51 protein-coding genes (1 of these 51 running past the window's edge) are annotated in these 57671 nt (G+C 43.8%); 29 read left to right on the top strand and 22 right to left on the bottom strand.

All coding sequences use genetic code 11. From position 1 onward, the window contains the following. Positions 1-329: the 3' portion of a PH domain-containing protein gene (locus tag V7R42_RS18395; RefSeq protein WP_334021952.1), read on the top strand. It extends 46 nt beyond the left edge of the window; the window shows 329 of its 375 coding nt (coding positions 47-375); the start codon falls outside the window, past its left edge; it ends in the stop codon at positions 327-329. 186 nt (positions 330-515) lie between these two features. On the opposite strand, the gene V7R42_RS18390 is transcribed toward V7R42_RS18395, so the two are convergent. Next, the gene (locus V7R42_RS18390) at positions 516-2729 is read right to left on the bottom strand and encodes a S9 family peptidase (protein ID WP_334021950.1); all 2214 of its coding nucleotides are present in this window, start codon (positions 2727-2729) and stop codon (positions 516-518) included. A 70-nt stretch (positions 2730-2799) separates the two neighbouring features. Here V7R42_RS18390 and V7R42_RS18385 point away from each other — a divergent pair, with 70 nt between their 5' ends. The 8 genes from V7R42_RS18385 (at position 2800) to V7R42_RS18350 (ending at position 13782) form a co-directional block, all read left to right on the top strand. After that, positions 2800-3420, top strand: a complete 621-nt coding sequence (locus tag V7R42_RS18385; RefSeq protein ID WP_334021948.1) for an NAD(P)H-binding protein — start codon at positions 2800-2802, stop codon at positions 3418-3420. Between the two features lie 98 nt (positions 3421-3518). Continuing rightward, the gene (locus V7R42_RS18380) at positions 3519-4331 is read left to right on the top strand and encodes a tRNA1(Val) (adenine(37)-N6)-methyltransferase (RefSeq protein ID WP_334021947.1); all 813 of its coding nucleotides are present in this window, start codon (positions 3519-3521) and stop codon (positions 4329-4331) included. Between the two features lie 13 nt (positions 4332-4344). Then, positions 4345-4833 (top strand): YgjV family protein, encoded by a 489-nt coding sequence (locus V7R42_RS18375; protein WP_334021945.1) that lies wholly within the window; start codon positions 4345-4347, stop codon positions 4831-4833. 380 nt (positions 4834-5213) lie between these two features. Then, positions 5214-5786 carry a hypothetical protein gene (locus V7R42_RS18370; protein ID WP_334021943.1) on the top strand — a complete coding sequence of 191 codons (573 nt, stop codon included), beginning with the start codon at positions 5214-5216 and terminating at the stop codon, positions 5784-5786. Beyond that, complete coding sequence (gene bcsA, locus V7R42_RS18365) at positions 5764-7989, top strand: UDP-forming cellulose synthase catalytic subunit (RefSeq protein WP_334021941.1); 2226 nt, start codon at positions 5764-5766, stop codon at positions 7987-7989. Before V7R42_RS18370 ends, bcsA begins: the two co-directional genes overlap by 23 nt. Continuing rightward, on the top strand, positions 7986-10262 hold the full coding sequence (locus V7R42_RS18360) for a cellulose biosynthesis cyclic di-GMP-binding regulatory protein BcsB (protein WP_334021939.1): 2277 nt from the start codon (positions 7986-7988) through the stop codon (positions 10260-10262). The genes bcsA and V7R42_RS18360 overlap by 4 nt, the downstream gene beginning before the upstream one ends. After that, positions 10256-11362, top strand: a complete 1107-nt coding sequence (locus V7R42_RS18355; protein ID WP_334021937.1) for a glycosyl hydrolase family 8 — start codon at positions 10256-10258, stop codon at positions 11360-11362. The genes V7R42_RS18360 and V7R42_RS18355 overlap by 7 nt, the downstream gene beginning before the upstream one ends. Next, on the top strand, positions 11359-13782 hold the full coding sequence (locus tag V7R42_RS18350) for a cellulose synthase subunit BcsC-related outer membrane protein (RefSeq protein ID WP_334021936.1): 2424 nt from the start codon (positions 11359-11361) through the stop codon (positions 13780-13782). Before V7R42_RS18355 ends, V7R42_RS18350 begins: the two co-directional genes overlap by 4 nt. Before the next feature lie 39 nt (positions 13783-13821). On the opposite strand, the gene V7R42_RS18345 is transcribed toward V7R42_RS18350, so the two are convergent. The 5 genes from V7R42_RS18345 to V7R42_RS18325 all read right to left on the bottom strand — a co-directional run bounded on the left by V7R42_RS18345 (position 13822) and on the right by V7R42_RS18325 (position 19203). Next, positions 13822-15234 carry a collagen-binding domain-containing protein gene (locus V7R42_RS18345; RefSeq protein WP_334021935.1) on the bottom strand — a complete coding sequence of 471 codons (1413 nt, stop codon included), beginning with the start codon at positions 15232-15234 and terminating at the stop codon, positions 13822-13824. Positions 15235-15416: 182 nt separating this feature from the next. Next, positions 15417-15827, bottom strand: coding sequence for an ExbD/TolR family protein (locus V7R42_RS18340; protein WP_014950746.1), 411 nt, complete (start codon positions 15825-15827; stop codon positions 15417-15419). Positions 15828-15969: 142 nt separating this feature from the next. Beyond that, positions 15970-16758 (bottom strand): CLCA_X family protein, encoded by a 789-nt coding sequence (locus V7R42_RS18335; RefSeq protein WP_334021931.1) that lies wholly within the window; start codon positions 16756-16758, stop codon positions 15970-15972. 25 nt (positions 16759-16783) lie between these two features. Beyond that, complete coding sequence (fldB, locus tag V7R42_RS18330) at positions 16784-17320, bottom strand: flavodoxin FldB (protein WP_334021928.1); 537 nt, start codon at positions 17318-17320, stop codon at positions 16784-16786. Then, entirely contained in the window at positions 17320-19203 is a 1884-nt protein-coding gene (locus V7R42_RS18325) for an alkaline phosphatase family protein (protein WP_334021926.1), read from the bottom strand. The genes fldB and V7R42_RS18325 overlap by 1 nt, the downstream gene beginning before the upstream one ends. A gap of 283 nt (positions 19204-19486) precedes the next feature. Between V7R42_RS18325 and V7R42_RS18320 the strand changes: the two genes are divergently transcribed. After that, positions 19487-20608 (top strand): hypothetical protein, encoded by a 1122-nt coding sequence (locus tag V7R42_RS18320; RefSeq protein ID WP_334021923.1) that lies wholly within the window; start codon positions 19487-19489, stop codon positions 20606-20608. A 94-nt stretch (positions 20609-20702) separates the two neighbouring features. On the opposite strand, the gene msrA is transcribed toward V7R42_RS18320, so the two are convergent. Continuing rightward, positions 20703-21248 (bottom strand): peptide-methionine (S)-S-oxide reductase MsrA, encoded by a 546-nt coding sequence (gene msrA / locus V7R42_RS18315; protein WP_334021922.1) that lies wholly within the window; start codon positions 21246-21248, stop codon positions 20703-20705. Between the two features lie 223 nt (positions 21249-21471). Here msrA and V7R42_RS18310 point away from each other — a divergent pair, with 223 nt between their 5' ends. The 3 genes from V7R42_RS18310 (at position 21472) to V7R42_RS18300 (ending at position 24313) form a co-directional block, all read left to right on the top strand. Continuing rightward, positions 21472-21867 (top strand): thiol-disulfide oxidoreductase DCC family protein, encoded by a 396-nt coding sequence (locus V7R42_RS18310; protein ID WP_334021920.1) that lies wholly within the window; start codon positions 21472-21474, stop codon positions 21865-21867. Next, the gene (locus tag V7R42_RS18305; RefSeq protein WP_334021918.1) at positions 21857-22582 is read left to right on the top strand and encodes an SDR family NAD(P)-dependent oxidoreductase; all 726 of its coding nucleotides are present in this window, start codon (positions 21857-21859) and stop codon (positions 22580-22582) included. The genes V7R42_RS18310 and V7R42_RS18305 overlap by 11 nt, the downstream gene beginning before the upstream one ends. Before the next feature lie 309 nt (positions 22583-22891). Then, positions 22892-24313 (top strand): sodium-dependent transporter, encoded by a 1422-nt coding sequence (locus V7R42_RS18300; protein ID WP_334021916.1) that lies wholly within the window; start codon positions 22892-22894, stop codon positions 24311-24313. A gap of 223 nt (positions 24314-24536) precedes the next feature. Here the strand turns inward: V7R42_RS18300 and V7R42_RS18295 are convergent, their stop codons facing one another. Beyond that, complete coding sequence (locus tag V7R42_RS18295; RefSeq protein ID WP_334021914.1) at positions 24537-25349, bottom strand: NAD-dependent epimerase/dehydratase family protein; 813 nt, start codon at positions 25347-25349, stop codon at positions 24537-24539. Between the two features lie 232 nt (positions 25350-25581). After that, entirely contained in the window at positions 25582-26412 is an 831-nt protein-coding gene (locus V7R42_RS18290; RefSeq protein WP_334021911.1) for a DUF2884 family protein, read from the bottom strand. Between the two features lie 346 nt (positions 26413-26758). On the opposite strand from V7R42_RS18290, the gene V7R42_RS18285 reads away from it, so the two are divergent. Then, positions 26759-26950, top strand: coding sequence for a hypothetical protein (locus V7R42_RS18285; RefSeq protein ID WP_014950735.1), 192 nt, complete (start codon positions 26759-26761; stop codon positions 26948-26950). A gap of 104 nt (positions 26951-27054) precedes the next feature. Here V7R42_RS18285 and V7R42_RS18280 read toward each other — a convergent pair whose 3' ends face one another. The 3 genes from V7R42_RS18280 to V7R42_RS18270 are packed head-to-tail and all read right to left on the bottom strand — an operon-like array spanning position 27055 to position 30179. Further along, positions 27055-28371: a mechanosensitive ion channel family protein gene (locus V7R42_RS18280; RefSeq protein WP_334021906.1), complete on the bottom strand. Its 1317-nt coding sequence runs from the start codon at positions 28369-28371 to the stop codon at positions 27055-27057. A 3-nt stretch (positions 28372-28374) separates the two neighbouring features. Next, complete coding sequence (locus V7R42_RS18275; RefSeq protein ID WP_334021905.1) at positions 28375-29268, bottom strand: acyltransferase; 894 nt, start codon at positions 29266-29268, stop codon at positions 28375-28377. Further along, a complete protein-coding gene (locus V7R42_RS18270; protein ID WP_334021903.1) occupies positions 29265-30179 on the bottom strand; it encodes an acyltransferase in 915 nt (304 codons plus the stop codon). The genes V7R42_RS18275 and V7R42_RS18270 overlap by 4 nt, the downstream gene beginning before the upstream one ends. A gap of 113 nt (positions 30180-30292) precedes the next feature. Between V7R42_RS18270 and fghA the strand changes: the two genes are divergently transcribed. Further along, positions 30293-31135, top strand: a complete 843-nt coding sequence (fghA, locus tag V7R42_RS18265; RefSeq protein WP_334021902.1) for an S-formylglutathione hydrolase — start codon at positions 30293-30295, stop codon at positions 31133-31135. Positions 31136-31212: 77 nt separating this feature from the next. Here the strand turns inward: fghA and V7R42_RS18260 are convergent, their stop codons facing one another. From V7R42_RS18260 to V7R42_RS18245, 4 genes are read right to left on the bottom strand one after another with little or no spacing between them, the layout of a single operon-like run. Next, positions 31213-33330: a putative bifunctional diguanylate cyclase/phosphodiesterase gene (locus tag V7R42_RS18260; protein ID WP_334021900.1), complete on the bottom strand. Its 2118-nt coding sequence runs from the start codon at positions 33328-33330 to the stop codon at positions 31213-31215. 9 nt (positions 33331-33339) lie between these two features. Further along, positions 33340-33825 (bottom strand): Rab family GTPase, encoded by a 486-nt coding sequence (locus tag V7R42_RS18255; protein ID WP_334021898.1) that lies wholly within the window; start codon positions 33823-33825, stop codon positions 33340-33342. A 15-nt stretch (positions 33826-33840) separates the two neighbouring features. Continuing rightward, positions 33841-35604 (bottom strand): OmpA family protein, encoded by a 1764-nt coding sequence (locus V7R42_RS18250; RefSeq protein ID WP_334021896.1) that lies wholly within the window; start codon positions 35602-35604, stop codon positions 33841-33843. Between the two features lie 3 nt (positions 35605-35607). Next, on the bottom strand, positions 35608-36159 hold the full coding sequence (locus V7R42_RS18245) for a hypothetical protein (RefSeq protein WP_334021893.1): 552 nt from the start codon (positions 36157-36159) through the stop codon (positions 35608-35610). Positions 36160-36533: 374 nt separating this feature from the next. On the opposite strand from V7R42_RS18245, the gene dusA reads away from it, so the two are divergent. The 10 genes from dusA to V7R42_RS18195 all read left to right on the top strand — a co-directional run bounded on the left by dusA (position 36534) and on the right by V7R42_RS18195 (position 46042). Further along, complete coding sequence (dusA, locus tag V7R42_RS18240) at positions 36534-37550, top strand: tRNA dihydrouridine(20/20a) synthase DusA (RefSeq protein WP_334021890.1); 1017 nt, start codon at positions 36534-36536, stop codon at positions 37548-37550. Between the two features lie 192 nt (positions 37551-37742). Beyond that, positions 37743-38030 carry a hypothetical protein gene (locus V7R42_RS18235; RefSeq protein WP_334021888.1) on the top strand — a complete coding sequence of 96 codons (288 nt, stop codon included), beginning with the start codon at positions 37743-37745 and terminating at the stop codon, positions 38028-38030. A gap of 337 nt (positions 38031-38367) precedes the next feature. After that, positions 38368-39036, top strand: a complete 669-nt coding sequence (gene pspA / locus V7R42_RS18230; protein WP_334021886.1) for a phage shock protein PspA — start codon at positions 38368-38370, stop codon at positions 39034-39036. 62 nt (positions 39037-39098) lie between these two features. After that, positions 39099-39299: a PspC domain-containing protein gene (locus V7R42_RS18225; RefSeq protein WP_334021884.1), complete on the top strand. Its 201-nt coding sequence runs from the start codon at positions 39099-39101 to the stop codon at positions 39297-39299. Then, complete coding sequence (locus tag V7R42_RS18220) at positions 39299-39661, top strand: hypothetical protein (protein WP_334021882.1); 363 nt, start codon at positions 39299-39301, stop codon at positions 39659-39661. The genes V7R42_RS18225 and V7R42_RS18220 overlap by 1 nt, the downstream gene beginning before the upstream one ends. A 153-nt stretch (positions 39662-39814) precedes the next feature. Further along, a complete protein-coding gene (locus V7R42_RS18215; RefSeq protein WP_334021880.1) occupies positions 39815-40807 on the top strand; it encodes a DUF2333 family protein in 993 nt (330 codons plus the stop codon). Between the two features lie 3 nt (positions 40808-40810). Continuing rightward, positions 40811-41566: a TIGR04219 family outer membrane beta-barrel protein gene (locus V7R42_RS18210; protein WP_334021878.1), complete on the top strand. Its 756-nt coding sequence runs from the start codon at positions 40811-40813 to the stop codon at positions 41564-41566. 198 nt (positions 41567-41764) lie between these two features. Further along, positions 41765-43588 (top strand): assimilatory sulfite reductase (NADPH) flavoprotein subunit, encoded by a 1824-nt coding sequence (locus V7R42_RS18205; protein WP_334021877.1) that lies wholly within the window; start codon positions 41765-41767, stop codon positions 43586-43588. After that, the gene (gene cysI / locus V7R42_RS18200; RefSeq protein WP_334021874.1) at positions 43588-45309 is read left to right on the top strand and encodes an assimilatory sulfite reductase (NADPH) hemoprotein subunit; all 1722 of its coding nucleotides are present in this window, start codon (positions 43588-43590) and stop codon (positions 45307-45309) included. The genes V7R42_RS18205 and cysI overlap by 1 nt, the downstream gene beginning before the upstream one ends. Continuing rightward, complete coding sequence (locus V7R42_RS18195) at positions 45299-46042, top strand: phosphoadenylyl-sulfate reductase (RefSeq protein WP_334021871.1); 744 nt, start codon at positions 45299-45301, stop codon at positions 46040-46042. The genes cysI and V7R42_RS18195 overlap by 11 nt, the downstream gene beginning before the upstream one ends. Here V7R42_RS18195 and V7R42_RS18190 read toward each other — a convergent pair. After that, complete coding sequence (locus V7R42_RS18190; protein WP_334022089.1) at positions 46039-46875, bottom strand: TIGR03899 family protein; 837 nt, start codon at positions 46873-46875, stop codon at positions 46039-46041. The two genes, V7R42_RS18195 and V7R42_RS18190, sit on opposite strands and share 4 nt — an antisense overlap. Before the next feature lie 214 nt (positions 46876-47089). On the opposite strand from V7R42_RS18190, the gene V7R42_RS18185 reads away from it, so the two are divergent. Continuing rightward, positions 47090-49315: a bifunctional diguanylate cyclase/phosphodiesterase gene (locus tag V7R42_RS18185; protein WP_334021869.1), complete on the top strand. Its 2226-nt coding sequence runs from the start codon at positions 47090-47092 to the stop codon at positions 49313-49315. Here V7R42_RS18185 and V7R42_RS18180 read toward each other — a convergent pair. Continuing rightward, positions 49312-49890 carry a uracil-DNA glycosylase family protein gene (locus V7R42_RS18180; protein ID WP_334021866.1) on the bottom strand — a complete coding sequence of 193 codons (579 nt, stop codon included), beginning with the start codon at positions 49888-49890 and terminating at the stop codon, positions 49312-49314. The two genes, V7R42_RS18185 and V7R42_RS18180, sit on opposite strands and share 4 nt — an antisense overlap. A gap of 114 nt (positions 49891-50004) precedes the next feature. On the opposite strand from V7R42_RS18180, the gene V7R42_RS18175 reads away from it, so the two are divergent. Continuing rightward, a complete protein-coding gene (locus tag V7R42_RS18175) occupies positions 50005-50310 on the top strand; it encodes a hypothetical protein (protein WP_025254039.1) in 306 nt (101 codons plus the stop codon). A 54-nt stretch (positions 50311-50364) separates the two neighbouring features. On the opposite strand, the gene sthA is transcribed toward V7R42_RS18175, so the two are convergent. Together sthA and V7R42_RS18165 are read right to left on the bottom strand one after the other, a co-directional pair. Next, positions 50365-51786 carry a Si-specific NAD(P)(+) transhydrogenase gene (sthA, locus tag V7R42_RS18170; RefSeq protein WP_334021862.1) on the bottom strand — a complete coding sequence of 474 codons (1422 nt, stop codon included), beginning with the start codon at positions 51784-51786 and terminating at the stop codon, positions 50365-50367. A 240-nt stretch (positions 51787-52026) separates the two neighbouring features. Continuing rightward, the gene (locus V7R42_RS18165; RefSeq protein ID WP_334021859.1) at positions 52027-53154 is read right to left on the bottom strand and encodes an acyl-CoA desaturase; all 1128 of its coding nucleotides are present in this window, start codon (positions 53152-53154) and stop codon (positions 52027-52029) included. A gap of 341 nt (positions 53155-53495) precedes the next feature. On the opposite strand from V7R42_RS18165, the gene fabR reads away from it, so the two are divergent. Continuing rightward, positions 53496-54089: an HTH-type transcriptional repressor FabR gene (gene fabR, locus V7R42_RS18160; RefSeq protein ID WP_334021857.1), complete on the top strand. Its 594-nt coding sequence runs from the start codon at positions 53496-53498 to the stop codon at positions 54087-54089. A 125-nt stretch (positions 54090-54214) separates the two neighbouring features. On the opposite strand, the gene trmA is transcribed toward fabR, so the two are convergent. Further along, positions 54215-55312 (bottom strand): tRNA (uridine(54)-C5)-methyltransferase TrmA, encoded by a 1098-nt coding sequence (gene trmA / locus V7R42_RS18155; protein WP_334021855.1) that lies wholly within the window; start codon positions 55310-55312, stop codon positions 54215-54217. Between the two features lie 177 nt (positions 55313-55489). On the opposite strand from trmA, the gene V7R42_RS18150 reads away from it, so the two are divergent. Beyond that, a complete protein-coding gene (locus V7R42_RS18150; protein ID WP_334021853.1) occupies positions 55490-56791 on the top strand; it encodes a DUF5610 domain-containing protein in 1302 nt (433 codons plus the stop codon). Positions 56792-56871: 80 nt separating this feature from the next. Here V7R42_RS18150 and V7R42_RS18145 read toward each other — a convergent pair whose 3' ends face one another. Next, entirely contained in the window at positions 56872-57336 is a 465-nt protein-coding gene (locus V7R42_RS18145; RefSeq protein WP_334021850.1) for an RNA recognition motif domain-containing protein, read from the bottom strand. Between the last annotated feature and the right edge of the window lie 335 nt (positions 57337-57671).

Genomic DNA, 57671 nt, shown 5'->3' with positions numbered 1-57671 from the left:
CTTCAGACGTACAAGAAGAGCTTATGCCTATACTCGCTGCTAATGAGAGCGTTACCGCTGCGTTTAAATTAGTGCGCGATTTAAGTGTATTTACCAACAAGCGCTTGATCCTCATCGATAAGCAAGGCCTCACTGGGCGCAAAGTGAACTATCACTCTATCCCTTACAAATCGATCACGCAGTTCATCGTAGAGACCGCAGGGCATTTTGATACTGATGCCGAGCTTAAAATTTGGTTGTCGGGTAAGGCCGATCCTATCGAGATTGAACTAAGTGCGTCGTCTGCTCAGTTAGTACAGCAAAACCTAGCAACCCAGATGTTTAATTAATTTCAGCATTTGTAAAATTTGATTAATGCTTTGGAGTAGTACGAGAAAAAAGTCGAACCACTCACAAGTGTAAAAAGCAAAAAAGCGATGCCTTCATAAGCATCGCTTTTTGCCTTTTACTACTTTCAAGGGCTTGTTGAGCCTAGAGTTACAGAAGAGAACAACAGCCCCCGGGCCCTAACCGTATTAGTCTTTCAAGTTACGGTTAAAGAAGTTAGTAATAGTTTTGTATAAATGAATGCCCGTTTGTTTGCCACGGATACTGTGCTTCTTGCCAGGGTAGTCCATGGTTTCAAACGGAATTGCCAAGTCTTGGAGGTGCTTGTAGAGCATAGTCGAGTGAGTAAACAAAACGTTGTCATCCGCCATGCCGTGGTAAATCAAAAGATCGCCTTTTAAGTCTTTTGCATATGGGAATACTGAAGACGCAGTATAAGCATCGTCATCCGTATTTGGGTTGCCCATGTAGCGTTCAGTGTAGTGGGTATCGTATAAGCGCCAGTCAGTTACCGGCGCACCTGATACACCCGCTGCGAAGTAATCGCCCGCTTTGAACATGGTCATTAGGGTCATGTAGCCGCCATAGCTGTGGCCATGAACACCAATACGCTCAGCATCAACGTAGTCAAGCGTGCGCAAGAACTCCACACCTGCTACCTGGTCGTCCACTTCGATAAATCCCATTTTTTTATAAATAGGATCTTCAAAGCCCTTTCCGCGATAGTTAGAGCCGCGGTTATCTAACGTAAATACCACATAACCTTGGTCAACCCAGTGTTGGAACAGCAAACCACGGTTACCCGCCCAGCTGTTTGTTACTACTTGTGCGTGCGGACCGCCGTAAAGATAAACAATAACAGGGTGCTTCTGCTTAGGACTTTGCTTGGCACTGTCAGGCGTGTAAATTCGATACTTAAGGGTTGCGCCGTCCTTTGTGGTGATGTCACCAAACTCAGGTGCTGTCCAGCTCTCCATGTAAGCGTGCAGAGGGTGGCCTTGTTTAACTTTGTTTTCTTCAAGCCAAGTAATTCGCTCGCCGGTGGCACTATTTAGACTCACTTGGGCGGGTGAATTGATGGTTGAGAAACGGTCGATAAAGATCGAGGCATCTTTGCTAAATGCTGCGTTGTGATACGCGCCTAATTCAGTGATACGCGAAATCTCGCCGCCATCTAAAGGCACGCTGTACACATGGCTTTCCAGTGGGGTGTCTTTGCGTCCTGAGAAATACAAACGGTTGTTCGCGGTATCAATGGCTTCAACACTGTCGACTACCCAATCACCTTTGGTTAACTGCTTAACCAACTTGCCGTTATTGTCGAAAAGGTAAAGGTGCTTAAAACCGTCGCGTTCAGATGCCCAAATAAACTGGCCCTTGTCTTTTAAGAAATAAAGGTCGTTATGCAGGTTTACCCACGTATTACTTGTTTCTGTAAGCAATACGTTTTCTTTTTTACTGTTAAGGTCGAACGCGCGAAGCTCAAGTGTTTGCTGGTCCCGTGTCTGCCATTGGTAGGTAAAGGTAGTGCTGTTTGGCATCCATTTACCGCGAGCAAAATAGATGTCTTTATCTTCACCTAAATCCACCCAAGTGCGATCGCCAGTGTTGATGTTCTGTATAGCAAGCTCTACCAATACGTTTGGGGTACCCGCTTTCGGGTATTTCTGTTCGATAAGTTTGATATCGTCAGCATAGATTTCAGAACGCGTGATCACGTCTACTGGGCTTTCATCAACCTTGGTAAAAGCAATTTTAGTCTCATCCGGCGACCACCAATACCCAGTCATGCGGCCCATTTCTTCTTGCGCCACAAATTCTGCCATACCAAATTTTATGTTGTCGCCACCTTCTTTGGTAATCGCGGTTTCCTTACCTGACTCGATATGTTTTACATAAAGGTTCTGATCGCGAATAAAGGAGATGTAGTTACCTTTTGGTGATAGTTTGATATCTGTCTCAAAAGCGTCAGTATCTAAAAGTTGCTTTGCCCCTTTTTCGCCCAGCTTGTGATAAAACACGTCGCCACCTAACGGGAAAAGCAATGCTTTGCCATCGTCTGACCACTGGTAGCTAACAATACCGCTGCCAGATAAGCGCATACGCTCTCGTCGCGCTTTTTCTTCATCAGAAAGTACTTCTTCGCCGCTTTGCAGGTCGTTTGAGTCGAACAGCATACGGGTTTGACCACTTTCAATATGGTATTCCCATAAATCTAGTCGCTCGTAGTCAGTTTGTTTACCTTTAAGAAATGTAACGCGTTGACCGTCAGGTGATACTTTTAACGAACGGGGTGCGTTGCCATCTAGTGAGGGAGAAGAGAAAATACGCTCAATTGTGAGCGTTTCAGCGTTTAAAGCAGTAGAGAGCATAGCGGCTCCAATTAAAAGGGCTTTTTTCATTTTTATCTGCATATTTGACTGTCGAAGGTTTGATTGTAGTTATACCAATTTATGATACAAGGTGCGACATATGAAATCCGCAATGGTGCTAGGAGCGACAGGTCTAGTGGGACGAACGCTTGTAAATATGCTGTTACAGGATAGGCGGTACAATGAGGTAATCTGCTTAGTCAGAAAGCCGCTTGCCTCCAGTATGTTTAACGACCCTCACAATCGTCTAATGCCCGTGGTTATCGACTTCGACAATCTACAGGACTATCAAGGCTACTTTAGTGTAAACCATGTTTATTGCTGCCTGGGCACAACGCTCAAAAAAGCAGGCACTAAACAAGCGTTTCGCCGTGTTGATTTCGAGTATGTTCATGTTGCCGCGCAGCTAACCCGTGCTCAACGTGCAGACAGCTTTGTATGGATATCATCGGTAGGCGCTGATGCTAAAAGCAGTAACTTTTATTTACGAGTAAAAGGTGAGCTAGAAAACGCGATTATGCGAATGCCTCAGTTGCCCCATGCCTCTGCCGTACGCCCTTCGTTATTGTTAGGCAGTCGCGACGAGTCGCGGACGCTAGAAGATATAGCGCAGAAAACCGCGCCTATTTGGCAAAGCATAATGAAAGGTCCGTTAAAGAAATACCGACCGGTTCATGCCGTTGATGTGGCCAGAAACATGATGTCGCTGCAGCGTTGGTAATTGGCGCTGGTAGTAAATGTCACAACCTTAACGTGAAGCACAACTCGACTTGATATAATATGCGTGGCTTTTAACGCAATGGGTATAACGACTTTCTTATGTTCCGCTGTAAACAATTCACTGTCGCGCAAGATCAATGTGCAATGAAAGTGAACACCGACAGCCTTATTTTGGGAAGTTGGGCGCAGCTTCGCGCAGATTTGGGAGGTGCTCCGCGGATATTGGATATCGGAACCGGCAGTGGCATTTTAGCGTTAATGATGGCGCAAAAAACCGAGAGCTGTTACTCGCAAAGCGTTAATAACAGCGATAACGAAGCGCGAATCGACGCTATCGAAATCGATGAGAAAGCGGCTGGGCAGGCGGCATCAAACTTCAAGAATTCAAAGTGGGCAGAGCTGCTATATGTTCACAACTGCAATGTTACTGATTTCACCTCTCCGTACTTTTACGACTTAATAATTTCAAATCCGCCGTACTTTAACTCGCCAGCGAAGCTTTCCAATGCCTACAGCAAACAAAGCCAATCTCGCTCAATGGCAAGGCAAATGTATGAACTGGATCCAAATGCGCTTTTCCGGGCAAGCAGCAAGTTGTTAGCAGAATCTGGGCAAATGTACTGCGTGTACCCAGCGTCAATGGAGGTCGCCATTGTCGAAACGGCCGCGGTCTACGGTTTACTGCCAGAGCAAATACTTTATATAAAGCATACTGCTGAAAAAGAGCCATATTTGTGCGCGTTTCATTTCAAAAAGGCCGTAAAGAGTGCCGATGGCGAGCCAGCAGGCCTTACTGAGTATGCGGTCTATCAGTGTTCAACTACAAAAAATACGCTAACCATTAGGAAGCAAGAGGGTGATTATACAAATGAATACAAAGCCCTTTGTGAACCTTTTTATCTTAAATTCTGATGAGCTTGTATAAATGAACATAGTTGCCGAGGGCTTTGGCGCAATAGCTGTTGTATTAAATTTTATTGGGTATCGCCAAACCAATGTAGATAAATATTTGCTCATTTCTGCGTTTGCATTAAGCGCATTAAGCGTACACTTTTTTATGTTAGATGCTATGGCCGCCGGCATTGGTACACTGCTGGCCAGTGTTCGAAACTTCATAGCTATCAAACACAGAAGCAACGCCATTTTATTTTTCTTCGTTGCGGTGAATGTAGGCTTTCTCGCTTATGAATGGTTTGTACTTGAACACAGCTGGATAATTTTTATTGCCTATGCGTCGTCACTTATTTTTACAGTGGGCTCACTGGTAATTCGAGACACGCACACTATAAGAAAAGTCTTCTTACTTGCTGAAACTTTGGGGCTGCTGTATGCCATTTCTGTGGGAAGTATTTTTGGTACAGTATTCAATATTAGTAACTTGATCAGCATTGTAAGCAAGCTGCGCATGCACTAAGCCCTGTAGAAGGTTTGCAGGCCTGTATAGCGATTAAACGTCTCCAATTTAGGCCAGCAAGTTGTACCTCAAAGACCAAAAGACCCTCATGTTTTCGCAAGAAAACTTACCCTATCAATTAGCTAGTTTTCGCCACTTTAATTGCATGCAGAAGGGCTGTTTTTACGTTGCTTACGCTACCTGCTACTCTGTGTTCCTCATAACCTAAACTTCCTTGCAGGCCTTGTCCTACATGACCTATACCAAAGTTCAATGAGCTAAAGTTCAATACAAATTTGCGTAGGCAAGCGTATTATTCAATTAGTAACTATGGTTTCAGCAATATTTCCTCTGGGACGTACGGAAGTAGACTCAGTGTGTAGTAATGAGGGGGGAGCGCAGTGAAATTAGTAGACAACTCACATCAATCTGACCAATCACCAACGCTTGGGCAACCGTTGCAGTTCGCTAAAAATAACGGTGCGGCAGTAAACGTGTTTAAGTTTGCCCAATCGGCAAGTAACACCAACCTGGCTATTAAAAAACCTAAACTGGTCAAAGAGTGTACCATTCTAGAGACCGAGCGACTTTGGAAAAAACGCCTGTCGATGCTGCTGGACGCAGAAAATAACCTTATGAAAGTTTTACGTTTTCGTAAAATTACGGGTATATCTACTGTTGCAAGTATGGCTATGTTTTTATTTTCCCTGTATGTAGCGCCAACCATGTCGCCAGCGTTGTTTTACTGCCTTATTGCTGTGGCTTCGTTTGGAATGGCAACGTATCCGGTGTGGCTGCTAGCGTCAAAAACCAACAAAAAACAGAGAGATGACATTTCTCGCCTGTTTTATAAAAGTAACCACGAAGTCGACATGTCGGAGGGTAAAATTACGTTAATCAACAGGGCAAACTATGCAAATGTAACGCAAATACGTGTATTGGATCGCGAACTTGGACTATTCGCAAACTCGTAGGCAACACTACACCTCACAGTTCATTATTGTTCTGTTCGTCGCTTCCTTTATTCTTGGGGGGCTGCTGCTAGCACCCATGGATGCATTAGGTCAGCTTCTCTCTTCGGTCGTCATTCTCATCGCAATATCTTTGTGCAGCAACGAGGCGCAGCACACCCAAAAATACCAGCACTTATTTCGCATTTTTGCACTGGTACTAGCCATCGCGCTTAGCGTTAGGTATTTACTGTGGCGGGGGATATATACGCTCACTTACTCAGATTTCCTTTCAATGCTTGCCGTCTGGCTACTATTTGGCGCTGAAATTTATGCGGGTATCACGTCAGTATTAGGCGCAATCGTTAATGCGTTCCCACTAAACCGGCCACTATTATCTTTAGAAGGGGTAGATCATTCCACGTTGCCTAGCGTGGACATTATGATTCCCAGCTATAACGAAGACGAAGGAATATTAGAAGTTACCATCCGTGCAGCTAAGATGCTTGATTACCCTAAGGAAAAACTTAATATTCATTTGCTGGACGATGGCGGTACCGACCAGAAAATTAATGCAGAGAACCCTGTGTCTGCGGCGGCTGCAAAACAGCGGCGACAAGATTTGCAAGCGTTATGCAAACGTTTGGGTATTACCTATCACACCCGAGCAAAAAACGAGTTTGCCAAGGCGGGTAACGTCAACAGTGCAATACAAAATACCACAGGTGATTTGATTGTTATCTTGGATGCTGATCATGTTCCTACATCAGATTTTCTTGATAGAACCGTGCCGTGGATGCTTAAAAACGAAAAGGTCTTTCTAGTTCAAACCCCTCATTTTATGGCTAACCCAGATCCGGTTGAGCGCAACTATTTCTCTGCGTTCACTCGTATGCCTTCAGAAAACGACATGTTCTACGGCACCATACAGAAAGGCTTAGACTACTGGGGGAGTTCCTTCTTCTGTGGATCAGCTGCATTGATGAGAAGAAAGCACCTTGATTTAGTGGGCGGCATTTCTGGCGACTCTATCACTGAAGACGCAGAAACCGCGTTAGATCTTCATAAAATGGGCTATGAGTCTGTGTATGTTGACAGACCCATGGTAAGCGGCCTCGCGCCAGAAACCTTCGACGCGTTTATTCAGCAACGTATGCGCTGGGCGCAAGGCATGACACAGATATTACTACTTAAGAAGCCATTTAAAGCACAAGGCCTTAAGTGGTATCAGCGAGTGGGCTACATGAGTTCAATTATGTTTTGGCTGTTCCCGTTTGCTCGCACTATTTTCTTGCTTATGCCTTTGGCGTATTTGGTGTTTGGCCTTCAGGTTTACCATGCATCAATACTGGAGATATTTGCCTTCACCCTGCCTCATGTTATTGCCACGTACATGATATCCACGATGCTGTTTGGGCGAACGCGATGGCCCTTAGTCTCGGAATTGTACGAAATACTGCAATGTGCGTTTACATTAAACGCACTCATAAAAGTTTTCTTAAAACCGAGGGCGCCTTCGTTTGTTGTCACGCCAAAAGGAGAGAGCCTGGACAGAACTTTTGTATCGCCATTATCGAGCGTGTTTTACTGGTTAATATTAATAATCACGTTCGCTTTAGGGAGCGGCGTCTACAAATTTATAACCGAGCCTCTCACACGGGAACTTACGGTAGTGGTTATGTTGTGGAATCTATTTAATTTGATCCTATTGCTGTCTGTTCTGAGTGTGTTGCTAGAACGGAAACAGGTGCGAAGTCAGGCACGTTTGCCTGCTACCAATAGTGTCGTTATTAAAACTACAAGCGATGAAGCGTGGGTTGGCGAGTTGGTCGACTTATCCTTAGGGGGCGCTCGGTTGCGCTTGAAAGGTGAGGGGGCGTTAGTGCCAGAAAATGCCACGCTTACTTCGTGGAGTCATGCACTGAATAAAAACGTTCATTTGCCAATTAGCGTACTGCACTACGACAGCAAGACAAAGATACTGCGAGTACGCTTTATGCCTCAAACCGAAGAACAAGAAAACGAAATAGTCGCCTATTCGCTGTGTGATAGTCTGCGCTGGATGTCGTTTCAACGAAGAAGAACAAGAGCAATTTCATACTGGTTCGGCGCCAAACATGTGCTAAAAGTTGGGCTAAAGCCTGTTTTATTGCATATGCTTGTATTAATGGGGAAATTCGCCGGGAAATTAGATTTACTTGCTAAACCGGCAAAGGAAAATCAATGACAAAAAAATACCTTATGTTCATCGTATGTTTGTGCATGCATTTTACCCTATTAGCGCAAACCGACACCTATCGATTAACCGACTTTTTTAGCGGTGAAAGTACCGTGCGCTTGCAGGGAAAATCTGCCTCTATTGATATTCCAATCCCCCTTAGTTCAGTAACTGATGTGGACAGCGCGCTTCTTACTTTAGAAGTGGTCAGCTCACAGGCATTAATTAAAAAGCGTTCTCAGCTGTATGTAAGATTTAATAATGCGACCATTGGACAGATTGCGTTCGACCCAGACAGACCTTCTCTTGTAACTGAAATTGCGATCCCTACTTCATTGTGGCGAGCCGGGTTTAACTCTCTGACACTAGCGGTAAGTCAGCACTACGCCGAGCAGTGTGTTGACGGCAGTGCGCCTGAGTTGTGGAGCGAAATTAATGCATACAACTCAACGCTAAAAATTGCGACGTCGGCGAATGAAAAGCGCTTTACGTTAGATGAGCTAAGCGGATTCTTTAATCCAGGAATTGGCGGACAGCGAAACGTTCAGCTTTACACGGCGCGAGAAGCTGGTGATCAAATTAAATATCAGACACTTCCCATTGTTGCGCAAGCACTGTCTCTTAGGAATCAATATCAGCCGCTTATTATCGAGCATGATAGCTTTGATGATGGTTACGTTTTGCCCCAGCTAGAAGACACAGGAAATAGTTTTTGGAACGACCAAAATGTTGCTCGTTACGAGCGTGCTGCATGGTATCTCAAAGCCAAACAAAAGCAGCCTGTTCATATTCTAGTTGGTACAGTCGACGCGTTATCACCTGTATTATCTGACGAAGTGATTAACGACATTGATGGCGCGTTTCTAAAAGCGCAGCGCACACCAGCGTTTGTTAAGGACAGCAACGTGATTGTACCGGCTAGCTACCGTCTTATTGTTAGCGGTACTACGCAAGATGAAGTACTTGAGGCAGCGAAAGCCTTGGCGGTAATGGACGATGCGATTAACCCTATTTCACAAGTCACCGTACTTTCACAGTCACAAATGCAAGCGGAAACGCTGCAGCGTCATCGCATTCTGAACCCTGACAATCACTACACATTCCAAGACTTTGGAGTGGCGACCACTCAGTTTAAGAATGAAGGGTATTTCACTAAGCGGGTGTCATTCAGATTACCTGCAGATTTTTATGTACCTGAGAACGCGAGCGTAAGTTTACTTTTAGATTTTGGGTATGGCGCAGGTTTTGGGCCAGGTTCGGTTATGAATGTAAACGTGAATGATGAACTTGTTCACGGTTTGTCCCTTAATAATATTAACGGGCAGTCATACCGAGATTATCAGCTTAAAGTACCTGCACGCTACTTTAAGGGTGGAACGAATAATTTAGATTTTGCTGTTACCATGAGAGCGCCATTGGCAGGTGTGCCTTGTGATGATATTCCGGGGTCGCACCTTGTGTTCCAACTTGATGATTCTTCGGCTATAAAGCTCCCTGATGCAGGAAGCGTGGCAGTTCAACCTAATCTGGGGTTGCTTTCGGAAACGGCTTACCCGTTTGCGCGTTTTAAGTCAGCACCGGAATCAACGATTGCTATCCCGTCAGATGATTACTTAGACACAGCATTAACCCTTTCTGCGAAATTAGCGCAAGTAGCCCAAGTGCCGTTGTTAAATGTAAAAATAGCGACTGGAAATGACATCACACCCGAAGGCTCTGTGATTGTTCTAGGCACCCCTGAAAGCCTAACGAAAATTGAGCAGTCTGAATTTAATACGGCCATTGAGGCAACGAAACGCTGGTCTTATCGGTTACAGAACAACCTGTACAATCGCGTTAGAAACTTAACCGATGATCAGTCTTTTAAGGAAATGCGCGTAGACGGTCATACCGTTCAAGCAAGTGACTTAGGTGAGCAAGCGGTACTTACTGCACAGGCACATCCTATTTCATCAGAAACCGATACCTTGTTTATTGTTGCAGCGCAAACCCCAGAGCTACTTCAAGCAAGAGTAGAAGACTTGGTCAGTCTGTCGATGTGGGGGCAGATGGCAGGGGATTTCTTCGCGTGGAAAGATGGGCTCTCGCCATCGCTTATCATGCAGGTTAGTGATAAATATGAAATGGGTGAAGCCGACGATAGCTGGCTGCATTTGCGACTGTGGTTGTCTAATAACCCTTGGTATTGGCTAGTTGGCTTTATATTGGTGGTATTTGTTGTAAGCCTGCTTATTTACCTGTTGCTTAAACGCAGAAACAAACAAGTGCAAGACTCATGGTAAATCTGCATAACGCAAAGAAAGCGACACTAGTAATAGGTTTCTTATTTCTGCTAGCGTCGTGCTATACCAAGGAAGATATCGAATTTAAATCTCAGTACATTGCGTACAAGGCATTGTTTATTGACGATGGGCGTGTGATAGACACGGGAAATGATGATGTGTCTCACAGCGAAGGGCAAGGGTACGGTATGCTCTTTGCCGTCGCCGCCAACGATAAAGACACCTTTGATGCATTGTGGCACTGGACCCAGCGTACGCTCAAGCGCGAAGACGGGCTTTTTAGCTGGCGCTACCGTCCTTGTGTCGATAACTCATCTTCTTGTATCGACGACCCGAATAATGCCTCTGATGGTGAGATTCTTATTGCGTGGGCATTATTGCGTGCAAGTGAAAAATGGGGCGTTGGTACGTATGAGGAGGACGCCAGAAATATTGTACGTGCTGTAGAGCAGAAACTATTGGTGGTGAATAGCAACAGTGTAGTGCTTTTGCCAGGGGAATACGGATTTGCATCTGACCAAAAAGGAAATACCAGCCTTCAGCTAAATCTGTCCTATTGGGTTTTTCCCGCCATAACTGACCTGTCTTCGCTGTCGGATACTCCGTCACGTTGGGAAACCCTGTTCGAATCGGGGTTAACTTTGCTATCTAATATGCAGTTTTCTACCTATCAGTTGCCCAGCGATTGGGTGCGCTTTACCCCGAATAGCGCTGAGTCCGATAACAGTAAGATTGGGGCGTTAAGTTTGGATAATGTGATATCGCCTGAGTTTGGTTTTAATGCGATCCGTATACCGCTTCAGCTTGCATGGTCCCCACGATTTCGCCAAAACGCTAGGTTAACTGAGAAGCTACTTTCTCCCTACTATGCATGGTGGGCGATAACGCCTACGCCAGCTACCGTTAACCTGTTAAACGAGGAAACAGCTGAGTACGAAATGTCTAAGGGGATGCGCTCGGTACAGATGGCCGTAAACAGCTTGATGAAATCAGAAGAACGGCAAAGGCCAGAGTGGCCTGAGATCAATCGAAACATGGATTATTACTCGGCAAGTTTAACGCTGCTTTCTATGCTAGCGGTTTTGGATAACGCATCGTGAAAACGCGGTTCACTCGCACGTCTTTGTATCTGGCTCTAGGCGCTTTGGCCACGTCACTTGTGTCGGTGCAGGCATTCGGACAAGCTAAAACAACGTACAAAGATAAAGATTTGGGTATATTACCTGCACAACAAGACAAGCCAGATTTAACAGGGCTTTGGTACCATATTAATGAGCGACAGGTTCAGCGAGCCAATGAGGAGTTTGCGCGCTTAAAAGCTCAGTATCCTGCATGGCAGGTACCACAAGAAGTTGAAACCGAACTAAACAGAATAAACGGCCGCTTAAAAGGTACTATCAAGCCTGTAGTTTCAGAGCCAAGAGAATCGCTCCTGGCTTTAAAAAAGCAGCCAGATAAGCCCGCTTCTAAAGCGCTCCCGCTCGAAAAATTTGCTCAGTTAACGCCGAAAGCCAGAGCAAATACGCCGAAGCAAAAAGTAGAAACGCTTATTGCATTGAGCAATCAAATTAAGCGTACAGAGTTTTACTTGCTTATGGGGTGGACCGCCATTGATAAAGGCATGTTAGAGATGGCAACGCAGCAGTTCTCTCACGCCCTACAATCGGCAGTGCGCGATATTGATAAACAATCTGCTCAACAAGGCCTTAACAGTGTTACAGGTATTAAACTGCAGCAAGCACTGTCGCTGGATGATACCAAAATGCTGGAAGAGTATCTTAAGGCGGACAACAGTGGCTACGTGAAAGAAGTGCTACAAGGCGCAGCGTGGCAACAATATGACTCGAAAAATTACGACTTTGCCGACGCGCTATTTAGTTTGGTGAACCATAACGAAGGCAGATATTTATCACTTAGCGCGCAAAGTAGCGACACGGCCAAGCAAAGCGCGTTCGACCTAGCATGTAGTATCAATACCGAAATTTTCATTCGACGCTGTGCTGATGGTCTGGCTAGCCGACAGGCTCAGTTTTACGATACACGGCGCTACAAGCAAAGTATTGAGTCAGGCGAAGCACTCGCCCGTTTGAGACCGTTAAGTGTAGATGAGCAAGCACTAATTGGGTGGGCTGCTAAAGAGATACAAGACACCACAACCGCCACCGCAGCGTTCGAGCGAGTCCTCGCGAAGACGCCAACCGATACGGTAATTGCCAATGAGTTGGTTACCATTAATCAAGACGACGAAGCCACACTGAACCGATTGGCGCTGAGATACAGTGCGGTAAAAAGCATATTGCAAGAACGCACCACACGTAATGCCTGGCCCAGAAAACAGTTTTGGCTAGTCTATCAAAATCGCGATGCGCGGGGAGTTACAGTACAAACTAAAGATGGCCTAAGTGCAGTCTACGGTATTAATACTCGCAGTAGAAGCGGGAGCGAGGGACTCGGTAATTTCGATGTTCTGTCGCAATATGTCGGCATTGGCAGCGGTTATGAAAACTGGCTGTGGCAAGTATCGCTCGACTATAGGCAATTCTACAGCGGTCGCCCTCAGATAGATGAATGGTTTGGTAATAACCAATTGAGTGGATCATTTTTGGGAATTAGCGGCTTCGAAGATAAGGGGGGTCGCGCCGAAGCGCATTATCAAGCGCCCAATTTTAGTTTTTACGCCAACCTAGAATATGCCATGTTCGACCAGCCTGTTAGCGCAAAAGTAACGGGGCAAATATCAGCAACCAAATTTCTTACCCGCACAACGGTAGCTGCTACCCTGTTTAGAAAAGCCAAAGAAGACAGCTTGTTAAGCCAAACCGGAACCTTCAATGCCGACCACGCTCAGCCTTGGGGCCACGTGATAGAAAGTGGCGTAAGAGGCTTGGTTGCTCATGCAGTGGCCGACAAGTGGTCTGTTGCAGGCACCGCGCAATTAAGTCGCTTGGAAGGCGAGCTCGTTGCCGATAATAGCGCACTATCGCTTCGTGCTGATGTGAACTATGACATTGCAACAATGATATCCCCTAAACTCGATTATTGGCGTATCGGGCCGTTCTTAAGCTATACAAGTTATGATAAAAACCTAAGCGGCTTCACGGTTGGCAACGGTGGCTACTTTAGCCCAAGTCAATTTGTCAGCATCGGGGGATATTCTGAATTACTCACCCTTGAAGCACTCAACTGGCAAGTTAAACTTCGAAGCTCACTTGCGCTTTCACGTGTTGAGCAAGACGATGGCCCCCGCTTTCCTATTGGAGGCACTCTTCCAACGGTAGATGAGGACGCTAAACTTGCTAAAAGTTCAGACACGGGCTTAAGCGGTAACTTTGTGGCTGAAGGCCAGTATCGTATAAACAATACTTGGATTGTGGCTGGATATATTGGAAAAGCGTTTGCAGTGGAGTATCAAGCGTTTGAAGCGGGCATTCAGATAAGGTGGCGAGAAGGGCAAGGCACGGGGGTTACAAGCGATGAACTGTTGCTCTCTTCACCAAGGTTAAGCGGTTTTGCACTGTAAACGCCACGCTCACTGAAGACATCCGTCTTTTCTTAAGCGTCAGTTTGCTTTTCTACGTCTGACTAGCATGAAACAACCTGCGCCGAATAAAAGCGCGATTGAAGCAGGTTCGCTGACGTTGATAGCGCCAAAGCGATAGTTATTTATTTGGCCCGTTGGTGCATTGTAGTATTGACCCTGGTCGTTAACCAATTGCCGTAATGGGGTCGTTAGACGGTTAGCAATAACATTGCCGTCTATATGACCATTATAAAAGCTCAGCTCTGCATAGGGGGCCAGTACGCTTCCTTTCACCCCTACACTATGTAGCGTAAGAAAATCAGCATCTACAAAGTTGTACAAGATGTTGTTGGTATAAAGGCCATCGTGACGCTGATCCAGATTGTTATCGTTATCTCTGTACTGACCATTTTCTCGAAAGTACTCATTTTCTTGCGTAAAGGCAGTATTAAAGAAGCCAGTATTAAATAACTCAACGGATTCGCCGTACACGTTGATAATGTTATAGCTGGTGGTAGAGAAATCGTAAACAATACCTTTATTGGCTGCACTGAACCAACTAGCGTCTATATTGTAAATGTTAATATCGTCGGACCCAGCGAAGGTAATGGTATTGAGCACTGCTGTGCTAGGGTCGGTACAAGTAACAGCTTGGTCAGAATCGTTAGCGTCAGTGCACGACAATGTTGTTGTGCCATTGACCGACATTGACGCAAACTCCTGAGACTGCGCTGTAACTTCGGCTGCAATCGCATTAAAGTCAATATTGTCAACGGCAACCTTACTCACGCTACCTTGTTCAACAGAGGTTGCTGTCGAACCGTTGATGGCGGTGTAATTGTTAACGTTGTTAAGCGTTACAACGCCGTTGACTTCACTGCTATCAAGCTCCACGTTAGATTCAGCAAATATATTGCCGTTTTCTACTTTAGAGCCAAACATGCTGGGATTGCTTACGCTATCGTATACACTGTTTGGCCCACCAAGCTCCGCGGTGTTGGCGTGCACATCGCCTGCTACAATGTTTGCGTTACCTAGTTTGACATCACCTTGCGATGAGATGCCGCCTGATTTCACAGTCGAATTGATTAAATTAACAGTCTGTTTAGCCTCAACAGCTTTATCGAATGTGAGTTCAGAACCAAACACCATACCTGACACCGTAGTGGAGCCACCATGAACGTCACCACGAGTGAAATGAAGGTTGCCGCCTACGGCAAGAGCAGAGTCAGTCATATCTGGTGATAACAGTAAGCCAACGTTGAAATCGGTTACGTTCATTTCGCCACCTACTGCAAGTCTTCCTTCAACATCAGAAGATTGACCAGTAAAACTGTCGAAGATAAACGCGTTATATTCAAACGCTTCGCTTAATTCAATTTTGGCTGCAGACGCCTGTGGTGCTGACATAACCGAAGTAGCGACAGCGATGTAGAATATGTTTTTGTGCATAATAGCTCCAGTGGCATCTGAGTCTGGAACCTAGCTTCAACATGAATTTTCCAGACACACCGAATATCAGGATCTGAACAAAATTCATGCGAAAGTACAAGAGAGACTTTCGTATAACGCCTTATACGAAAAAAGCCACCCGAAGGTGGCTTTTCAACAAATTTGCTCAGTTAATAAAGCGTTTAGCTGCTCTTTTTAACTAAAACAGAAACCTTATCAATACCTGCAATTTTGACCTGGTTCATAACTTCTACTACGGTACCGTGCTCACTATCTTCATGAGCTTGGATAGCAGCTGAATCCGTGTTGTTTTCTGCTAGGTAAGTTTGTGTGTTTGCTACCACACGGCGAATATCAACTTCACGGCCGCCCATCATAATTGTGCCATCAGCATCAATTCGAATAGATAGCGCTTTAGAAGGCTTATCGTTTTTAGCTTGATTATCTTCTGGACGGTTTACGTCTAAACCTTTCTCTTTCACGAACGAGGTCGTTACGATGAAGAAAATCAACATGATGAACACGATGTCCAACATGGGGGTCATATCAATCTGAGCCTCGTCTTCAGCCGAGGTATGCTTCTTTCTTTTCATCTCGTCTTCTTTCTTCTGTTACGTTCGAGCGCTTTAGTATACTGCTTGTTACAAAAATATACAGGGTTTTGTACAAAAACAGTGTGCTCATTAACACTTGTTGTTGAAAAAATACTCAGTTTCACAGTAATAAAACAACAAACTAGGTTTGTTTATGTGAAATAGCGACACCTAATTGGTAAAAATACAACATCAATGCCTGATTGAGTGATGTACGCAAGTTACCATGAGGATAAATGCCAAGTCTAGCTTCCGTTGATTTTTTTGTCCCTTGCACCAAGAACGCATTTTTGATCTCGTGATCTTGTATGCAGGCTTCAAATGCCCGGGCAGCCATCTCCTGAGGCATAGCATAATAATACATTTTTAGCGCGCGATCAGCTTCTACGGATCGCACAAAGTAGTCATTTGGCCTTTTTTGATCATTTAAGAACAATAACGAGAAACAATCGCTCAATTTTTGATTCAATGGATGGGGATTCATCGGTGCATTGTCGAGCCACGCCTGCGTGGCAAAGCTACCGGCGACAATACCCTCGAACATGCGCGGCGCAATATAATGGTCGAACGCGTGAAACCACTCGTGGGCTAGCGCCCCGGCCCCAGCGTGCTTTGCCAGCGCAAGCTGCCTTTTCGCACTGTTGTAGTGGGCACTACTGTGTTTTTGGCCGCCGCTGCCAAAAGCAAGTGATAGCGATCCGTTTAATGACAACACCTGTTCATTGATATTTAAGATCGCGACCAAATCATAAAGCGCATCGAAAAACAAATTGGCTGCGATCTGTTGTTCTTCCGCTGTTACCCATCTACCCACAGTGATCGTGGCGAAATTAAACAGTTTGCGAATATCCTGAAAGGATACATCAGCGCCGTCCCTGTGGCTTGGGCCGTTACGATAAAACTGTTGATGAAGTCGGCCTTTGCTTTCCAACGCTTACATCCAAATGTAATAGAGGTTAAGCCATCGATACCAATAGCTGCTCGCACCATGTTTCGATGCGGGCGTCTGATTTGTCGTATTGGTTTTCATCGTCAAGAGACAGGCCAACAAACTGAGTTTTGTCTTCGGTTAAGGCTTTTGATGCAGTAAACTCGTAGCCTTCGTTTGGCCAATAACCCACGATGTTGCAGCCTGATGGCAATATCGCATCGTGAAGCATGCCTAGTGCATCTTGAAACCATTCTCCATAACCTAACTGGTCGCCAAGTCCGAATAGGGCGATGGTTTTTCCCGCTAAATCTAAACCGTGTACCTCTTCCCAATGAGACTCCCAATCTTCTTGGAGCTCGCCAAAGTCCCATGTTGAAATACCAAAAATGATAATGTCGTATTCGGCCGTGCGCGTTAGATTCACGTCTTTGATGTTATGAAGGTCAACAATGTCTTCGTCAAAAAGGCTATTGAGCTGCGCTTGGATTTTTTCTGCCGCCATTTCGGTATAGCAGGTTGTTGAGCCGTAAAATAATCCGATGGACAGTGCGCTATCACTCATTAAATACCTCTTTTGAACTGATCGTCTTTAGAAGCTGGGAATTCTACCTCTTTACCGTTGCTCAACAAAGCTTTGCACTGAACATCTGTGTTTTCCTGTGAAATTTTTAATACACCAATGGCGCAACCGTTGAATAATTCGCCATAACCCAAACTTGGTTCTCTCGCTTTCACCGACATATTTCGGCGTCTGGTGAAAAGGTTCAGAGGCGATTTGGAGCGATAGAGCACGCGGTTTAATCTATCGAGCCATTTGATTAATCCATCCGGAAAGGCGTTTTTTAACCCGCTGCAGGTAAACTGGGTAATGTGAGGACTGTTGCGCCTAAAGCGCAAACGCACATCATAAACGAAGGAGTAATGAACATCGCCCGATAAAATAATGAACTCAGGCGGCGTTTTATAATGCCTGAATATGTTTAATATTACGTTGGCAGTCCCCTTATGGGCCATCCAGTTCTCAGCATCAACAGTAAGCGCCTTGCCAAAAAACGTAAACACTTTCTGAATGGCTTCGATAACCTTTACACCATAAATGGGAGCGGCAGACACAACGATGACAGATTCTTTGCCGATTATTGAATGCTGAAAATCACACAGTGCTTCCCAGTCCATCAAGCCCGACGGTTTGTTCATGTTTGATTCAGAGCGCCAGCGCTGCGTGCGGGTGTCTAAAACCTCAATAGGTGGCGTAGTATCTAAACGGTAATGCCACTGGTCAAAGTCCAGAAGAGCATCAATAATTTCATCGTGGGAGTTTAGGCCATTTTTGCCCATCGATTCTTGTATTTTAGTGACCAGCGGCGCTACTTTTTTAGGTGCATTCCCCCAACCTTGGCAAAGCAAGTAGCCAATAAGTGCATTGCCAATCATGCGTTTCGATAAAGGGTTACCATAGACTTCTTGTTCCCAACCACGGGTTAAGTTCCAGTCGTCGGTAACGTCGTGATCGTCAAAGATCATATAAGTTGGAATGTGTGCCAGAGCCCTACGTACTTGCGGTAGCTGTTTTACAAAGCCGTTAAGCGCCTCTTGTTCTTTGTCGAAAATAGCGAGGTATTTTTGAGGGACCCCATTTTTATCTATATTGATATCAGTCCATAGCGTGTCGGACCATACCAGTAAGTACATGGCGATGATCTCGGCACTGCCAATTAAATGGTTTTGTGCATTTACCGAGGTAAATACCGGTTTTCTCTTAGCACCAAAGAAAATTGAAGACAGTACCGTATTAGTCGCAATTTGTGGAAGAAGCTGCTCTCGTTCGTAATACCCATGCGCATGTGTGGCAAGTTCATTCGTGTTGGTTACTACCGCCCCTTCCAGTGTTTCATGATAAAGACCTAAACGGTCAATTACACTGTGTATAGCTTTAAGCATGGGGCCTGCCACATCATCAGCGTAAATTTGATCGCCCGTCATTAAAAGAAGATCGGGAAAGTCGTGACGTGTTTTAAACGCATTTTTATGAAGCTCATCTACTTGTGCTAAGGCATCATCGCTATGAAAGTGAGGCTTACGGCATGAGCCGTGCAATATCGTCTCGGGAGTCTCGGTGTAGTGGAAACTTAAGGAAGACTGCCCATCGTAAAGAAGCGCACGTTGTTCATCTTCCCATATAGCCTGCTGAGCGTCGTCGAGAAAAGATAGCGCGTAACCTATCCGCGCAGTATCTTCGAAGGGTTCTGAAGCAGTGAAAGAGAGCAGGTGTATAAATGCGTACTTACCTACGCGTACGGTTTCGCGCTGACTATTGCCGCTGACGACGACTTCATTTGCAGATAACTTTAGCGCAGGTGAATCGGCGTTACTGGTTACTACCCAAATATGACATTCTGTAGATGTCACCTTTCTTACTATTGGACCTGCAATAACTTGGGGCAAGTGCTGCGTAGAAATGACGCTCTCCTTTAATTTTCGTCAATATTAATACACACAAGCGTGTTAACTCATCAATGGTACAAATATGCTGCACGTTCATTGAAACCATGATGACAGCAAGACTACTTAACGTTGCCAAATCATATATGTAATCAGCAAACCGGATGTCTATCGTATAACCTTACTCTTTTTTGTGAATAAACGGTATGCTCGATATACTCCCTTACAATTTTTTCAGTTTTACCTTTTGCTCTCGTCTTAATGAACGGAGAGAGGACTTCACACCATGCTAAAACATGTAACCTGTGCTGTGTTAACCTGTTTACTCATAAGCGCCTGCAGTGAGCCCAAAGGCGTTGTCATTACTCCTGAACCTCAAGACTTAACAGAAGTCACCGTGGGTAAATGGATCCTTGATGAAAAAGGCAACGTGATGTTTGACCCTCAAACCTCAGGGTTGGTGGTGCTAGACGGTCAGCTTGTTACTATCGCAGATGCTAGCGCAGATACCACTCAGCAGTTGAAACTTCATAGCATTTCACCAGAAACCGCAACACTGAACGCATCGAGCGAACGCTTCTCGTTTTCCAATACTGTACGCCGAAGCTGCTTTTATAACTATTTAAGTGAGCAACCTGATTTAGAAGCGTTAGCCGTTGACCCCAGAGACAGCAATGTAATTTACACAGTTACCGAAGATGCCACCCGCACAGGTGCGCTAAGCCCTCGCTGTGAAACCAAATACGAGGAAACAGGATCAACAGATTACCCCACCTTGTTGGTAAAATTGACGCGAAAAGATAATGGTTCGGTTGAAATGTCGGATGTACGCCCTCTTCAGTTTCCGCAAGAGTTCGAAGTAGGTAATTTCCCTAACGATGGCATAGAAGGGTTGACGATGGCTGAAGACGGCACGTTATATCTGGCGCTAGAGAAAGATAAGGCAGGACAGCCGCGAATTTTTACATTGTCTGTTGATGAAGGCTTTTTCTCATCAAGCAACTTTGCCACAGTGAGCGAGCCTAACCTTCGACTTCCTGCGTTTACTTCTGGTAGTCACCCTATTAATGGGCTGGCGATATATACTCATTCAACGGGCGCATCCTATTTGTTTGGTGCGGCAAGAAACGACAATGAACTGTGGGTCATTGATGTGAGTGGCAGTAAGCCAACAAAGCGTATCCCAATTACATTCGACGTTTCCAGCGACCAGAATTGTGAACAGTACACAATGGATAATTCGTCGATGGAAGGATTAGTGACCATTGAAAACACCTTGTGGATCATCAACGATCCTTGGGAGAAAAACTACCTTAAAAACGCGACGTGTGAAGCGCATAAGAAGCGTTATGAAGACTTAGCGCCTTTATTATTTCCACTAGAAATTAACAGCGTTTGGTTTGAATAATAAATTAGATTGAAAAACAGAAGGGTTGCTTTTAAGCAACCCTTTTTATTGTTGGCTAACACTATTGATAGCGCGCTTAATATCGCTGTTTTATTTATGCGTCGCTGCGAAGTCGAGAAGCGAAGGTTTTTTTGAACTTCGCAAGCTTAGGCGCCACGACCATAGAGCAATACTGGTTCTGTGGATTATTTTTGAAGTAATCTTGGTGGTAGTCTTCGGCGTCGTAGTAGTTATTTACTGCTACTATTTCAGTCACTACGGGATCGGGCCAAATCTCTTCTTCTGTGATTTCTGCGATAATTTTTTCTGCTTCAGCTTTTTGTACTTCGTTGTGATAGAAGACCGCGCTGCGATACTGTGTGCCCACGTCGTTGCCCTGCCTGTTAAGCTGCGTAGGATTATGTAGCGCAAAGAAAATTTCTAATATCTCGCGGTAGCTAATGCTATCGGCATCAAACGTTACCTGTACCACCTCAGCATGGCCAGTATTGCCCGTGCACACCTCTTCATAGGTTGGGTCGGCTTTTTCACCCCCAGCATAGCCAGAAATTGCTTTTTCCACGCCCTCAACGCTGTTAAACGCAGATTCGATACACCAAAAGCATCCGCCTGCTAAGGTGGCGACTTGTAAATTTGCCATAGTAAAACCTCTCTTAATCTTTGACAGTAGTGTGGGTGCGTGTAGGCAACAACACAAGTCATCCAAGCGTGTTTTTTTATCGTATAAACGAATATTAAATAAGAATAACGTGCGAGTTAGGTAAAAGGATTTAACCTAAGTTATTAATAGTTTCTCTTGACGCATTTCGCTATATACACCAATGCGTTTCAGTGCGTTCAAGATTTGGCAGAGGTATTCAGTCGTGATTATTTTTTATGACGGTTATTGTCCGTTATGTATTGCTGAAATGCGTCATTTAAGAAAAAGAGATAAGCATAACAAATTGACCTTGGTAGATATTCAGAGCCATGATTTTTCAAGCCGATATCCAACCATGAACTGGCACGCGCTTAACGCGAGAATCCATGGACTTCGTGAAGACGGAACGCTAATAACCGGCCTTGATGTCACCCATGAAGCATGGAAAGCTGTTGGCATGGGTTGGCTATATGCACCGCTTCGCTGGCCTGTTATTCGTCACGTGGCCGATGCTTTCTACAATGTATTCGCAAAGCATAGGTACACCATTTCATATCTGTTAACAGGTAAAAAACGCCAGTGCGATCGCTGCATACCAGGAGAAGTCAATGACAAATAACGTCCTTATAGTAGGCGCGTCGGGCGGTATTGCGTCTGCGCTTGTTGAGCAATATAGCAGTGAAGGTGCTAGGGTGTTCGCAGTTAGTCGCGCCCCTGTATCTGACACCAGTCATTCTGGGAATGTTACCTATCATCAGCTGGCCGAACAGGACGACAGGCACATAAGCGAATTTGTTGAGCAGCTGTCTGAACAGCAGGTTATGTTAACCACAGTAGTGATCACAACAGGCTTTTTACACCGCGAAAGTGAGGGCATTCATCCTGAGAAACGTTTAGAAGATGTCAGCGAGCAAGCCTTAGCCGCTTATTTTTCGACAAACAGTATCATTCCCGCACTGTGGCTTAAGCACTTGGTGAATATTATGAGTAAAGAAGGCTCAACCCTTGTTTGCTTAAGTGCGAAAGTAGGCAGTATTTCAGATAATGGACTTGGCGGTTGGTACGGCTACCGTGCGTCGAAAGCGGCGCTCAATATGTTTGTTAAAACGGCGTCGGTAGAATACAAGCGCAGATTGAAAGACGTAATGCTTGTTTGTTATCACCCCGGGACGGTTGATACGGGGCTTTCTAAGCCTTTTCAAAAGAACGTCGCCGCCAAGAAACTGTTCACGTCTGAGTTTACCGCTAAACAGCTTATTCACCACCTTTCGGCGCTTAATCGAGACCAAGCTTGTCATTTTATCGACTGGAATGGCGAAGTGGTAACTTGGTGATACGGTCTAACATCATTTCAGCAAGTTCAACATCAAGACTTTTTATTTCACTGCTGTTACCATGCTACTTTTGGGAATGGTGCAGCGTATTGATAAGCCCATAGAGGTAGCAATACAACGCGTTGACGCCACACGTGAGTCATAACAACAAACGCCATCCTGATAATAAATAATACCAGTTCGCTCGGCTCGGTTCTTAAGAGCAGTAAGTACTGACAACAAGTGTAAATTGTGGGTATACGACGTGCTTGTGCATCACAAGGTGATACACCGAACTGCTATAACAATAACTCAACAAGAGGAAGGGATATGAGCGGGGCCAGAGAACAATTCGGATCGCGCATAGGTTTTATTTTGGCTGCTGCAGGTTCTGCGGTAGGCATAGGTAATTTGGTAGGTTTCCCTGTCGGTGCAGCTAAAAACGGCGGTGGTGCATTTCTTTTAATGTACGCTATTTTTGTTTTTGCCATTTGTTTACCGGTCATGCTGGCGGAAATGTCAGTAGGTCGCCATGCTAAAAAAGACCCGCTAGGCGCATATAGCGAGATTAGTGGGAATGAAAAGAAATGGAAGATCGCGGGGTGGCTGGCTATTGCCACGCCGTTCATGATAGCCGTTTTTTACATGGTTATTACCGTTTGGCTTTTCGGCTATTTGTTCGAAGCAGTAAGCGGAAATCTAGACAAGCTAGCGAATCCAGAAACCTTTGGGCTGTTTATTAATTCAGAAGCCATCTTTGTTTATATGGCTGCCGTTGTTGGTGTGGTTTACCTCATCCTTCAAGGCGGCGTAAAAGAAGGGATAGAAAAAGCGGCTAAGCTGCTAATGCCTGCGCTTTTTGTGATGCTCATTGGTCTCGTTATCTTTGTACTAACCCGCGAAAACGCGATGGCTGGTGTTGAGTTCTATATCGTTCCCGATTTTTCAAAAATCACTGCCGAAGTGGTGAACGGTGCGTTATCTCAAGCCTTTTTCTCTCTATCGTTGGGTATGGGTATTCTTATTACCTACGGTAGCTACATTGATAAGCGCGCAGATGTACCGAGTGCTGCCAAGCTAGTGGCATTAACAGACACGGCCGTGGCGTTCACCGCAGGTTTAATGATTCTTCCTGCTATCTTCTCTTTTAACCCAGACATTAATCCTGATGAGCTAAGCGAATCATCTGTAGGTATGATTTTTACTTATCTGCCTAGTATCTTCTTAGCGTTACAAGATTCTATTGGATATATGGGCGCATCGGTTGTTGCAAGTTTGTTCTTCTTGCTTGTTTTCTTTGCGGCAATTACCTCGTTAGTGTCTATTTTTGAAGTACCTGTTGCGGCACTTATGGATGAAAAAGGCGTAAGCCGTAAATGGGCGCTTGGGTCGTTAGGTAGCATTATGATTGTGCTGGCCATCTTAAGTGCGTTGTCGTTTGGTAAAGTTGATATATTAACGTCGTTTATGCACTACGCCGGCGCAGATAAATCGCTTTTTGATGTGATTTACGATGTGTTCTACGACACGATTTTGCCGCTAAACGGTTTGCTAATTTGTCTGTTTGTTATTTACCGTTGGAAGAGTGCGAACTTTAACGCGTCTTTGGAAGAGGGCAGCAGTGGTTATAAAGGCAGCTGGTTCGAAAAGTATGTGGATATATCGTTGAAAACCTTTATACCGCTTATTTTACTCGTGATCTTTGTTAACACCGTTGCGGTGAAATACTTTGGGTTGAGCCTTTTCGGTTAATTAGGCGTTCCTCAGCACTCCTCTAATAGAGTTAGCTAGCAACGACATTGCAACAAACTCTATAAAAAAACGGCAAGCATGAAGCTTGCCGTTTTTTTATCAAAGCGCTTCTTTCGTCACGAACGGTTCCGAAGTCGTTAGCCGCTTAATAAATCTGGCTAAATCCGCCATGCGAATCAGATCACTGCACTCACAGGCCCTGAGGAATAATTCGTTGTCAAACTTAAAACATGCGGTAGGGGTCACCGTATGCTGGCGATATGTTAAGCCTTTCCCAGCTTTTCGTAGCGTCAATTACCTTGCCCGCAGGTGGCGCGTCAGTGTCAGAGAAGAGTGGGGCATCAATGTCCATCGCCTTTGCAGCATCCACATAGTAAATGCCGCGTTTTGGATGAGATAAGCTGCATAGGTGTATAACGTCATTAAGGGGCCTGTCGCAAATGATGGTCGTCAGAGCCCTTACGATGTCATGTACATGTACTAGGTTTATTCGTTTATTTCCTGCATCCAACTGTCTTCCACTTAACGAGCGCGCGGGATGACGGTCTGGGCCCACTAAACCGGCTAGGCGAACAACGCTGATATCAACCAGGTCTCGTTTAGACAATAAATAGTCTTCAATTGTTACGTGGGCTTTAGCAGAAGCTGTTTGTGGCTGTGTAGTGCTTTCTTCGGTAAGCACCTCGTCAGTGGCATCGCCGTAAACCGAGGTGGTGCTGATAAACACAATATGCGCAACGTTTTCGCTGATGGCTTCATCTATCAACTGCAGCATATAATCGGTAAATGATGTGAGATCGGTGTTCCTTCTGCCTGGAGGAATATTCAGCAACAGAGTAGCGTTTGGTAAATGCTTGCACAGCACTGATGCATCATCGCCCAGCGCGTATTTAACCGCGGTAATGCCCTGTTGCTGTAAAGCGAGACACTTCTGTGGGCTTCGAGTGGTGCCAACAATATTGACCTTACCTGAAAGCGCGTTGCCTACATAGCCGGCTAACCAGCCGTAGCCACTAATTACTACATTTTGAGTCATCGATTGAACTCCCCTTCGTTGAGAGCTTAAGAGTACATTAATTGGAGGGCGGTTGTCGTTAATACCTACCATGAACTGTAAAATCAGAAATCTGAATGAGGTGAAATAACAAGAAGTTAGATAGAGACCGGTATGAAAGCAAAAACCGACTGGGTTACAGTCGGTTTCGAAGTTAAGTAATTTGAATTGGAACGTTGTTTCGCTTTGCGATTTAATTCCCTACATTGCCAAACTACATTTTCATTTCGTTGTCGTGGCCGTCTTGGTCATGGTGATCAAGGTCTAGCAAGTTTAAGTCATCTAACCCTGATATGGATGCCTGCATTTTGCCTTCGGCATAATCCGCTTTCTTCAGTACCTTACATAACGCATCGCCTTTGTCTTCTAGCGCAGCTGCTTGGCTTTCTAAGCGATATTCTAAATCTTCACCCCAGCGCTCCATTTTTTGTTCAAACTCTGCCATATCACCGCCCTCCCACAGCATTTGTGTCCCTACGGCAATAAGAATTCTACCCAAAGACTCGCTGATCAAAGATTCAATTTGCGCTTCGAATTCTTGCTCCCAGCTTTCGTCAAACCAACCTGGTTCGTCGAACTTTGTGGAATCAACGCGAATATTGCCCGCGTCATCATAGAATGAGGTGTTAAGCTTGGTTTCAAGCGAGTCAAACAGCTCACGAAAATTGTCGTCCATTTGAGCATCACCCAGTAGTTCGGTGAACACCTCACTTACAGCCACATTGGCAATTTGTAGTCCTTCACTGGCAATATTCAACGTCATAGGAATGGCGATATCAATGTTGTTGTAATATTCACTTACCCAGCGCTGTTGTTCGCTGTCAAGCGATATTGATTCGCCGTTAATGGTCATATTGTGATGGGAGTCAATCGTCATCACTGAGCCGTTATCCATTTGAACCGTTAGATCACCTTGGTAATATTGAATATGACCATCAAGCTCTATGTCACAACTGTTGTTTTGAAAGCTGCTGTCATGCGCAAATGCGTGGCCACTCATTAAAGCACTGGTAAGGGCAACTGAAAGTAATAGTTTCTTAGACATTGTTCATTCCTTAATTTACGTGTGACGCGTTAACGAAAGTGCGCGAAGCAAACTGCAATGCGTTGTAGTGTCACTGTCAGATAGACGCTAGCGATACTCGCTGTTATACCTAAGATAGAGCAATGGCCTTGCCAATATTTAAAGTTTTTATATTTCAAGTAGTTAGTGGTATTTGATGGTTTCTTTATGCTCAGCTAAATACAATATTTAGTGAAATTACTAACTAATTAGTAGTTTTGACTAAGATCAATTAATACCAATAGCGGTACATTTAAGCCAATCCAAGCATGGTGAAATCTTATTTATTGGTGCATAATACCGCCAATATTTTTAAGGGGTTATCACAATGGCTGATTGGATTAATGCAATTATGTTTGGTGTTGCGCTAATTGCCTTTACGCTAGGGCTAAGCAGCATCGTTATGGGCTTTATGACTGCTAAAGCAGGTGCTGAAGGTATGCAGGAAAAAATCGAGTACGGTTTTTTTGGCGTGACTGGTTTAGTACTTTGCTTACTGATGGCCTACGCATTGGCTTAAGCGATAAGCATAAAAAAACCGGCTATCTCAGCCGGTTTTTTTTCGCCTTGAACAATGTCGAGTTCGGTTTATTCGTGGTTACTCTGTTGTTTAGACTCGCGCTTCTACTGAGCATCTTTAGCCGTATTATCGCTTTCTGAACTGTTTCTATAAGCGCTATGTTCTCGGTGGGCAAGCAGCGACAAATGTCCATCACGTTGATAAGCGCGTAAATCGAACAAATCCAGCATAGCCATAACGTGGTCGAAAATATCCGCCTGCACTTTTTCGTACCTCACCCATTCCTTTTGTGCACTGAAGCAGTATATTTCCAAAGGTAACCCAAGTTCATTAGGCGGTAGCTGCCTAACCATGAGGGTCAGTTCTTGGTTTATATCCGGGTGCTTGCGCAAGTACGCTTCTAAATAAGCTCTAAAAGTGCCGATGTTCGTAAGGCGGCGGCTGTTTAGCAGATCAGACTCATCAATGGAGTAATCTCGGTGATAAGCACGGAGTTCATTTTTCTTCTTGTCGATATATTCGTTGATATAGCGAACTTTCGAAAAGCGCTCTAGCATATCGTTGTCACAGAGCTTTATAGAGTGCACATCAATATAAATTGCGCGCTTAATTCTGCGTCCACCAGACTCTTGCATACCGCGCCAGTTCTTTACTGCTTCTGTGGTAAGGCTATAAGTCGGCAGCGTCGAAATAGTTTTATCCCAGTTTTGTACCTTAACGTTAGTAAGGCCTATTTCGAGTATCTCGCCATCTACCTCATATTTAGGCATAGCAATCCAATCGCCCGTATTAAACATGCGGTTGGCAGCAATTTGAATGCCGGCAACAAAGCCTAGGATGGTGTCTCTGAATATTAATAATAAAACAGCAGCAATGGCGGTCAAGCCAGACACTATGAGCAGCGGGCTTCTGTCTACAATTAAAGAAATACTCAATAGTATAGTAATAATTGCAAAGGCGAGTTTGGTGACCTGAATGAAGCCTGTAATAGGAGCGCGTCGAGAAAGCGCTGATGCATTGTACACATCTTCTATTGTACTTAGCATGGCGTAAAGCGCTAACAATCCACTATATAGCATGTAAAGTTGCGCACTTTTAATAACTAAACCATGCATTATCGCTTCATTATCGATAAGTACTGGTGTGGCAATGTAAATAAAGAGGGCAGGGAAGAGGTGCATTAAACGTCTAAAGAAGCCGTGTTCTTGTAATGCGTTGTCCCATTTATTATTCGATTTATACACCCAATTTGCAATTTGAGGGCGTACTAGCAGGCGGGCAACAATATAAATAAGCGCGGCAATAAATAAAACTGACCCTAGTGCAAGTACGCTAAAAAGGGGATCGTCAACGGTTAAATTTGGAAAAATATCTTTTACCAAATGTATGAAGCTATCGCGTATTGAAGCACTGACTTCCATTAATTACGACTCCAACATTTTCTTTATACGGTTGTCTTTATTTTCCCATAGGCCGTTCAACCAGTTCTGGAAATAAAGACGAAACTCAGACTCAGTGCGTTCTGACTTCTGTTGTAATTCAGGTACTGGCGTAACGTTCACATCGATCACGATTTTTGTCATTTGACCGCTTAGCATGGCCATCATAGGGTGGCGTTTATTTTCTGGGTAAAGCAGCGAGATATCTAACACGTTGGTAAACAATTCGCCCATAGCTGATAGAGTAAAGGATACGCCGCCAGCTTTTGGTGGCAGTAGGTTTTCATAGGGACTTTGCTTTGACAGATGCTTCAGTGAAGTGAATCGCGTCCCTTCTACAAAGTTAATTACTGTAGTGGGTACCGTTCTAAATTTTTCGCAATACGCCTTGGTAGTTTCGAGATCCTTTCCTTTTTTCTCTGGGTGCTTTTCTAAATACGCACGGGTATATCTGTGCATGAACGGCATATCAAGTGCCCAAGCGCCTAGTCCGACAAATGGCAGCCAAATAAGCTCTTTCTTTAGAAAAAATTTCGGTGCAGGAATGCGATTTGTCGCGAATTCAATAAGCAGAATAATGTCGAGGTAGCTTAAATGATTGGCAATAATCAGGTACCAACGGTCTTTTGACAATTCACCGTGTACCGAACACTCAATATCGACGCGATTGAACAAGCGTATCATGAGAACGCTGACCCGTCCGAAACTAAACATTAGTCCGTGCATCACTTTATTCCAGAGCGTTCTTACCTTTCCGTTGGGCATAATAAGTTTTACCAAACCCAATAAGATAATTAAGCCTCCCCACAACGCGAGGTTGAGGATTTGCAGCGAAGTATGTAATACGAAAATAAAAGGAGCGAGTACGGCACGGATCATAATGGTTTCTGTGTTGCGTTTATTGAATCTAAAAGTTGATCTTTGGCATGCCAGCGTTCATTTAACCACGTCTGAAAACGAACTCGAACTTGCGGATCATCAAAATAATTGTCGTTGAAAATACCGTTTTCCATAATATCTTTGATAGGCATTACGTTGATATTCACACGAATATTGCGAACTTTACCGCTAACAAAATCCCAAAAAGACGGTACGCCGTTTGGATAATCAATAGTAACATCGATAAGCTTGTGTAAATGATCACCCATGGCAGATAAAACGAATGCAATGCCCCCAGCCTTAGGCTTAAGTAAATGAGTGAAAGGCGAGGCTTGCTTGTCGTGTTTGGCTTGTGTAAAGCGCGTGCCTTCAACAAAATTCATAATACTTACAGGCTTATTTCTAAATTTTTCACATGCTTGGCGCGTGGTTTCCATATCTTTCCCTTTCAAATGTGGGTTTTTGGCCAAATAAGATTTGGAGTACCGGCGCATGAATGGAAAATCGAGTGCCCACCAAGCCAGTCCCAAAATGGGGACATAAATAAGCTCTTTTTTGAGGAAAAACTTCAAAAACGGAATTCTTCGGTTAAACACACGTTGAAGAACTAAGATGTCGACCCAAGATTGATGGTTAGCAACAACGAGATACCAATCATCTCGTGTGAGTTTTTCTAGTCCGTTTACTTGCCATTTGGTGCGTCCGCTGATGCGTTGATTCAGGTTATTAACGCCAATCCACGCAGTGGCGCATGCGTCGAGCAAATAAGAAATGAATCGTCGCCACGGCGCAATAGGTATAAGTTTAAAAATAGCCAATATAAAAATAGGCGTTGACCACACTACCGTATTGACGAAATAACAGATGACCGAAATAGTGCCAACAATATGATGCAACAGTGCTTTTACCATTGTACTTACCTCAAAAATTAGGCGCTTAGTGTAAACGAACTTGATCTAAAATCCGATAGAGCCTTTACTGATTCCACAATAAAGGTGCAAATTTACGTATTTAAGGAGCTGAAATGGAGCTTATTGGCGAAAACAGAGCATTCGGGGGACGGCATTTACGCTATACCCATAAAGCTGAAACGACACAATGCGATATGACCTTCGCAATTTTTCTACCCCCTTTCGCCTCTAAAGAAAAGCCTGTACCCGTGCTTTACTGGTTGTCAGGGCTAACGTGTACTGACCAGAACTTTATGCAAAAAGCCGGTGCAATGAAGCTGGCGGCGGAGTTAGGTATGGCTATTGTAGCGCCTGATACTTCTCCCCGTGGCGAGAACGTTCCAGACGACGAAGAAGGATCTTATGATTTCGGCCTTGGGGCAGGCTTCTACGTTGACGCGACGCAGGCGCCGTGGGATAAGCATTACAAGATGTATAGCTATATTGTGAACGAGCTACCTGCACTAATTGAAAGCGAGTTCCCTGTAACCAAAGAGCGCGCTATTAGTGGTCACTCTATGGGTGGACACGGTGCTTTAGTTATTGGCATGCGTAACCCTAATAAGTTCGTATCGGTATCGGCCTTTAGCCCTATCTCAAATCCTTCAGATTGTCAGTGGGGCGAGAAAGCGTTAGGTCGATACTTAGGCGATGACAAGACAGCATGGCAGGATTACGACGCCTCGTTGCTATTAGCAAGCAAAACACACAGTGTTCCTCTGCTAGTAGAGCAAGGCACAAAAGATGAATTCTTGCACGAGCAGCTGAAACCTCAGTCTTTGGTTCATGCTGCGCAACAGTCAGATACGCAACTTACGCTCAATATGCATGAAGGTTACGATCACAGTTACTTCTTCATCGCATCATTTATCGAAGAGCATTTAGAATTCCATGCTGGGCACATGGGGCTAATTTAAGCGTAAAATATAAGTTGTAAAAAAGCCGGATTATAATCCGGCTTTTTTCTTTATGGCTGTTGAGGCTGTGCTTAAGTTTACTTTAGTTTTTGCGCTAAGCTTATAAATTCAGGTATGGCGACGGGACGCTGATATAAGTAACCTTGACCATAAGCACACCGGTGATTTTGCAAAAACTGTTGTTGCTGTTGGGTTTCAATACCTTCTGCAATAATCTTGATGTTTAAGTTGCTCGCCAGTCCAAGAATAGCTTGAACAATAGCTTGGTCGTCGGTATTTTTCTCAAGTTCACTGACAAAGGAGCGGTCAATTTTAAGCTCATCAATAGGCAGTTTCTTAAGATACACTAGTGAACTAAAACCCGTACCGAAATCGTCAATCGACACGGTGATCCCCATTGCTCGAAGTTCGTTGAGTAACACTGAAACCTTATCCAAGCTCTCAATAAACACGCTTTCGGTTAACTCGATTGATAAGTTGGAGCCGGGAAGCTGGTGATCTTCCAATGCGTTTTTAATTTGGTTTAGTAGTGCTAAATCTGACACTTGGCGGCCGGAGATATTAATAGCCAGTCTAATATCTAAATTGGATGCCTTTAACGCCTCTATGGCGTTACAGGCTTCATTAATAAGCCACTCGCCAAAGGGAAAAATGAGTTCGCTTTTTTCAGCAAGAGGAATGAACACTTCGGGTGAAATAAACTTACCTTCCGGCGTTATCCATCTCGCCAGAGCTTCGCATTTAACAATTTTGCCGGTCTTTAAATCCACAATAGGCTGTAAAAAAAGTTTGAGTTCATTGTTTTCAATGGCAGAGCGAAGCTGATTTTCAAGCTCGTTAATGGCATGATGCTGTCTGTGCAGATCTTCACAGTAGGTAAGTGCCACGTTTCGACCTTGATATTTAGCAGCTTGCAAAGCGATGTCAGCACATTGAAGGAGTGATTCGGTTGACAGACAGTGTTGAGGGAAGTTTGCTTCGCCAATATTTACACCTAAATTCGGCTCACTGCCATTGAGAACGGTATAGGTTCGAGTGAGCTTTTCGATTAACTGTTTTATATACTCGGCACCGATAAGTTCATTAAAGGTATCTTCACGTTTCACCAATGCAAACTCGTTACTGCCTATTCTCGCTATAAACCCACTGTTACCGAAGGCTTGCAGTCGCAATGCGAACGACTTCAGGATCTCGTCACCCGACTGATAGCTAAGTGATTCATTTATTTTCTTAAAGTCGCATATATCTATAATGTATAATTTAAATGCGATTTCTTCTTGAACCAGTCTTCTTACCGTATCGGTAAACAAGTTTCGGTTGGCAACCTTTGTCAACGAGTCCATTCCACTAGCAGTTAATACGCTTTCTTCTTTATTGTGGATATGGGTAATATCGGTAAGCAGATAAATCCAATGGGTTAACTCGTCGCCTTGCAACACAGGGTGAATGGTGACTTGAAGCCACACGCCGTAATCGTCAATGGGTTGCCAATAAAGCTCGCCTTGCCAAGGCGCTTTTCGCTGCACGAGCGCGGGAAGAAACGTTGCCGGCGCATCGATATCAGCAAGAAGCTCGTTTATGCGAATAGAGCTTGGCGTTGTGCTGTTACAAAGTAGCAGTCTATGAGACGCTTTATTATCTAATATCAAACCGCCTCTATTGTCTAAAATAACAACGCCGGTTTCTAGATTGTGAATAGCTTGCTGAATTGGCGGAACGAGCTTTTGAAGTCTGATATTCTTGCGTAAAACACCGTTTAATTTATGTCTGATGTACTCATGCTGACCAACAATTTCGTGGTGGCTTAGTAATAGCTCTCGTGCAGCTTGCAGCGTTTTATGTTTTTCTTCAAATTGTTGCTCTACATTTTTAACGACCAGATAGCGAGAACCCGATTCGCTGCTAATTGCCAATGCTTCTAAGCGAAGTACTTGGCTATCGTTGTGCTCCGTCCAATAGCCTGAAGAAAGCGTAAACGACGTTTCGCTTTTCCATACTTCGTCGGCATCTAGAAAAAAGTCGTCTAAAAAAATAGAGGGGATATGTTTCTTTTGCAGTTTGTTGTTTTCGTCAAGCGTAACAACATTCGCAAGCCATGGAAGTTCTGGCGTCAAACATTCGATGTCGCTTTCGGAGTTACATCTAAATAGCGCGCAGTTAGTGATGCCTAATGCGTTTAATAAATGAATATCCATGGCAATCTCCTACCAAAACGCAATTTTACTGAATAAGTGCTCTACATTTTCGCCGGTTTTTGCGCTGGTCTTCGTTAGAGAAGTGAATTTTTGAGCGTAAGAATCGAGTTCTTCTTCACTCCAATGCCAGCTTGTAGGGAGGTCGGTTTTATTTACAACAAAAAATGCGGGGATATCGGGGTAGTGCTCGCGTGCGAGTGCTAGAATTTCCATGCCTTCAAGCAAGGATTGAGAACGGGTCTGGTCAACCACAATTATGTAAGCGCTAGCGCCACGAAGGTAGCGAGGGTTGAAGCCACAGTATCTGTCTATACCTTCCAAATCCCAAAGTAGAAGCTGAACGCCGCGACCATCCTTATTGACTTGTTTTTTATCTATTTTTACGCCAATCGTTGTTTTGTACTTTTCAGAAAAAATACCTTCAACGAATTGTTTTATCAGGCTCGTCTTGCCAACACCAGTGGGCCCTAAAATACATACTTTTTTCTGTATCACCGCAAAGCTTCCTTACTATTGCTCACTGGATATTAAAACGTTTAACATGACTGAACGCCCCATCGATGCCTTTTGCAACGGCAGCTCTCCTAAACTTACGGGTATTAGAATATCACCTTCAATGCCAAGTGAAATTAATGAATTCACAACATTCTCTGCTCGTTTTTGACTTAAGGCGCGGTTTCGCGCCCTTGAGCCCGAATTATCGCTGGCACCCAGCACAACAATGCTGACCGTAGTTCCTGTTTTGTGAGCAAGTGTTACTAGTTGCTTTATATCGATTGCGAGTAGTTCTAATTTAGCTAACTGTACTTCAGAAAGCGCTTCTTGGTTAGTAGAAAAAAGTACATTTTGTGAAGAAATCTTATTAACGAGCTGATTCAATGCGGCCTGTTGGAATATGGCATTATCAATTTGATGCACCATTTTTACGTTGAGCGAGGTGGTATCAACATTAATCGTTGAAATACCTGGGATAGCATTTATTTGTTGAATAAAGCTAGTGGCGGTTGAGGTAAACACGGTTCCTGTAATCTTGAAGCTACGGTCACCATCTCTTTCAATTGACAGGCTTTCTGATTCGCTAAGTGAATAGTCGTTGACGAGCTTTTCAAGTTTGCGTTCGACCATGCTTGGCTTTAAAGAAACAAAGGGTTCTTCAATAACGGTGACTCTTTCTGCGTCGATGTCATTAGTGCTAAACCATTGTTCGATGCTGGTGGCTACAGGATCGCGAAGCACTTTTGCATGCACACTTCCATTAGAAACATAAGTATCTGTTACTATGATGCCAGGTGGAGGGGGAAGCTCGTGCAAATCGCTTTTTAAGACGCTCAATGACAAACGCATAAAAGACAGTACTGCGAGTGTGAAAAAAATCACCAGAAGCACTAGTGCACCGATTAATCGGTTTGATTTTTTTCCTTCACCTTCTTTTCTTTCACTTATTAAGCAGTCTGAAAGAATGGTTTCACATCCGTCGAAGGGCGCATTGTCACCATCATAATTAAGCAGAGGTTGCTGATAGAACTGATGAAATTCCTCCAACGCCTGTTGAAGTTTTCCGCGTACCTCAGGAGGAATACTGCCAGTAACCGCCGCTACAAGCAGTGCTTGTGGCCCAATTTTTATCAGCAGCGTAAAGTCTTCCGTTTTTATTTCACCAAGCTCGTTTTCAGACTCTGTACTGGTTACACCAAAAGCATCTGCCACAAAGTCATTAATGGCCACTAACATTGAAGATATTAAGTCAGCGTCTTTTTCTTTTTCAGGATCTGAAGAGATACTGTGAAGTAGCGTACCTGTCTCTCGATGGATGACCAGCAGCTGTTGAACTTGGTATTGGTAAATTTGTGAAGCGACGAACTCAGAATACCTTACTCCTGATTGCCACGCTTTGAATCGCCAAGAAAGGCTTTTGGGGCTTAGGCTGTTTTCTATAAGGGCGTTAGTACGCTCAACAAATTCTACAAGAAACGAAGATACCGCCTTTCTTACAAGTGCACCAACCAACGGATAAAGCGTACCAACAATCTTGTCACTATTGGCTTCTATAGAGCGGTGAAGCGACTTCTCAACAAGAGGGACAAGCACTTTGTTAACAGAGCCGTCTTTTGTTTCGCGCTCGATTAGCGCTTCAGAAACAACACTAGACACAATGCCTTTCGCATCGCGATTCAACTTTTCTTGAACGAACTTGTCGTCCCTTCCAATTAGTAACTCTCTGACGTTGTCTAAAGAGTTGTCCGACAGCGCTGACGGCGGCACTTTTTCAGTCATTAATTAATGATCTGTGGCGAGGTTGGTGGCCATAGTCGAAAGTAAGTTTGCCAGCGTTTTTCTGTCGGTTTTACTTTCTGATAGCTCACTTGTAACCTGCTGAAGCTTTTCTAATAGCTCTTGGTGTCGCTTGCTAAATAAATTATCTAGCGACTCAAGTTCTTTGACTACGTGGGCTTCTAACGCTTCATTATCATTTTTTGCGGCGGTTTCGGCTATTTCTAACTCACTTTGCAATTTGTCAGTTGTATTTTGGAGCTGCTCTTGTACGTTACTGTGGCTGTCGTTAGCACTGGCTAACTGGTTCGATAATTCAGTGATCTGTTGATCAATAAGCTTACGCATATCATTAAACTGGTTATCTAGGTGCGTATTCAGTTTAGTAAAGCTGTCGTTGACCCGAGACTCTAAAGCAGAAAGATCTGCACGGAAAGCACGGTTCGTTTGGCCAAACAAAATTTCTCTAAGTTGAGCTAATTCGTCTGCTGGTTTGAGTGCGCCTTCAGTTTGAGTTACGTCTTGCGCTTGCTGATCCTTCGGCTTCTTGTCTGCCATAAAATGTCTCCGGAAGGCGCAGTTCCTAACGTTGAACACGCTGATGAGCTGCAATCACATTTTGCCTGTGGCTAATAATTATACTTGTTACTGTATACAATAGCCGCAAAACGTGAACTTTGAAATACGCTAAAAGTACATTAATGGGAAATACCCATAAAAATCTTATGTACAAAACGCCATCTTTTCAGCAAGTTGGGCGATCTTTAAAAATTTACTTATTCGTTCTATGGTTTAAGCTGTTTTTTAAGGCGGGAGCAGGCCCATCAAATAATGGAAAGTGACATTGTTTTTTTATTGAACATAGGTACTATACGACGCCGCTCGCGTGTTCGCGAGCTTAATAAGTAATAATTTCGTCTGAGGTTCTTGTCGTGTCGATCACTCCATTAAATCGTAAATTCTCTGTCGCCCCTATGCTGGATTGGACAGACCGCCACTGTCGCTACTTTTTACGATTAATGTCTAAACACACACTTCTGTACACAGAAATGGTCACCACGGGCGCCATCATTTATGGCAAAGGTGACTATCTTGGATATAACGAAGAGGAGCACCCTGTCGCTGTTCAACTGGGCGGAAGCGACCCATCTGACATGGCTAAGTGTGCAGAGTTATCGCAAGCGCGCGGCTATGATGAGGTAAACATAAACGTAGGCTGTCCAAGTGATCGAGTTAAAAATGGCAGCTTCGGTGCCTGCTTGATGGCCCAGCCAGAAATAGTAGCAAGTTGCGTCAAAGCCATGAGGGCATCGGTAGATATCCCCGTTACGGTAAAGTGCCGTATTGGCATTGATGATATGGACGAAGATGAAGACTTTGCTCGTTTTATAGATACCGTAGCAGATGCGGGGTGCGACACCTTTATTGTTCACGCCAGAAAAGCGTGGCTACAGGGGTTAAGCCCAAAAGAAAATCGCGAAATTCCGCCATTAAATTATCCGCGGGTTCACAGGCTGAAGCAGGCTCGCCCTGAATTATCTATTAGCATAAATGGTGGGGTTAAAACGCTAGAAGAAACCCAACAGCAGCTAGAGTTCGTTGATGGTGTTATGGTAGGACGTGAGGTGTACGCCAACCCGTATATTATGGCTACCGTAGATAAAGAGATCTTTGGTGATACTGACGCACAGGGTCTGTCACGTCGTGAGGTAGTGCTTCAAATGCAGCAATATATTGAACGCCAAGACGATTTCTATTTCAAACCTTGGCACGCGGCTCGACATATTTTAGGTCTTTATCAAGGACAAGCGGGGGGACGCATTTGGCGTAGATACTTAAGCCAGAATGGTACAGGAAAAAATCCGGATCCCAACCTGCTACTAAATGCGCTAGACGCTGTAGAAACTGCGCAAAAAGAAGTTGATGCGTTTAATAGTCAAAAAGGCTAACAAGTTAGTGTTTTTGACCAAAGTTTAATATTTAGTCAATATTGAAAAGCTCGCTACCTCGCGAGCTTTTTTATTTAAAGTTTTATATATCAATAGTTTAGTTTTGATGTGAGGAGTTGGCACAGCTCTCGCAATCCTCTAATTATCGCAACAACGGCGTGTTGTTGCACTGACTAAATTCAGAGGGAAATTATGAAAACTTCACTAATCGCAGCAACTTTACTGACAGCAAGCATGGCAAGCAGCGTAGCAAATGCAGAAGAGTCAGTGCTTCAAACGTTTTTAACTAATATGGTTTCAAACGCAGTAGCTACCACATCACAGGACATTAAGGCTGATGTATACCAAGCAGTAGCCAACGCCACTTATCACTTTGAGCTAAGTCCACAAGGAGTGCGCGGAAGTGGTAAGGTCAGTGTGACTGATTTAGTTGTTGCTACCGCCTCTGAAGGCAGTACGACAGAAAAAGATGCTGACTAATTCCATATGGGATGCATATGCAGCAAAAGCGCCGAAAGGCGCTTTTTTTGTGCGTGTAGCACAGTGATTTAAACACTAAAAACGAAAAAAACGGGGTGGTCAATTTAACAATTTGATTGGTTAAATTCACTAATAAATTGTATTTGACTGCTAAGCGAACAGTTTCAAGTTTTCCGAAATTTAATAAAATTATTTTAAATCAATTATTTATATAAGTGGCACGGTCATTGTAATAGTTTTAGTGTTGAGAAGAACTCAGTCAGCGGTAACCAGCGTTCAGCGTAACAAAGAATAAATGCTGGAAACCACAACACTACTTTATAACGGAGAAATAATCATGGGTATGTTTTCACGCATAAACGATATTGTTCAAGCAAACATTAACGCGATGTTAGATAAGGCTGAAGATCCTGAAAAAATCATTCGTTTGATTATTCAAGAAATGGAAGAGACATTAGTTGAAGTTCGCACCGATGCAGCACGTTTTATCGCTCAGCAGAAAACACTAACGCGTCACATTGCGTCTGCGAATAAGGAAATAGAAGGGTGGCAGCACAAAGCACAAATCGCAATGAACAATGACAAAGAGTCATTGGCTAAAGCAGCACTAATTGAAAAACAGAAATATATTGCAAAGCTATCTTCTCTTGAAGAACAAGAGGCGCGTCTTGCAGAGAGTATCGAAAAAATCCAAGGCGATACTGCGCGTCTGAACACCAAATTGGCCGAAGCTAAAGCTAAGCAAAAAACGCTGATTCAGCGCAAGCATTCAGCGCAAACACGCTTAAAAGTGAAGCAAGCTGACCACGAAGCAAAAATTGATGATGCCATGATGCGTTTCGAGAGTTACGAACAACGCATTGACCATTTAGAAGCGCAAGTTGATGCGTATGACTTAACAAAGTCAAATGAAGCAACTTCATTACAAGCCCAGTTCGATGCAATGGAAGCGGACGAAGCCATTGAAAAGGAACTGGCTGAACTTAAGAAGAAAAAGGTCGCTTAAGCGACCTTGAGTACCGCTGGCCCGTATTGTCAATATCGAAGTAAGCATTTTTGGAGAAGATGATGAAAGTACCATCACAAAAACGAATTTATAGAGACCTTGATTCTGGAATCATTTCAGGGGTATGTGCAGGGGTTGCACGTTATTTTGATGTGGATGCAGTATGGGTGAGAGCGGCTGCCGTTGCAGGGTTATTTATCGCGACACCTATTACATTGGTGGCTTATATCGCAGCCGTTATCTTATTGCCGAGATTAGTATAATGAAAAACTTTCTGATTGCTTTGGTCATCGCCATCATTTTGGTGAACTGTTTAGGTAGTTTGGTAGATAGCTGGTTAGGTATGCACTTAATTATGTCAGATGAATTATTAAGCCCATGGGAAAACGTAGCAGTGTTATCGCTAGTCGGCGTAGTCCTAGCTATTGTTGGTTTCGTTGTTGCTGTAAGCGTTATGGGCACAATACTTTTAGCGCTAGGCGCAGGCTTTTTAGCATTATTAGTAGTGGGAGTAAGTGCATTTTGGCCAATTATACTTATCGCAATTGCATTATATGCTTTGAAAAATCGAAACTCTGCCGCTTATAAGCAGCAAAATGACCGAAATATGCGTCATAATGTATAATCATCATAATTTTATTTAAGTTGTGTTAACGTAACAAAAAATGGTGGTATAAAGATAACCGTAACAAAGGTTTCGCATTTTTCACATAGTATTAAAACTACAAATAGCTGACCACTGTCAGCTATTTGTTATTCAAAGGAAGGTTGGTGTTATATGAGACAATCTATTAACTCAAAACGGATAGCGATTGTCGCTGTGGTGATATTTTTGCTCTTCTGGCTAATTGGATGGTATTGGAGCTTATCCCCAGACACGTTTGATGTTAGGAAACGTATAGAACAAAGCTCATCTGTCGAGAACCCAACAAATATAGCGGGCTACACATTAACAACAACTATGATTGATGTGTCAGAAACCTTGCTTGATAAGCCCGGTGGATACCTTTCAAACGATATTACCCCTCCCGGCATTTTTTTGGATAACATGCCTGCATGGGAGTTTGGTGCACTGGAAATGGTGCGAGACCTTGCACTTTCAATGCGTAAAGACTTCAGCCGTTCTCAATCGCAATCTATCGAAAACCCGTATCTCACAAAGGCTCATCCTAAGTTTAATATGGATCACAAAAGCTGGGCGTTGCCGTCTTCTGAATCGAGTTATGCTGACGGTATAGATCTTCTTAAAAAATACCGTGACGAGTTAGCGAATACCCGAAATACAGATAGTCAGTTTTATACTCGAGCAGATAATTTGCGCGAATGGTTGAAACAGGTAGAAAAACGCTTGGGCAGTTATTCACAAAGACTCAGCGCTAGCGTAGGATCAGCTAGAATAAATACCGATTTGGCGGGAGATTCTAATGCAAAACAGTCGTCTCCCGTTGCCAGCCAGCGCGTCGTTAAAACGAGTTGGTGGAAACTCGACGATAATTTTTATGAAGCTCGCGGTGCTACTTGGGCTTTACTACATTTTCTAAAAGCCGTAGAAATTGAATTCTACGATGTTCTAGAAGATAAGAATGCGTTAGTTAGTCTCCAGCAAATAATTCGAGAACTGGAAGCCACGCAGCAGTCGGTAATTAGTCCAATGATTTTAAATGGCAGTGGATTTGGCATGCTAGCGAACCATTCTTTAGTAATGGCGAACTATATCTCTCGTGCAAACGCTGCGTTAATTGAACTTTCAGAACTGCTTAATCAAGGATAATTAATGAAAAAAGGTCTTATAGCCGCTGCATTGGGATGCGCAATAGCTTCAGTTTCATCTCATGCTGATACAATCGCTGGCGTTTATGTCGGAGCCCAAGTATGGCAAACCGACACGCAAGGCGGCTTTGCTGATAGCAACAACACCGCCGACTTCAACTTTGATGATGAGACCAATACGGCGCTATATATTGCCTTTGAACATCCTGTACCGTTTTTACCTAATGTAAAAGTAAATCACACCACGTTGGATAATTCGGGCACCACAACACTTCAGTCTGCATTTACGTTTGATGGTAAGTTATTTACTGAAAGCACAACGGTCAATACAGATGTAGAGCTTGATTCAACAGATTTCATATTGTACTACGAGTTATTTGACAACGACTTAGTAAGCTTCGACTTAGGTGTTAACGCGAAGTACATCGATGGCGCACTGTTCGTTGTAGATAGAGCAAGCGACACAAGCGGGGCAGCAGAATTTTCTGGTATTGTTCCAATGGCTTATTCAAAGGTTCAACTAGGTTTACCGTTTACAGGTTTATCAGCATATTTTGAAGGAAGTTATTTGTCTTTTGACGACCACGAGCTAAGTGACTATCAAGCTGCAATTCAGTACTCCTTTATTGAAAGCTTAGCAGTTGATATGACGCTTCAGGTGGGTTACAGAAATGTAACGGTAGATATTGAAGACCTTGATGACGTGTACGCTGATATGGAATTTGACGGCGTATTTGCTGGGCTTGAGCTTCACTTTTAGCCTTTAACTACAGATTGTAAAGGGCGTGCCTGCTATTGCAGTCACGCCTTTTTTGTTGGTCCATACTTAAATTCAAAGGTTTTATTACCTATTCACACAGTCATTAGCACTTTCAGTAATAAAAAAGTTTCATTTATTCTTTTCTCTTCTTGAAGAAAGCCGTTAGCCTTAGCGCCATTGATAAAAGGCTAAAAGACTATGTCACAAGATTCTAATTCGAACTCAGCGCCAGGCGCGGTATTAAACGAACAGCAGTGGAATGCCATAACGCAAGCCATTGCAGGCTTAAATCGTGATCAACTTACTTGGGTAAGTGGTTATGCTGCGGGCATGGCTGCTGCGCAAGGTGGTTCGGTTGCACCAACGATGCAAGGCACTCCTGCAGTAGCGGGTGACGCGCCAACGCTTACTATTTTGTACGGTTCACAAACCGGTAATGCAAAAGGTGTTGCTGCACAATGCCAAGCGAAAGCTGAAGAAGCGGGCTTTAACAGTAAGCTAGTTAGCATGGCTGATTACAAGCCGCGTAACTTAAAAGCAGAAACTCACCTTGCGGTATTTGTAAGTACCCATGGTGAAGGCGATGCGCCAGACGATGCTATTGAGCTACATGAATTCTTGGCGGGTAAAAAAGCCCCGAAGCTAGCTAATACCAAGTATGCCGTTTTAGGCTTGGGTGACAGTAGCTACGAGTTTTTCTGCCAAACGGGTAAAGACTTCGATGAACGCATAGGTAAACTCGGCGGCAAAGCCATTGTTGAGCGACTAGATTGTGACGTCGACTATGAAGCGGAAGCCGAGGCATGGCTGAGCAAGCTAATCGACTCACTAAAAGACGATTTTAGTGCTGCTCCACAAGCAGCTGTAGCGGCGCAAACTGGCGCGGCAGTACAAAGTCTAGCAGCGCAGACTTACACCAAAAAAGCGCCGTTTAAAGCGACCTTAATTGACGCACAAAAGATCACTGGCCGTGATTCCGTTAAAGATATACGTCATATTGAGATAAGCCTCGAAGACAGCGGTATTACCTATCAGCCTGGTGACGCATTGGGCGTGTGGTTTAAGAACGCAGCATCTTTGGTATCAGAGCTTATAAGCATTTTGTCACTCGACGGTAATGCAGAAGTATCTGTGGCTGACGCGACCATGTCACTCACCGAAGCGTTAACGTCAAAGCTTGAATTAACACTAAGCTACCCTAATTTCATTAAGTCATATCAAGAGGCAACGGGCTCTGAGTCGCTGGCTGCACTAATGGAAGATAAAGCGCAGCTACGTACTTACATGGCTGAGCGTCAAATCATTGATATAGTTCGCGATCATCCGGGTAAACTTTCTGAACAGCAGCTTGTCGATGCTTTGAGACCACTAACGCCTCGTTTGTATTCTATAGCATCAAGCCAAGCCGAAGTGGAAGAAGAAGTGCATTTAACGGTAGCTCACGTCGACTATGAAGCGTTTGGACACCGTCATCAAGGTGGCGCGTCTGGCTTTTTGTGTGAGTATTTAGAAGAAAATGGCGATGTCGAAGTATTCGTAGAAAGTAACGATAACTTCCGTTTACCAGCTGATCCTAATACTCCAGTCATTATGGTTGGTCCGGGCACGGGTATTGCGCCGTTTAGATCGTTTATGCAAGAGCGTGATGTACAAGGTGCTGAAGGCAAAAATTGGTTGTTTTTTGGTAACCCTCATTTCACCCAAGACTTTCTATATCAGGTGGAATGGCAAAGTTACGTTAAAGAAGGTCTGCTAGACAAAATCACGCTGGCATTCTCTCGTGACCAAGAAGAAAAAGTATATGTTCAACATCGTTTACTAGAAAACGGTAAAGAAGTGTACGAATGGCTGGAGCAGGGCGCACACTTCTATGTGTGTGGCGATGCAATGCACATGGCGAAAGATGTAGAGAACGCCCTAATTAGTATTGTGCAAGAGCACGGCGGTAAGTCTGAGGCCGATGCAAAAGCCTATGTTGTAGAGTTGCGAAAAGCGAAACGTTATCAGAAGGATGTCTATTAATGAGTAACGAAAAATCACCATTTATCGTTGAGGGCAAACTGGCTGACAACGAGCGCCTAAAGCGCGAAAGTAACAATTTGCGTGGCACCATTACTACCGATCTTAAAGATGATCTAACCGGTGGATTTACGGCAGATAACTTCCAGCTTATTCGCTTCCACGGTATGTACCAACAAGACGACCGTGATATTCGCGCTGAACGTGCAAAGCAGAAACTCGAGCCGCTTCACAATGTGATGTTGCGCGCGCGTTTACCGGGTGGTGTTATTACGCCCGACCAATGGTTAGCGATTGATAAGTTTGCCGCCGATCACACCATGTATGGCAGTATTCGTTTAACTACCCGTCAAACGTTCCAGTTTCACGGTGTGTTAAAGCCTAAGATTAAGTCTATGCACCAAATGCTGAACAAAGTGGGCATCGACTCTATTGCTACGGCAGGGGACGTAAACCGGAATGTACTATGTACCTCTAACCCGGTTGAATCTGAGCTACATCTTCAGGCATTTGAATGGGCTAAGAAGATAAGTGAGCACTTACTTCCAAAAACTCGTGCGTATGCTGAAATTTGGTTAGACGGTGAGAAGGTCGAAACTACTGAGAAGCCCGTGGAGCCCATTTTGGGTGATAACTACCTACCGCGTAAGTTTAAAACGACGGTGGTTATTCCTCCGCAAAACGATGTTGATGTTCATGCGAACGATCTCAACTTTGTTGCGATTGCAGAAAACGGCCAGCTAGTTGGTTTTAACGTACTTGTTGGCGGTGGCCTCGCCATGACTCATGGCGACAAGAGCACGTATCCGCGTAAAGCCTCTGACTTCGGATTTATTCCGCTTGAAAATACGCTAGACGTTGCTGCTGCAGTTGTTACGACACAGCGTGATTGGGGGAACCGGGTTAACCGTAAGAACGCGAAAACCAAATATACCTTAGAGCGTGTAGGGGTAGACAACTTTAAAGCTGAAGTTGAAAAGCGCGCAGGTGTGACATTCCAAGACAGCCGACCGTATGAATTTACGGGTCGTGGAGATCGCTTTGGCTGGGTTGAAGGCATTGATGGTAAATACCACCTAACTGTATTTATTGAGAACGGCCGTATATTAGATTACCCAGGTAAAACGTTAAAAACAGGCTGTGCCGAAATTGCCAAAATCCACAAAGGGGATTTTCGCTTAACGGCAAACCAGAATTTGATTATTGCCGGTGTAGCGGCGCAACACAAAGACAAAATTGAAGCGTTAGCCCGTGAACATGGATTAATAGCACCATCAATTTCTAACCAGCGACTAGATTCAATGGCCTGTGTTGCATTGCCAACTTGTCCACTCGCCATGGCAGAGGCTGAACGTTACTTGCCTGATGCCGTAACAGAGTTAGAAGGCTTGCTAGCTAAACACGGCTTAGAAGAAGACAGCGTTATCTTCCGTGTAACAGGCTGCCCGAATGGCTGTGGTCGCGCAATGTTGTCTGAAGTTGGCTTGGTAGGTAAGGGGCCAGGCAAATACAATTTGCACTTGGGTGGAAACCGAGAAGGTACGCGTATTCCACGTATGTATCGAGAAAACATAAGCGAACAGGAAATCATGGCAGAACTCGATTCACTACTTGGCCAGTGGGCTAAAGAACGTGAAGCGGGTGAAGCATTTGGTGATTACGTGGTTCGCGCTGGTGTTGTAAAACCAGTAGTAGACTCCGCACGGGATTTCTATGACGAATAATACAGCGATAAAGCAGCCTTTAACGCTCGATATCAGTAAGGAAGCCTTTGCTGATATCAATGAGACGTTGGAGAAAATGACAGCGCAAGAGCGAGTTGCTTGGGCGTTGGACAACTTGCCCGATACTCATATTGTGTCTTCGAGCTTCGGAGCACAGTCGGCGGTTATGCTGCATATGCTTACTCAGGCACAACCGGATATTCCAGTTGTGCTTACCGATACAGGTTATCTTTTTCCTGAAACTTACAAGTTTATTGATGAGCTTGTAGAGAAGCTGAAGTTAAATCTTCACGTGTACAGTGCCGATATGTCTTCTGCATGGCAGGAAGCGCGCTTTGGCAGACTTTGGGAACAAGGCATTGAAGGTATTGAAAAATACAACAAAATGAACAAAGTCGAGCCTATGCAGCGTGCGTTGGGTGATCTTGATGTAGGTACATGGTTTGCGGGCCTACGCCGAAGCCAATCGGATACCAGGGGAAAGCTTCCGGTTCTACAAAAAGTAGGGAAACAGTTTAAACTGTACCCAATCATTGATTGGAGTAACAAAGACCTACATTATTACTTAAAAGATAATAACTTATCTTATCATCCGCTCTGGGAGCAAGGGTATGTATCCATCGGCGATTGGCATACTACGCAATCTCTTCAAGAGGGGATGAGTGAACAAGACACGCGCTTCTTTGGTTTGAAACGTGAGTGTGGATTGCACGAGTTTGGTGACGGTATTTAACTAACGTTAAATACCTCGCCTAACACCAATTTGATGCTAGTCAAATACGTTTCATTAGGCGATTTTGTCACTAATTTATACAGCTCACTACCTACAGAAGTAAATTTGTAATAAACCAAAGCAACTCCTGACGTTTTGCTTGTTAACGAGATATTTTCATTAACACATCGCCACGTTTCTTGCTGACCTTCATTATATTCCGCGCTTTCGATTTCGCTTGTGTAGATCAACTTCATTTCTTGTAAAGACAACAGGTCAGGGTAGCTCAATCCTACATTAGCTAAATTGATCTGCTCGGGAACAGGACGTCTGAACAAGGAAAAGAAGCCTTTGCGCCTGTGATATCCTACCAATATGCGGGGAACCGCATCGTTATTTCTTCTACTCGCCACATTGACTGCTTTGTTGAATATTTGCGCATCCCTGTGCGTTAGGGTCTTTAATAACTGTAGGGTGCGAAGTGAAAAACTACCCGGGCGTGCTACCTCAACGGCAAAAATCTTACCCCATAATTCCTGCATGGGCGGACTGTAAATTTCCTCCGCCATTGTACTAAATGTGAAAAACCAGTCGGGATCAAGATTATCGCTAGTTTGTTCGTTGATCGTCACATTTAATGCTATATTTAATACAGCTTGAAGATTGCTCGCCTTTTGAGTTTCTAAAATTTGTTGTCTTCGTTCTAGCGCGTGCTTTTGCTTTTTAGGATCAGGAGACATCATAGAGGGGCTAATCCCCACTCTGGCAAACCACAAAAGCATGCGTTGACGACTAGCATCGGTTTTTTTTGCGTCGCTGGCCGCTTTTTCAGCCGCAGGCGAATCGACTGTTATCTTTACAGTCTTCTCTTCTGATGCTTGGGGCTTTTTGATTTCAGGAGAAAAGTGCTGAGATGTAATCTTCATAAATGCTTAAATGATCGAATGTAAAATGGCATGTAACATAAGAGCACTATTGCATTGCGAAATCCAATTATCAATGTAATCGTTGCCTTTATACAATAAGTAGCGCATTCTTGTTTTGTTTGTATCGAGGAAATGAGCGGTAATGTCGGCAATGGATTACGATAACGACGAGTTAATTTTTTTAGATGATGATGGTTCAGTTGAAGAACAAGTTTTGTTGGGCAAAGACTGGAACATTCTTATTGTCGATGACGATGAAGAGATTCATACCGTAACGCGTCTCGCGCTTTCCGATCTCATTGTAAATGATCGAAAATTAAACTTTATTCACGCTTACTCTGCGAAACAAGCCAAAGAAATGCTTCACGAATATGGCAGTAGTATTGCCATTATTTTGCTCGATGTGGTTATGGAGACCGACCACGCGGGCTTTGATGTCGTTAAATACATCCGCGAGGACATGAAACTAGTTGAACCTCGCATTATACTACGCACAGGGCAACCCGGCTACGCGCCTGAAGAGCAAGTCATTAAAGTCTACGATATCAACGACTATAAAACCAAAACCGAACTTACTCGCGCTAAATTACTCACCACTATTATTTCCTCACTTCGCTCCTATCAGCAGATTATAACGATTAGTCAAAGTCGTGCTGGTTTAGAAAAAATAATCACTTCTTCAGCCAATTTGTTTGAAGAGCACTCGGTAAAAGAATTTTGTGAAGGCGTAGTTACTCAGATTAGTTCGCTTATTGGCTTAGATTCCGAGGGGTTACTCTGTGCAAGAGCCGGTTCTTTGCTAGATCGAGAGGATGAAGAGGTTTACGTACTTGGCGCAGCAGGGGAGTATGCGAAATTTATTAACCAGCCTGTATTCACACTCAAAAACATTGAAATTGAAGAGAATATTGGCCGTTGCCTACGTCTTAAAAAGCACATTTTTGAACCCAGTTGCTCAGTGCTCTATATTAGTCGCGCAGGTTTTGAAGCAGCGGTGTTTGTTCGACAAACCCATGAAATTAGTGAATTAGATAAGCACTTGCTTGAGGTTTTTCTATCTAGTATTTCCGTGGGGTACGAAAACGTTAATCTCTTCCACGAGTTGAGAAACGCCGCATTTCGAGATTGGTTAACCCGTCTGCCTAACCGCAACGAATTTATCAATATGTTAGATAAACCCAATTTGTTTGCGGGAGAGAATTACAGCGTAGCCCTTATCGATGTAAACCATTTCTCTGATATTAACGATGGGTTAGGGCAAGAAGTTGGTAACGAACTGCTACGTGCAATCAGCGAGCGCTTTCAATCTTCTTTTGACAGCATAGTGAAAAAAGGCCGCATAGGCGCCGATGTTTTTGGACTTATCGGCCCTGACGAACTGGTGTGCCCAAAGTCTATCAATGATATTTTCCAGTCTTCGTTTCAAGTCGGTGATCACACCCTTCCGGTAAACATCACCCTTGGATTGTGCAAGTTAGATAATAAGCGCCACATCGGCATTGAGATCTTGAAGCGTACTAATATTGCGCTAAACCGAGCAAAGAAAAACCTGACTGACAACTTTGAATATTACGCCAAAGACATTGAAGATCAGACGACTTGGCGTCTAGATATGATTCGAAAGCTTCGCAGCGACTTTGCAGCAAGAAAGCTGGAATTGTGGTTTCAGCCGCAAGTGGACTTACTGAATGAAAAAGTTGTTGGCATGGAAGGCTTACTACGCTGGCCCAATGGGGAAGGGGGATACATTTCACCCGCGGTGTTTGTACCGCTTGCCGAATATTCAGGTCTTATCGTAGATATCGGTGAATGGGTGCTAGAAGAGTCATGCCGTCGTCTTCAGGAGTTGAAAGAGAAAGGCTACGGCCACCTAAGAGTTGCCGTTAACATCTCCATTCCGCAGTTCCGTGACAGGCTATTTGTAGACAAAGTGAAGCATGCGCTTTCTAATGCAAACTGTGACCCCAACCTTTTGGAGCTAGAGATAACAGAAAGCGTAGTGATGGATGAACCGCAAATCGTGATAGACGCCCTGCGTTCGTTAAAAGAATTTGGCATTAAAATAGCCATTGACGACTTTGGGACAGGCTTTTCTTCAATGAGTTATCTACAGCAGCTGCCGTTAGACCGGTTAAAGGTAGATCGCTCTTTTATCAAAGATATTAAACCCGGAGCCAGTGCTGTACTTGCAGAAACCATTGTGACCTTGGGGAATAAGCTAGGCTTATTAACTATTGCAGAAGGTGTAGAGAAGCGAGAGCAGGCGAGTTACATGATTAAACTAGGGTGCGACGAGGCTCAAGGTTACTTGTATGCGAAGCCGATGCCGTTCGACGCGCTTTTTACGTTTCTTGAAGAACAAGATTAATCGGACAAAACAGACGCAATAGTGCGCTTTAGGACAGGAAGGATCTCCAGTTCGAACCAAGAATTCTTAGCCAGCCATCGATTGTTTCTACCAGATGGGTGAGGCAATACAAAATGGGAGTCAGACGGCGCCCGCACAGCCTCAGTGAGCGTTTTGAATTGTGGAAGATAATACTGCTGCGAGTACCGTCCTATATAAAGCGTTACTTTAGGTTTTAAATAGAAAAGAAACTCATCGTGCCACGCAGGTGCACACTCTTTTCGCGGTGGAGCATCGGCGCCATTTTTATACCCAGGAAAGCAAAAGCCCATTGGCATAACAGAGATTAAGTGCGGATTGTAAAAGGTATCTCTAGACACTGACAACCAATCGCGTAATCGTTCCCCGCTAGGATCATCAAACGCAATATTGCGTTCGTGAGCTTTTAACCCTGGAGCTTGCCCAATAATAAGTACTTTAGTCGATGGGGCAGTGCTAAATATAGGGTTGGGTTGATGGGGTAAATGAGAAGTACATAACTGGCAGTTTCTTGCTTTAACCACCAGAGCATCGTGGCCTTTCACATTTTTCTCCAAAAAATTCTCTTTGTAATACTTTTGTCACAATTGTATGATCTAAATTTGACTATCTAATGTATATACAGTATGTTTAACAGTGACAGTAGTAGACTGTAACACAGGAGAAGAAACATGCGTAAAGTAGTACTAACATTAGCTCTATCAGCAGCCTTTGGTATTGCGCATGCGGAATCTGGTGAGAACCAGCTTTTCGATTGCATGGATGCGAAAACATTCGAAATGAATAACCAATGTATGTCGGATCAAATCGGCAACAACATTAGGTTCCGTGATGCACAAGCAAAGCTGATCGACATTGCAAGCGAAAGTCAAGGTGACTACGCCATTGCAACAATGACATTCGATCAAGAAAATATGCACATCGACATCGTAGCACACAAAGACTCGCTTAACGCGCTTGCTGCGAACCGTAACTAATTTTTAGTTATCACACAGAAGCCGGCGACAATTTCGCCGGCTTTTTTGTATCAGTTAGAAAATTCTATTAAGTCCATTAATAGCAGCAACTCGATAAGCTTCTGCCATGGTCGGATAGTTAAATGTAGTGTTAACGAAGTAATCTATAGTATTGCCTTCGCCTTTTTGCTGCATGATAGCTTGACCGATGTGAACAATTTCAGAAGCACGTTCACCGAAGCAATGAATCCCTAAGATCTCTTTTGTTTCGCGATGAAATAAGATTTTCAGGCTGCCAGTTTGTGTCGACGCAATTTGCGCTCTGGCCAAGTGTTTAAACTGGGCTCTTCCCACCTCATAAGGCACTTTTGCAGCGGTAAGTTCTTGCTCTGTTTTACCTACAGAGCTAATCTCGGGGATGGTATATATGCCAGACGGAATATCTTCTACCAACGCTGAATGGGTTTTTATGCCAAGCATAGCCTCTGCGGCGAAGCGGCCTTGGTTATAGGCTGCTGATGCTAGGCTTGGATAACCAATCACATCTCCAACAGCGAACACGTTGTCTACGTCAGTCTGATAATTTTCATTAACTCTGAGCTGGCCCCTGCTATCTGCTTTTAAACCAATGTTCTCGAGTTTAAGTGTATCTGTGTTACCCGTGCGCCCGTTAGCAAATAATAGGCAATCAGCACGCATGCGCTTACCTGATTCTAAGTTTAAAATCACAGAATCATCGGTTGCTTCAACTGAAGAGTAGGTTTCGTTGTGGCGAATAAGAACGCCGTTATTCCACAAGTGGTAGCTTAATGCGTCAGAGATCTCGTCATCCAGAAATGACAGTAAGCGATCACGCATGTTAACAAGGTCAACTTTTACGCCTAGCCCTCTAAAAATGCTCGCATATTCGGAGCCAATAACCCCTGCGCCATAAATGATAATAGATTTGGGATCGTGATCTAAAGATAAGATAGTGTCTGAGTTATAAATGCGTGGGTGGTTGAAGTCGATATCTTTTGGGCAGTAAGGACGTGAACCGGTTGCGATAGCAATTTGACCCGCAGTGACAGTATCTTTCGAACCATCTTTACGGGTTATCTCTAACGTATGCGCATCTACGAAACTGGCTTCACCGTGAAAAAGGGTAACGCGGTTTCTATCATAAAAAGAAGAGCGAAGTCGCGTTTGGCTTTTCACAACACCGCTTGCGTGACGCATAATATCAGAAAAAGTAAGGCTTTTACTCAAGTGATTGTCGGCAAATAGGGGCGATGAGTTGTATTCAATAAGACGACTGACGGAGTGACGAAGGGCTTTTGATGGAATAGTACCCCAATGGGTACAACCACCTCCCACTGCCTCATATCGCTCTACAACCGCCACTTTTTTTCCCGCTTTGGCAAGCTGCATTGCAACGCCTTCTCCACCTGGACCTGTACCAATAACTATTGCGTCATAGTGATACGATGGAGCCTTTGTTTTTTGCTTCGTTGCCATGTTACTTTCCCGTATTGTTACTTCTATGATGTGGCGTTTGAAATCGCAATCACCGCCATGATAATTCAATGATGTAGCTTGAATATTTAAGCTTAGAATGAAGCCAAGTCTTATATCTCAGCTCAACAAACTCTAGTATAACTACCTTACTTGATGTGTCATTCCAACTATAGATCAAAAAAAACCACATAAGCATAGACTTATGTGGTTTTTTACAAATATTAAAGACAAAGAAGGTGTTTACGCCATTTGAAGTGACAAGCTCTGCAATTGCGTCCATTTTTCTTTTTGAACAGCAAACGCATGCTTTAACTCTTTGTATTTATACGCAAGCTCTAGCCCTTCGATACTGCGCTTTAAGGTGCGTTGTTTAACGCGCATCACGCGTTTTTTTGTGGCGTAGTATTCACTCATGCGCTGTATTAACAAGTCGTACTCTTCTTGAATGGTGTGCATCATCTCTTCAGCATTAGGCAGTAGCGATACTTTTTCGCTTGCTCTTTGCAGCTGCATTGCCGCCAATGCTTTCTCTATGCGCTCTTCTGGTACCTTGCGAAGATTTGATGTAAGACCGACCAGTGATAATCCTCTAATTAGCCATTTTGTAGGATCAAACTGATACCAGCGAATACCATTACGGTAGTCGTATTCAAAAATGTGATGGTAATTGTGATAGCCCTCACCAAAGGTAAAGAAAGCAAGAATGCTGTTATCGCGTGCCGTATTCTTGTCAGTGTAAGGCTGGCTACCCCAAAAGTGAGCAAGAGAATTAATGAAAAAGGTCACATGGTGAACTAGCACTAGGCGAAGTACTCCGGCCACTAAAATCATGCCTAACACGTCACCATTTAAATAGCCCAGTAGGCCCGTGATCCCGAAGTTGGCTGCCAATACGATAGGTAAATAATAGTTGTGTTGCCACATTACTACCTTATCTTTTTGTAAATCTTTACAGTTGCTGTAGTCGTCGTAACGTTTTGCTTGATACTCGCGCAACATCCAGCCGATGTGTGCAAACCAAAGGCCTTTCTTCGCTGAGTAGGGGTCTTTGTCGTTGTCATCAACATGACGATGATGAACGCGATGATCTGACGACCAGTGCAGAATACTATTTTGCAACGCCATGGCACCACCAATCGCAAGAATCACTCTAACAACCACATTGGCATCGTAAGTTTTATGCGACCATAAGCGGTGATAGCCGGCAGTTATCGACATACCGGTGAAATAAAACAGGAATATAGCCGCACCGATTTCTGCCCAATCGATGCCTTGATACGCCACCCATAGCGGCACACCAATAAACGCAATAGCGCCAGATATAATAAATACCAGCACATTAGTAAGGATAAGAGGAGGTTTTTTCATTTTATACAACTTGGCTTACAACTGTTCGCTAATTTATCGTTTTACGAGGCTTCAGGCAAGCAAAACCCCGATTAGTTCTGCTTACATGTGTGAAATTTAATTATAGTAAAGCTACGCTGAAGCGCTCGTTATTTGAGGATTTTTCTGCTTAATGCTTGTTTATAAAAGAGTTGATTCTGTTTCTCTTTCCCCACGGGTGTGTGTTGAGATAAACTAACCGCGCTAGTCTTTGATGTGCGAAGTTTGATTGAGTTTATGGTTACTCAGATGACGCTAGGGCTTCAATATCGAGCGCTACAAATCATCAGGCCGTTAAAAGCTAATCAACCAATGGTGCGAATGTGAGTCGACAAGAACAGAAATTAAAAACCCGTCAAAATATCATCCATGCTGCGTTTTCACTGTTAGATGAGAACCGCAGCTTATCGGCAATCAGTTTGCGCGAAGTTGCTCGGGAAGCGGGTATAGCACCTACGTCTTTTTACCGACACTTCAAAGATATGGATGAATTGGGTTTAACGCTGGTAGATGAAGCCGGTTTAGCGTTGCGCCAGCTCATGCGTCAGGCAAGACGACGCATTGCCTCTGGTGGAGGTGTTATTCATACCTCAGTTGAAACTTTCATGGAGTTCATCGCTGCCAATACTAACGTGTTCCGTCTATTGCTGCGCGAGCATACCGGTACGTCGTCAGCTTATCGACTAGCAGTTTTCAGAGAGATTCAACATTTTATCGACGAGTTAACCGACTATATTATTGAACAGCAGGGTGTGGAATATGCGTGTGCTCAGCTTCAAGCTGATGCCATGGTAAGGCTAGTATTTAGTGCTGGAGCAGAGGCTCTAGAAGCTGACGACAAACTACGTCGAGAAATTGGTGAAAGAGTGAAAGCGCAACTTCGCTTTGTTCAAGTGGGCGCGACACAGAAAAAGTAATAATTAAATCAAAGCAGTCGGCTTTCGAAGTCTAAATATGGACTTCAATGGAAGCTATTAAATGCGGAATGATTAACTTAAAAGGCCTTTTCCTTTACGAAAGGCCTTATCGGCTTACACGTAAACTAGCCTTTGCGTGTTAGTAAAACGCCTGCCTCAATATGATGAGTGAAAGGAAATTGATCGAATAGCGCCGATTGAGCAACGTCGTGAGTTTCACTCAAAAGCTCAAGGTTTTGCGCCAAGGTTTCAGGGTTACACGAGATATACACGATATTATCGTAATCCTGAATCATTCGTAGCGAGTCTTCATCTAATCCAGCTCTCGGTGGATCGACTAACACAGTAGTGAAATTGTATGTACTTAGATCAATGCCTTCTAAGCGGCTAAATGTGCGCTCGCCCTTCATTGCCTGAGTGAATTCTTCAGCGGCCAATCTGACAATCTTCACATTGTTAAGTTGGTTTTGCTCAATATTAAACTGCGCTGCTTGCACAGAAGGCTTTGCTATTTCGGTACCCACGACGTTGTCGAAATGAAGCGCTAGTGGCAGTGAAAAGTTTCCCGCGCCGCAATACATCTCCAGCAAATCTCCCGAGAGCGGCTTTACACAATCTAGCGCCCATTCAATCATTTTACAGTTCACTTCAGCGTTAGGCTGGGTGAAGCTATTTTCGATGTGCTTAAAAATGAATTCTTTACCGTTTACCGGTAAACGCTCAATAACAAAATCGTTTTCGATAATAAGCTTTTGCTTTCTTGCGCGGCCAATGATGTTTACTTTCGGAAAGTGAGCCTCTAGTGTCATTTTTAATTCATTTGCAGCCCGCTCCCATTTATCATCTAGCTGGCGATGATAAAGAAGGCTGATAACAAGTTCACCAGATAGCGCAGAAAGATAGTCGATTTGAAATAGTTTCTTTCTTAGCGCTTCATTTGGTCTTATTTCTTCAAGTAACAATGCCATAGCATCGTTTATTGTTTTGCATGCAGGAGGGAAACTATCTACGCGATACTTCTCTTTCGTTTCCTGATTGAACATGATGTGAAATAAATCATCGCCCTCATGCCATATTCTAAACTCGGCACGCATACGGTAGTGCGTTGGCTGCGATGGAAATACAGAAAGTGCAGGCGCATTAAATGGAGAAAGTAACGCAGTAAGGCGAGTTACTTTTTCGTCTAACTGAGCTTGATAGCGTTGGTGTTCGGTCGGGGACATAAAATTCTCCATTCAATGTTGAGGTCGCGAATTGTAGTCTCTTAAAAAATAACTGCAACAAGAGGTATCTACTTCAGCGGCACGTATTAAGGAAGTGACAGTAAAAAAAGTTGTATTAAAATTAAACAATATTGATTCTTTGCCGATAATAAGATTGGGGATAGTGAGGATCAAATTATGAACGTGGGTCAAATTAAGGCTTTTATGGGTGATCAAAAAGCAGATCAAAAGGCATCAGTTCACCCGAACGACATGTTTAAAAAGCAGTTACAGCAAGATGGATTGCAGCAAGCCGCTGAGTTTTCGAAACAACAATCGGCATCAGTATCTGTTTCAAGTAGCCAAACTAGCATAGGTTTTCGCGTGGTGAGTAGTAGTCTTTACCAAGCGTTGGAATTGAATGGCCAAAAGCCACAAGAAACCAAAGAGAAAAACCTTGAAGAGAAGTCGAGCGGTTTGTTCGATTTTGAAAAAGTAGCCAGAAATGTACTTAAATTCGTAGGTGGTGTCATTAGAGGTGCGGCAAATGACGGTGCTAGCGAAGAAAAGCTTAATAGTTTATTCAGCCAAGCGAGAGAAGGGGTAATGCGTGGTTTCGAGATGGCTGAAAAAGATCTTGCTGGATTTATGAATGAAGAGATTGAGCAAGGAATATTAAAAAGTCGCGATCTCATCGACACAGGTATTAACGATCTAGAAAACGAAATATTTGGTCGCCAACAACCTAATGCCGTCTCCTTTTCATCATTAAATGCCATAGCAGGATCAGATGAGAGGAGCGGTAGTTTGGTGATTAGAACTAAAGATGGAGATGAAGTTACCTTTAGCTTTGAGAGTCTTCGTTCGTTTCAAGCCTCTCAGCAACGTAGCTTCCGAGTTCAAGAAAGTCAGGAGCAACGCAGCGGAAGCGGTGAGCCAAGTGAAAATAGCTTTGCCGCGTCTTTTACAGAAAAGACGTCATACCAATACTATGAACGAAGCGGTATTAGCTTCTCATTGAAAGGTGAGCTTGATGAAGATGAGTTGAAGTCGATAGCTGATTTGGTTGGGCAAGTCCAGGATCTTGCTGACACCTTCTACAATGGAGACATTGATAAAGCATTTGAAGAGGCGCTAAGTTTAGGCTTTGACGACAAAGAACTGGTTGGTTATGCGTTACAGTTAAACAGAACAACACAAACCGAAGTGTTAAAGACTTATGAGAACATTCAGCATTATAATGAAGAGAAAAGTGATAATGCGAAGTTTGGAAATGTAGTTAGCCCCATAGCGCAATATCTAGAAAAGATGATGGATACTTTTGCTAACGCTGAAAGTACGCTGGGAAGTAACGAAGACTATAACGCTTTAATAGCGGGTTTGATTAACGAAATGGAAGATGTGCAGGTACCCGATCTGATATCGGCTATAAATAGGTTCCACGCTTTCAATCAAACGTTACTTAATGGACTTCCTCAAACTGCTGAGACGAGTGAATAACTGATCATATTACTCATAAAAAAGCCCGGAAGCGAAAGCTAACCGGGCTTTTTTGTAGCATACACACCGTTATTGTATAATTAGACGTGTTCGACTTTGTCTTTTGCCGGGCGAACTTTAAGCGTTCGTTCTTGGAAAATAGAGTCGTTAGTTTTATCAATAACACTATCAAGATCGTTTGTTATAACCTCTATAAAACCGTAACCTTTCCGTTTTCCAGTTTTACGATCCTTCATTAAACGAACCGATTGCACTTCGATAAAGCTACTGAAGTACTCTTTTACTGCGTTCTCGTTTGCTCTATAAGGCAAATTACCCACATATAAAGTTTCTACCGATCCTTCATTAGAATGTGCTCTGGCATCTGAGGAAGATGGACTTTGAATAAGAGACGCTAGCCAAGGAGTAACAATACCGCTAATCAGCAGAGCTGCTGATACAGTTAATGGAACATGGACGTTTAAACTAGCAGAAGAAAATAACAAATAACCTGCAATCGCAAAAATAGCGCTAATAACAGCGCATTGAATAAAGCCTACTTTCATATACCTACCTTTCTATTGTTTATTATGGTGTTGGAGGCTGGTTATAGTTTACTCATTTGTAACAAATTGAACAATAAAATGTGAAAAAACTAGTCTAAAGATGGATTGAGTTGCTAGAAATGATGCAGAAATGAGCGGTTAGCAACAAAAGTGGCTTAAAAAGCAAAAAAATCCAATTTAAGTGTTGATCTTTCAAGAGAGGTATCTATAATGCGCTCCACGTTCTGAGGGGGCTTCGAGAAAAACAAAGCCAACTTAGCAACAAGTGCGAAACCAAGTTTTCAAACAAATAAAAAGTTTAAAAACATGGTTGACATCGAAAATAAACGATGTAA

It is taken from the genome of Alteromonas sp. S015 (assembly GCF_036864485.1).
Taxonomy (GTDB): Bacteria; Pseudomonadota; Gammaproteobacteria; order Enterobacterales; family Alteromonadaceae; genus Alteromonas.
Note: the sequence above shows the minus strand (reverse complement) of the source record. Positions and strands in the feature narration are given on the sequence as shown.

Bases quoted from the DNA above. Each gene is read 5' to 3' on its own strand.
- V7R42_RS18345 (WP_334021935.1), bottom strand. From the start codon at position 15,234: ATGCACAAAAACATATTCTACATCGCTGTCGCTACTTCGGTTATGTCA.
- V7R42_RS18220 (WP_334021882.1), top strand. From the start codon at position 39,299: ATGAAAAACTTTCTGATTGCTTTGGTCATCGCCATCATTTTGGTGAAC.
- V7R42_RS18245 (WP_334021893.1), bottom strand. From the start codon at position 36,159: ATGGCAGACAAGAAGCCGAAGGATCAGCAAGCGCAAGACGTAACTCAA.
- V7R42_RS18295 (WP_334021914.1), bottom strand. From the start codon at position 25,349: ATGACTCAAAATGTAGTAATTAGTGGCTACGGCTGGTTAGCCGGCTAT.
- V7R42_RS18210 (WP_334021878.1), top strand. From the start codon at position 40,811: ATGAAAAAAGGTCTTATAGCCGCTGCATTGGGATGCGCAATAGCTTCA.
- V7R42_RS18185 (WP_334021869.1), top strand. From the start codon at position 47,090: ATGTCGGCAATGGATTACGATAACGACGAGTTAATTTTTTTAGATGAT.
- pspA (WP_334021886.1), top strand. From the start codon at position 38,368: ATGGGTATGTTTTCACGCATAAACGATATTGTTCAAGCAAACATTAAC.
- V7R42_RS18250 (WP_334021896.1), bottom strand. From the start codon at position 35,604: ATGACTGAAAAAGTGCCGCCGTCAGCGCTGTCGGACAACTCTTTAGAC.
- fldB (WP_334021928.1), bottom strand. From the start codon at position 17,320: ATGAGTGATAGCGCACTGTCCATCGGATTATTTTACGGCTCAACAACC.
- trmA (WP_334021855.1), bottom strand. From the start codon at position 55,312: ATGTCCCCGACCGAACACCAACGCTATCAAGCTCAGTTAGACGAAAAA.
- V7R42_RS18225 (WP_334021884.1), top strand. From the start codon at position 39,099: ATGAAAGTACCATCACAAAAACGAATTTATAGAGACCTTGATTCTGGA.
- V7R42_RS18305 (WP_334021918.1), top strand. From the start codon at position 21,857: ATGACAAATAACGTCCTTATAGTAGGCGCGTCGGGCGGTATTGCGTCT.
- V7R42_RS18360 (WP_334021939.1), top strand. From the start codon at position 7,986: ATGACAAAAAAATACCTTATGTTCATCGTATGTTTGTGCATGCATTTT.
- V7R42_RS18150 (WP_334021853.1), top strand. From the start codon at position 55,490: ATGAACGTGGGTCAAATTAAGGCTTTTATGGGTGATCAAAAAGCAGAT.
- V7R42_RS18215 (WP_334021880.1), top strand. From the start codon at position 39,815: ATGAGACAATCTATTAACTCAAAACGGATAGCGATTGTCGCTGTGGTG.
- V7R42_RS18300 (WP_334021916.1), top strand. From the start codon at position 22,892: ATGAGCGGGGCCAGAGAACAATTCGGATCGCGCATAGGTTTTATTTTG.
- V7R42_RS18390 (WP_334021950.1), bottom strand. From the start codon at position 2,729: ATGAAAAAAGCCCTTTTAATTGGAGCCGCTATGCTCTCTACTGCTTTA.
- V7R42_RS18260 (WP_334021900.1), bottom strand. From the start codon at position 33,330: ATGGATATTCATTTATTAAACGCATTAGGCATCACTAACTGCGCGCTA.
- V7R42_RS18380 (WP_334021947.1), top strand. From the start codon at position 3,519: ATGTTCCGCTGTAAACAATTCACTGTCGCGCAAGATCAATGTGCAATG.
- V7R42_RS18320 (WP_334021923.1), top strand. From the start codon at position 19,487: ATGCTAAAACATGTAACCTGTGCTGTGTTAACCTGTTTACTCATAAGC.
- V7R42_RS18235 (WP_334021888.1), top strand. From the start codon at position 37,743: ATGAAAACTTCACTAATCGCAGCAACTTTACTGACAGCAAGCATGGCA.
- V7R42_RS18270 (WP_334021903.1), bottom strand. From the start codon at position 30,179: ATGGTAAAAGCACTGTTGCATCATATTGTTGGCACTATTTCGGTCATC.
- V7R42_RS18375 (WP_334021945.1), top strand. From the start codon at position 4,345: ATGAACATAGTTGCCGAGGGCTTTGGCGCAATAGCTGTTGTATTAAAT.
- V7R42_RS18175 (WP_025254039.1), top strand. From the start codon at position 50,005: ATGCGTAAAGTAGTACTAACATTAGCTCTATCAGCAGCCTTTGGTATT.
- V7R42_RS18285 (WP_014950735.1), top strand. From the start codon at position 26,759: ATGGCTGATTGGATTAATGCAATTATGTTTGGTGTTGCGCTAATTGCC.
- V7R42_RS18275 (WP_334021905.1), bottom strand. From the start codon at position 29,268: ATGATCCGTGCCGTACTCGCTCCTTTTATTTTCGTATTACATACTTCG.
- V7R42_RS18385 (WP_334021948.1), top strand. From the start codon at position 2,800: ATGAAATCCGCAATGGTGCTAGGAGCGACAGGTCTAGTGGGACGAACG.
- V7R42_RS18165 (WP_334021859.1), bottom strand. From the start codon at position 53,154: ATGAAAAAACCTCCTCTTATCCTTACTAATGTGCTGGTATTTATTATA.
- V7R42_RS18280 (WP_334021906.1), bottom strand. From the start codon at position 28,371: ATGGAAGTCAGTGCTTCAATACGCGATAGCTTCATACATTTGGTAAAA.
- V7R42_RS18205 (WP_334021877.1), top strand. From the start codon at position 41,765: ATGTCACAAGATTCTAATTCGAACTCAGCGCCAGGCGCGGTATTAAAC.
- V7R42_RS18290 (WP_334021911.1), bottom strand. From the start codon at position 26,412: ATGTCTAAGAAACTATTACTTTCAGTTGCCCTTACCAGTGCTTTAATG.
- fghA (WP_334021902.1), top strand. From the start codon at position 30,293: ATGGAGCTTATTGGCGAAAACAGAGCATTCGGGGGACGGCATTTACGC.
- V7R42_RS18195 (WP_334021871.1), top strand. From the start codon at position 45,299: ATGACGAATAATACAGCGATAAAGCAGCCTTTAACGCTCGATATCAGT.
- msrA (WP_334021922.1), bottom strand. From the start codon at position 21,248: ATGGCAAATTTACAAGTCGCCACCTTAGCAGGCGGATGCTTTTGGTGT.
- V7R42_RS18355 (WP_334021937.1), top strand. From the start codon at position 10,256: ATGGTAAATCTGCATAACGCAAAGAAAGCGACACTAGTAATAGGTTTC.
- V7R42_RS18145 (WP_334021850.1), bottom strand. From the start codon at position 57,336: ATGAAAGTAGGCTTTATTCAATGCGCTGTTATTAGCGCTATTTTTGCG.
- sthA (WP_334021862.1), bottom strand. From the start codon at position 51,786: ATGGCAACGAAGCAAAAAACAAAGGCTCCATCGTATCACTATGACGCA.
- V7R42_RS18340 (WP_014950746.1), bottom strand. From the start codon at position 15,827: ATGAAAAGAAAGAAGCATACCTCGGCTGAAGACGAGGCTCAGATTGAT.
- cysI (WP_334021874.1), top strand. From the start codon at position 43,588: ATGAGTAACGAAAAATCACCATTTATCGTTGAGGGCAAACTGGCTGAC.